At 62.6% G+C, this 57671-nt stretch carries 54 protein-coding genes and 1 pseudogene (1 of these 55 running past the window's edge); 29 read left to right on the top strand and 26 right to left on the bottom strand.

What is annotated here, in order from left to right:
- Nucleotides 1-22: 22 nt before the first annotated feature.
- On the bottom strand, nt 23-547 hold the full coding sequence (locus ACZYZ3_RS13780; RefSeq protein ID WP_463964380.1) for a DNA-binding protein: 525 nt from the start codon (nt 545-547) through the stop codon (nt 23-25).
- A 294-nt stretch (nt 548-841) separates the two neighbouring features.
- Between ACZYZ3_RS13780 and ACZYZ3_RS13785 the strand changes: the two genes are divergently transcribed.
- From ACZYZ3_RS13785 to ACZYZ3_RS13805, 5 genes are all read left to right on the top strand, one after another.
- Nucleotides 842-1303, top strand: a complete 462-nt coding sequence (locus ACZYZ3_RS13785; protein WP_463964381.1) for a hypothetical protein — start codon at nt 842-844, stop codon at nt 1301-1303.
- Nucleotides 1304-2479: 1176 nt separating this feature from the next.
- The gene (locus ACZYZ3_RS13790; protein WP_463964382.1) at nt 2480-2911 is read left to right on the top strand and encodes a LexA family protein; all 432 of its coding nucleotides are present in this window, start codon (nt 2480-2482) and stop codon (nt 2909-2911) included.
- A gap of 47 nt (nt 2912-2958) precedes the next feature.
- Complete coding sequence (locus ACZYZ3_RS13795) at nt 2959-4257, top strand: Y-family DNA polymerase (protein WP_463964383.1); 1299 nt, start codon at nt 2959-2961, stop codon at nt 4255-4257.
- A gap of 81 nt (nt 4258-4338) precedes the next feature.
- The gene (locus ACZYZ3_RS13800; protein WP_463964384.1) at nt 4339-4674 is read left to right on the top strand and encodes a hypothetical protein; all 336 of its coding nucleotides are present in this window, start codon (nt 4339-4341) and stop codon (nt 4672-4674) included.
- A complete protein-coding gene (locus ACZYZ3_RS13805; RefSeq protein WP_463964385.1) occupies nt 4671-5045 on the top strand; it encodes a hypothetical protein in 375 nt (124 codons plus the stop codon). Before ACZYZ3_RS13800 ends, ACZYZ3_RS13805 begins: the two co-directional genes overlap by 4 nt.
- A gap of 416 nt (nt 5046-5461) precedes the next feature.
- Here ACZYZ3_RS13805 and ACZYZ3_RS13810 read toward each other — a convergent pair whose 3' ends face one another.
- The 3 genes from ACZYZ3_RS13810 to ACZYZ3_RS13820 form a co-directional block, all read right to left on the bottom strand.
- Entirely contained in the window at nt 5462-6175 is a 714-nt protein-coding gene (locus tag ACZYZ3_RS13810) for a TIGR02391 family protein (protein ID WP_463964386.1), read from the bottom strand.
- A gap of 374 nt (nt 6176-6549) precedes the next feature.
- Nucleotides 6550-9144, bottom strand: a complete 2595-nt coding sequence (locus ACZYZ3_RS13815) for a DEAD/DEAH box helicase (protein ID WP_463964387.1) — start codon at nt 9142-9144, stop codon at nt 6550-6552.
- Nucleotides 9141-11123, bottom strand: coding sequence for a site-specific DNA-methyltransferase (locus ACZYZ3_RS13820; RefSeq protein WP_463964388.1), 1983 nt, complete (start codon nt 11121-11123; stop codon nt 9141-9143). Before ACZYZ3_RS13820 ends, ACZYZ3_RS13815 begins: the two co-directional genes overlap by 4 nt.
- Nucleotides 11124-11327: 204 nt before the next feature.
- On the opposite strand from ACZYZ3_RS13820, the gene ACZYZ3_RS13825 reads away from it, so the two are divergent.
- Entirely contained in the window at nt 11328-12005 is a 678-nt protein-coding gene (locus tag ACZYZ3_RS13825) for an 8-oxoguanine DNA glycosylase OGG fold protein (protein ID WP_463964389.1), read from the top strand.
- Here ACZYZ3_RS13825 and ACZYZ3_RS13830 read toward each other — a convergent pair.
- From ACZYZ3_RS13830 to ACZYZ3_RS13860, 7 genes are all read right to left on the bottom strand, one after another.
- The gene (locus ACZYZ3_RS13830; RefSeq protein ID WP_463964390.1) at nt 11992-12729 is read right to left on the bottom strand and encodes a uracil-DNA glycosylase; all 738 of its coding nucleotides are present in this window, start codon (nt 12727-12729) and stop codon (nt 11992-11994) included. The genes ACZYZ3_RS13825 and ACZYZ3_RS13830 overlap by 14 nt on opposite strands.
- Nucleotides 12730-12744: 15 nt before the next feature.
- On the bottom strand, nt 12745-14265 hold the full coding sequence (locus ACZYZ3_RS13835) for a competence protein CoiA (RefSeq protein ID WP_463964391.1): 1521 nt from the start codon (nt 14263-14265) through the stop codon (nt 12745-12747).
- Between the two features lie 280 nt (nt 14266-14545).
- A complete protein-coding gene (locus ACZYZ3_RS13840; protein WP_463964392.1) occupies nt 14546-15283 on the bottom strand; it encodes an ASCH domain-containing protein in 738 nt (245 codons plus the stop codon).
- Nucleotides 15284-15342: 59 nt separating this feature from the next.
- Nucleotides 15343-16290 (bottom strand): hypothetical protein, encoded by a 948-nt coding sequence (locus ACZYZ3_RS13845; RefSeq protein ID WP_463964393.1) that lies wholly within the window; start codon nt 16288-16290, stop codon nt 15343-15345.
- A 45-nt stretch (nt 16291-16335) separates the two neighbouring features.
- Nucleotides 16336-16749, bottom strand: coding sequence for a MerR family DNA-binding transcriptional regulator (locus tag ACZYZ3_RS13850; RefSeq protein WP_463964394.1), 414 nt, complete (start codon nt 16747-16749; stop codon nt 16336-16338).
- A 479-nt stretch (nt 16750-17228) separates the two neighbouring features.
- A complete protein-coding gene (locus ACZYZ3_RS13855; protein WP_463964395.1) occupies nt 17229-18365 on the bottom strand; it encodes a hypothetical protein in 1137 nt (378 codons plus the stop codon).
- Between the two features lie 400 nt (nt 18366-18765).
- Complete coding sequence (locus ACZYZ3_RS13860) at nt 18766-19173, bottom strand: hypothetical protein (RefSeq protein WP_463964396.1); 408 nt, start codon at nt 19171-19173, stop codon at nt 18766-18768.
- Between the two features lie 570 nt (nt 19174-19743).
- On the opposite strand from ACZYZ3_RS13860, the gene ACZYZ3_RS13865 reads away from it, so the two are divergent.
- Entirely contained in the window at nt 19744-20790 is a 1047-nt protein-coding gene (locus ACZYZ3_RS13865) for a DUF4238 domain-containing protein (RefSeq protein ID WP_463964397.1), read from the top strand.
- A 101-nt stretch (nt 20791-20891) separates the two neighbouring features.
- On the opposite strand, the gene ACZYZ3_RS13870 is transcribed toward ACZYZ3_RS13865, so the two are convergent.
- Complete coding sequence (locus tag ACZYZ3_RS13870; protein ID WP_463964398.1) at nt 20892-21440, bottom strand: recombinase family protein; 549 nt, start codon at nt 21438-21440, stop codon at nt 20892-20894.
- A 403-nt stretch (nt 21441-21843) separates the two neighbouring features.
- On the opposite strand from ACZYZ3_RS13870, the gene ACZYZ3_RS13875 reads away from it, so the two are divergent.
- On the top strand, nt 21844-22380 hold the full coding sequence (locus ACZYZ3_RS13875; protein WP_463964399.1) for an AAA family ATPase: 537 nt from the start codon (nt 21844-21846) through the stop codon (nt 22378-22380).
- Nucleotides 22381-23174: 794 nt separating this feature from the next.
- Here ACZYZ3_RS13875 and ACZYZ3_RS13880 read toward each other — a convergent pair.
- Entirely contained in the window at nt 23175-24239 is a 1065-nt protein-coding gene (locus tag ACZYZ3_RS13880) for a CU044_5270 family protein (RefSeq protein WP_463964400.1), read from the bottom strand.
- Nucleotides 24205-24801, bottom strand: coding sequence for an RNA polymerase sigma factor (locus ACZYZ3_RS13885; RefSeq protein ID WP_463964401.1), 597 nt, complete (start codon nt 24799-24801; stop codon nt 24205-24207). The genes ACZYZ3_RS13880 and ACZYZ3_RS13885 overlap by 35 nt, the downstream gene beginning before the upstream one ends.
- Nucleotides 24802-25171: 370 nt before the next feature.
- Here ACZYZ3_RS13885 and ACZYZ3_RS13890 point away from each other — a divergent pair, with 370 nt between their 5' ends.
- The 5 genes from ACZYZ3_RS13890 (at nt 25172) to ACZYZ3_RS13910 (ending at nt 29351) form a co-directional block, all read left to right on the top strand.
- Nucleotides 25172-25555 (top strand): hypothetical protein, encoded by a 384-nt coding sequence (locus ACZYZ3_RS13890; protein ID WP_463886529.1) that lies wholly within the window; start codon nt 25172-25174, stop codon nt 25553-25555.
- Nucleotides 25552-26310, top strand: coding sequence for a hypothetical protein (locus tag ACZYZ3_RS13895; protein ID WP_463964402.1), 759 nt, complete (start codon nt 25552-25554; stop codon nt 26308-26310). The genes ACZYZ3_RS13890 and ACZYZ3_RS13895 overlap by 4 nt, the downstream gene beginning before the upstream one ends.
- A gap of 271 nt (nt 26311-26581) precedes the next feature.
- Nucleotides 26582-27184 carry a hypothetical protein gene (locus tag ACZYZ3_RS13900; RefSeq protein ID WP_463964403.1) on the top strand — a complete coding sequence of 201 codons (603 nt, stop codon included), beginning with the start codon at nt 26582-26584 and terminating at the stop codon, nt 27182-27184.
- On the top strand, nt 27181-28020 hold the full coding sequence (locus tag ACZYZ3_RS13905; RefSeq protein WP_463877387.1) for a hypothetical protein: 840 nt from the start codon (nt 27181-27183) through the stop codon (nt 28018-28020). Before ACZYZ3_RS13900 ends, ACZYZ3_RS13905 begins: the two co-directional genes overlap by 4 nt.
- A 161-nt stretch (nt 28021-28181) precedes the next feature.
- On the top strand, nt 28182-29351 hold the full coding sequence (locus ACZYZ3_RS13910; RefSeq protein WP_463964404.1) for a DUF6544 family protein: 1170 nt from the start codon (nt 28182-28184) through the stop codon (nt 29349-29351).
- 47 nt (nt 29352-29398) lie between these two features.
- Here ACZYZ3_RS13910 and ACZYZ3_RS13915 read toward each other — a convergent pair whose 3' ends face one another.
- The 10 genes from ACZYZ3_RS13915 to ACZYZ3_RS13960 form a co-directional block, all read right to left on the bottom strand.
- Nucleotides 29399-29644: a hypothetical protein gene (locus tag ACZYZ3_RS13915; RefSeq protein ID WP_463964405.1), complete on the bottom strand. Its 246-nt coding sequence runs from the start codon at nt 29642-29644 to the stop codon at nt 29399-29401.
- Complete coding sequence (locus ACZYZ3_RS13920; RefSeq protein ID WP_463964406.1) at nt 29637-30596, bottom strand: IS481 family transposase; 960 nt, start codon at nt 30594-30596, stop codon at nt 29637-29639. The genes ACZYZ3_RS13915 and ACZYZ3_RS13920 overlap by 8 nt, the downstream gene beginning before the upstream one ends.
- 900 nt (nt 30597-31496) lie before the next feature.
- Nucleotides 31497-31982, bottom strand: coding sequence for a hypothetical protein (locus ACZYZ3_RS13925; protein WP_463964407.1), 486 nt, complete (start codon nt 31980-31982; stop codon nt 31497-31499).
- A complete protein-coding gene (locus ACZYZ3_RS13930; protein ID WP_463964408.1) occupies nt 31979-32395 on the bottom strand; it encodes an ester cyclase in 417 nt (138 codons plus the stop codon). Before ACZYZ3_RS13930 ends, ACZYZ3_RS13925 begins: the two co-directional genes overlap by 4 nt.
- Nucleotides 32396-32551: 156 nt before the next feature.
- Complete coding sequence (locus ACZYZ3_RS13935; RefSeq protein WP_463964409.1) at nt 32552-37432, bottom strand: helicase-like domain-containing protein; 4881 nt, start codon at nt 37430-37432, stop codon at nt 32552-32554.
- 329 nt (nt 37433-37761) lie between these two features.
- Nucleotides 37762-38109: a TnpV protein gene (locus ACZYZ3_RS13940; RefSeq protein WP_463964410.1), complete on the bottom strand. Its 348-nt coding sequence runs from the start codon at nt 38107-38109 to the stop codon at nt 37762-37764.
- 200 nt (nt 38110-38309) lie between these two features.
- Nucleotides 38310-38630 carry a hypothetical protein gene (locus tag ACZYZ3_RS13945; RefSeq protein WP_463964411.1) on the bottom strand — a complete coding sequence of 107 codons (321 nt, stop codon included), beginning with the start codon at nt 38628-38630 and terminating at the stop codon, nt 38310-38312.
- Nucleotides 38631-39401 (bottom strand): ParA family protein, encoded by a 771-nt coding sequence (locus ACZYZ3_RS13950; RefSeq protein ID WP_069953086.1) that lies wholly within the window; start codon nt 39399-39401, stop codon nt 38631-38633.
- A gap of 551 nt (nt 39402-39952) precedes the next feature.
- On the bottom strand, nt 39953-41632 hold the full coding sequence (locus tag ACZYZ3_RS13955) for a hypothetical protein (protein ID WP_463964412.1): 1680 nt from the start codon (nt 41630-41632) through the stop codon (nt 39953-39955).
- 303 nt (nt 41633-41935) lie between these two features.
- Nucleotides 41936-42181, bottom strand: coding sequence for a hypothetical protein (locus ACZYZ3_RS13960; protein ID WP_463964413.1), 246 nt, complete (start codon nt 42179-42181; stop codon nt 41936-41938).
- A 210-nt stretch (nt 42182-42391) separates the two neighbouring features.
- On the opposite strand from ACZYZ3_RS13960, the gene ACZYZ3_RS13965 reads away from it, so the two are divergent.
- The 4 genes from ACZYZ3_RS13965 to ACZYZ3_RS13980 all read left to right on the top strand — a co-directional run bounded on the left by ACZYZ3_RS13965 (nt 42392) and on the right by ACZYZ3_RS13980 (nt 45213).
- The gene (locus ACZYZ3_RS13965) at nt 42392-42988 is read left to right on the top strand and encodes a hypothetical protein (protein ID WP_463964414.1); all 597 of its coding nucleotides are present in this window, start codon (nt 42392-42394) and stop codon (nt 42986-42988) included.
- Nucleotides 42985-43986, top strand: a complete 1002-nt coding sequence (locus tag ACZYZ3_RS13970) for a hypothetical protein (RefSeq protein ID WP_463964415.1) — start codon at nt 42985-42987, stop codon at nt 43984-43986. Before ACZYZ3_RS13965 ends, ACZYZ3_RS13970 begins: the two co-directional genes overlap by 4 nt.
- The gene (locus ACZYZ3_RS13975) at nt 43983-44606 is read left to right on the top strand and encodes a phosphatase PAP2 family protein (protein ID WP_463964416.1); all 624 of its coding nucleotides are present in this window, start codon (nt 43983-43985) and stop codon (nt 44604-44606) included. The genes ACZYZ3_RS13970 and ACZYZ3_RS13975 overlap by 4 nt, the downstream gene beginning before the upstream one ends.
- A gap of 151 nt (nt 44607-44757) precedes the next feature.
- Nucleotides 44758-45213 carry a hypothetical protein gene (locus tag ACZYZ3_RS13980; protein WP_463964417.1) on the top strand — a complete coding sequence of 152 codons (456 nt, stop codon included), beginning with the start codon at nt 44758-44760 and terminating at the stop codon, nt 45211-45213.
- A 270-nt stretch (nt 45214-45483) separates the two neighbouring features.
- Here the strand turns inward: ACZYZ3_RS13980 and ACZYZ3_RS13985 are convergent, their stop codons facing one another.
- Nucleotides 45484-45810: a helix-turn-helix domain-containing protein gene (locus tag ACZYZ3_RS13985; protein ID WP_463964418.1), complete on the bottom strand. Its 327-nt coding sequence runs from the start codon at nt 45808-45810 to the stop codon at nt 45484-45486.
- A gap of 143 nt (nt 45811-45953) precedes the next feature.
- On the opposite strand from ACZYZ3_RS13985, the gene ACZYZ3_RS13990 reads away from it, so the two are divergent.
- From ACZYZ3_RS13990 to ACZYZ3_RS14045, 12 genes and pseudogenes are all read left to right on the top strand, one after another.
- Nucleotides 45954-47021 (top strand): CHAP domain-containing protein, encoded by a 1068-nt coding sequence (locus ACZYZ3_RS13990; protein WP_463964446.1) that lies wholly within the window; start codon nt 45954-45956, stop codon nt 47019-47021.
- Nucleotides 47018-47533 carry a hypothetical protein gene (locus tag ACZYZ3_RS13995; RefSeq protein ID WP_463964419.1) on the top strand — a complete coding sequence of 172 codons (516 nt, stop codon included), beginning with the start codon at nt 47018-47020 and terminating at the stop codon, nt 47531-47533. Before ACZYZ3_RS13990 ends, ACZYZ3_RS13995 begins: the two co-directional genes overlap by 4 nt.
- 41 nt (nt 47534-47574) lie before the next feature.
- Nucleotides 47575-49014 (top strand): MinD/ParA family ATP-binding protein, encoded by a 1440-nt coding sequence (locus tag ACZYZ3_RS14000; RefSeq protein WP_463964420.1) that lies wholly within the window; start codon nt 47575-47577, stop codon nt 49012-49014.
- Nucleotides 49015-49047: 33 nt separating this feature from the next.
- Complete coding sequence (locus ACZYZ3_RS14005; protein WP_463964421.1) at nt 49048-49662, top strand: DUF6668 family protein; 615 nt, start codon at nt 49048-49050, stop codon at nt 49660-49662.
- 11 nt (nt 49663-49673) lie between these two features.
- Complete coding sequence (locus ACZYZ3_RS14010; protein ID WP_307000751.1) at nt 49674-49943, top strand: hypothetical protein; 270 nt, start codon at nt 49674-49676, stop codon at nt 49941-49943.
- A 26-nt stretch (nt 49944-49969) separates the two neighbouring features.
- On the top strand, nt 49970-50725 hold the full coding sequence (locus ACZYZ3_RS14015; RefSeq protein WP_463964422.1) for a DUF8175 domain-containg protein: 756 nt from the start codon (nt 49970-49972) through the stop codon (nt 50723-50725).
- Nucleotides 50726-50783: 58 nt separating this feature from the next.
- Nucleotides 50784-52025: a TrbL/VirB6 family protein gene (locus tag ACZYZ3_RS14020; RefSeq protein ID WP_463964423.1), complete on the top strand. Its 1242-nt coding sequence runs from the start codon at nt 50784-50786 to the stop codon at nt 52023-52025.
- Nucleotides 52012-53520, top strand: a complete 1509-nt coding sequence (locus ACZYZ3_RS14025) for an SCO6880 family protein (RefSeq protein WP_463964424.1) — start codon at nt 52012-52014, stop codon at nt 53518-53520. Before ACZYZ3_RS14020 ends, ACZYZ3_RS14025 begins: the two co-directional genes overlap by 14 nt.
- Complete coding sequence (locus ACZYZ3_RS14030) at nt 53520-55106, top strand: helicase HerA domain-containing protein (RefSeq protein WP_463964425.1); 1587 nt, start codon at nt 53520-53522, stop codon at nt 55104-55106. Before ACZYZ3_RS14025 ends, ACZYZ3_RS14030 begins: the two co-directional genes overlap by 1 nt.
- Nucleotides 55103-56872 (top strand): type IV secretory system conjugative DNA transfer family protein, encoded by a 1770-nt coding sequence (locus ACZYZ3_RS14035; RefSeq protein ID WP_463964426.1) that lies wholly within the window; start codon nt 55103-55105, stop codon nt 56870-56872. The genes ACZYZ3_RS14030 and ACZYZ3_RS14035 overlap by 4 nt, the downstream gene beginning before the upstream one ends.
- The gene (locus ACZYZ3_RS14040) at nt 56869-57300 is read left to right on the top strand and encodes a DUF4913 domain-containing protein (RefSeq protein ID WP_463964427.1); all 432 of its coding nucleotides are present in this window, start codon (nt 56869-56871) and stop codon (nt 57298-57300) included. The genes ACZYZ3_RS14035 and ACZYZ3_RS14040 overlap by 4 nt, the downstream gene beginning before the upstream one ends.
- Nucleotides 57297-57419, top strand: a pseudogene (locus ACZYZ3_RS14045) (DUF4193 family protein); the annotation flags it as partial. The gene ACZYZ3_RS14040 and the pseudogene ACZYZ3_RS14045, both read left to right, overlap by 4 nt.
- A gap of 81 nt (nt 57420-57500) precedes the next feature.
- On the opposite strand, the gene ACZYZ3_RS14050 reads toward ACZYZ3_RS14045, so the two are convergent.
- A protein-coding gene (locus ACZYZ3_RS14050; protein ID WP_463964428.1) for a RidA family protein crosses the window boundary here: on the bottom strand, nt 57501-57671 show its final stretch. 216 nt of this gene lie beyond the right edge of the window; the window shows 171 of its 387 coding nt (coding positions 217-387); the start codon falls outside the window, past its right edge; its stop codon occupies nt 57501-57503.

The raw sequence follows: 57671 nt of genomic DNA on the forward strand, positions 1-57671 counted from the left end.
GCAGGGCTCTCTCCCGCGCAGTTCAGAGCTGGGGGCCGCCGCCACTGGTTCGCTTGGCCCGGGCGGTCTTGTCCGGGGTTTCCGGCACGATGCGCTGCAGGAGCGCGTCGTGCGCCTTTTGCAGCGTCTCTGCCCGGGCCTCGGCCGCGGCGAGCCTGGTAGCTGCGCCGGCTGCGCTGTTGCTGGCCTGCTGTTCGGCGGTGCGTGCCTGCTCCAGCTGCGCCTTCAGCGCCGCGGCCTGGGTATCGAGCGCTGTGATCCGGGCTGTTAGTTCGGTGACGGCCGCGTCCTTCTCGGCGCCTGCTTTGTCCAGGTCAGCGACGAGTTCGGAGATCTCCAGCGCCAGGTCCTTCTTCTCCTGCGCCCAGAGCGCTTCCGCGGCGGCGTGCCGCTCATTGGCCAGGGCGGACGCTTCGGCCCAGCAGGCCCCGGCCAGGCGCGCGGCCTGTTCCAGCACTGCCGCCGGCGTCGCGGCAACCTGCCCGCCCGCGGCCTGCTTCTCCTCGACCCACTCCTTCAGGTAACGGGTGGCATCGGCGTTGCTCACACCNTCGGCGCTCAGCGCTGATCTGCTCCGCAGCAGCAAACACACGGTCTTTCACACTCAACGCCACGGCGACAACCTCAAAAGTAGTAGTAGGAGTAGTAACAAAACTACTACTCCTACTACTCCATGGCAATACCGCCGGCCGAAATGCCTCATCGGCTGCTCGTTTCCGCCGCTCCCGGTAACCGGGTCCGGCGGACCCGGGCGCGCGTCCGGGGCCCCACGTTTGCCCGGACGCCGTGGCAGGATGGGGTCCATTATGGACAGGCGGTTGCGGCGCGCTCCTGACGCGGAATGGGTGTTGATGTACGGCTCGGACTGAGCCGGAAACGCATCGCGCAGCTCGTGCGCGTGCATCCCGCCACCGTCGGCTACCACCTGGTCATCGCCCGCCGCCGGGATCCTGACCTTGAGACCGAACACCACGGAGCCGCGGGCGCCAGAACCAGCCCCTCCCCCAGGAGCCTTGCCCGGATGGAGGAGGTCACCGCCCGGATCTCGGCCGAGGGCCGGCTCCCCCGTGGCCACTCGGAGAACAGGGGTGAACGGTCCATGGCCCGGTGGCTCTCCGAGCGGCGGCGCGAAGCAGCCGAAGGCACCCTTGACCCGGCCTACCGCGACGGACTCGCACGGGTTCCGGCATGGGCCGACAACCACAGGGCAGCTGCGGACGAAGCCAGGTGGCACCACCGTCTCGCCCAGCTCGTGGATTTCCGGCAGGAGGGCAACGACTGGGCCACGCCACCACGACTATGACTCAGTACGGGAACACACCCTCGGGGTGTGGATCCACGCCCAGCGGTACAAACGGCGCCGCGGGGACCTCGACCCCGTGAAGGTCAAGCTCCTGGACAATGCTGCTCCGGGATGGCAGACGGGGCGAACCCGTGGCCGCCCTCCCCGCCGGTAAACGTGACATCGCGCCTCCCCCGTCGGCCAGCGGTCATGACGTCACAACTGCTAGTAGACTCAGATCGGCTCTCCAGTCCCCCCAGCTTGGAGAGCCGGGAGCCTCCGCGTTTGAGTCCTGGACTCGCGCGGAGGCTTTTCCTAATACGTCCTCCAACTACCGCGCTTCTGCCAGCGGCGATCAAACCGGACGCGACCCCGGAGAGGGCGTCGATGACCGAGCCGGGTTCCGTCAGGCGGCCGGCACGACGCCCCGGACTCCCCCGCTCGGGCGGCCGGGAAGCGGCGCGACGCGTTCAGGGACCGGGTGTGGAGTCGGCTGAGGACGTCCGGCAGGGGCTTCCAGCTCGGCGAGCGGGAGTTCGCGGTGGATAAGGTAATCGCACGCTGCCGGTCCGGTCATCCTCAGATCCGGGCACCGTCGTCCACGGTTTTCAATGCGGACATTGGCTGCGCGTAAACCGGCTCTGAACGCCCTGCCACCCACGGGTGCAACCCCTTCGAGCCCGCACCAGCTCAGGTACAAGCCATACAGTTCCTCCACGCTGAGGCCATCCCCGCCAGGATCTGCGGCGACGCACTCGTTGAGGAAATCTTCCAGTGGTGTCTTCGTCATCGTGGCCTCCTGCATCCTGGCGGCGTAGCCGCTCAAATGAAACAGCAACAGCATGAATGTGAAGCATGACCAGCCCAGAAACGGACGTAGAACACTAAGAATCTAGGAGCACTCTTTTCCCCCGTCAACCAGATTTTCCGGGGCGAGCCCGGTGGACCATAGGTGCCTTGGTTGTCACGCGGCGTGGCGCGCGCAGGCCGTCGAGGAGCGTGAAGCAGAGCCGCAGCGAGGGTCCCACCAGGTTGTGCCCACTGGGGTCAGGCGGAGCCCTCCGCACAGCTCAGGGCTGTCCCCGTTGGCGTACAACCCGTCCCCTCTTTGGATCGCCCAAACCTTCGATAGTTCCTTTGTCGTGGCCACGATGTAGGGTTAATGAATCGAACATATATTCGAATAAAAGGTGTGTTGTGGGCGTTGTTGTTGGTCCCCGTGTGATAGATGCGGGTGCATCGTTGTTGTCGGTGCTGATCTCTCCGGTCGCCGTTGCGGCCGGGTATCCCTCGCCGGCGCAGGACTACTTTGATGGCCGGATCGACCTGAACGAGCACCTGATCAAGGACATCACCAGCACCTACGTCGTGCGGGTGTCCGGGGACTCGATGGCCGGCGCCGGCATCAGCGACGGTGACGAACTGATCGTCAACCGTGCCCTGGAACCGGTGGACGGGGCCGTGGTCGTTGCCGTCCTCGACGGAGAGTTGACCATCAAACGGCTGCGGATCACGGGCACCGGCGTCGTGCTGCAGGCAGAGAACCCGGCCTACCCGGATATCCGGGTGCCGTCGTTATCGGATCTGGTCATCTGGGGCGTCGCGACGCGGTGCCTGCACCATGTTTAAGGAGCGCTATTGCGTTAAACGGGAACGTTGCCGGCAAAGGGTCCGCCATGTCTAAGCCGGCTCTCATGCGGCATATGCCGCAGATCGCGCACGTTGATGTGAACTGCTTCTACGCCTCAGCCGAGCGGGCATTCGCCCCGTCCCTGGAGTGCCGGCCCGTCATCGTCCTCTCGAACAACGATGGCTGTGCCGTCACCCGCTCCCCTGAGGCCAAGGCCCTCGGCATCGCCATGGGTGAGCCGTGGTTCAAACTCGCCCCGCGCGCCAAGGAATGGGGCCTCGTTGCTCTCTCGAGTAACTACGAGCTGTACGGCGACATCAGCGCCCGCGTGATGGAACTCCTTGGCCGGTACTCCGCCTGGCTCGAGGTCTACAGCATCGACGAGGCGTTCCTCGGCGTCAAAGGCACCCCGGAGGAACTCCTGGCCCTGGGCCGGGACATGAAGGCCACCGTCCGGCGCAACGTCGGCGTTCCGGTCTGCGTCGGGATCGCCCCCACGAAGACCCTGGCGAAGCTGGCCAACAAATGGGCCAAAAACAACCCGGACTTCGACGGGGTCTGCCACTGGGACTCCGTCCCCGCCGCCGACAGGGAATCGCTGATGCGCCGCCTGTCCGTTATCGAGATCTGGGGTGTCGCCACCCGGCTGACCAAACGCCTCAACGCCCTGGGCATCCACTCCATTCTTGACCTGTCCCGGGCCGATCCGGTCATGATCCGGGACCGGTTCTCGGTCGTCATGATGCGCACCGTCCTGGAACTCCAGGGAACCCCCTGCATCCCCATGGAAGAAGAACGCATCGGCCGGGACCAGCTCATCTTCTCCCGCTCCTTCGCCACCCCCATCACCACCGCCGCCGGGATCCGGCAGGTCATGAGCGTCTACGGCCAGCAGGCCTCCGCGCGGCTGGCCAAACACGGACTCCAGGCCAAAGTTCTCACCGCGTTCGCCGGCACCTCACACTTCAATCCGAAAGACACCTCCTACCCCTCCGTCTGCGCGCCGCTGCCGATGCCGACCGCGGATCCGGTGATCCTGACCAGGGCCGCCCACGCCCTTCTCCCCCGCATCTGCGAGGGCATCCGGTACGCCAGGGCCGGGATCATGGTCACCGACCTGAGGCCCAGCGGCAATCAGGCGCCCCTGTCCCTGTTCGAAAACCCGCACGAGGAACGCCACGTCGGCACACTTCTGGAAGACATCACCCGCCGGTACGGGCGCGGATCCATCGGACTGGGCCACGGCGGCATCCGGGGCGGGCCGGACTGGACCATGAAACGGGACATGCTCTCCCCCCGCTACACCACCCACTGGGACGAACTCCCCCTCGTCAAAGCCGCCTAACCCCAAACGCACCCTCACCCGCACCCGCACCCACACCCGCACCCGCACCCGCACGACCGCACCACGAAAGAACGCACGCCCATGACCACCATCGAAGCCCCCACCCAGACCAACGAGCTACAGGTCCGGACGGACCCGGCAGGTATACCACTCGCCATCCGCCACGACGGACGGATCTGGCTTGTCGATCCCGACACCGAGTCCCAGCACTGGTTCGGACGCGACGCCTGGTGGGACACCCGGCGCACAGCCGCCGTCGGTAGCGGCGACCTGGTCAGCATCGAGTTCTGGCGGGTACAGGTCCGCCCCAATACTCATTCCTCCCTCCGGACTGTCACTCTGCGCCGCGCACCGCTCTCCACCCAGTGGCTTCTGGAAAGCATCAGCGACGCCGACGAAACAACGGAAGAAGAGTGAACGGTCAACCCATCAACGATCAAACGTGGGCAGGGATCCGGGCGGAATTCACCCTGCCGGCCCTCGAGCAGGTGCGCCGCCGGCTCTCCGAGCTCATGGAAGACCCCGAACCGGTCATGCGGCAGCTCGTCCGCGTCTTCATCGCAGACGGGACCTTCTGTCCGGGTTTCCAGTTCCTCCCCGGCGGGCAGCTCCGCCCGCAGGTCGTTGAGCTTTTTCGGAGGGCGATGGAACTGGACATCCCGCATAACTACTTCACTGTCTGGATGGTCACGCCGTCCAGGGATCTTGCCGGCTCCCGCCCCGTTGACCACCTGAAAGGTACCCCCGCTCCCCTGGTTCGTGCGCTGGAATCCTACCGCTGGCGCTAGCACTGGCTCTTGACCGCGCCGGCGGGGTGCGTAGCGTTGGTCCATGGGACTCATCTACGACAGCCCGGACCTGGCGGCCCTGACACTGACGCGGCTCGCCGCGGAAGAATCCGAAGGCCCCGGTGCCCTGGAAGGGCGCATGCTCAAATATCTGAACGGCCTGGAACAGTGCAACGGCACCGCCTATCTGGAGCTGGTGGCCATCACCCTCGCCCGGGTCAACTTCAAATCCCTGGACGACCTGGCCCGAACCACCGGGGCAGACGCTGCGGGCCTTCTCGACGCCGCGGAAGTCGAGGCTCTGGAGGGCCTCCAGATTCGGCAAGGCATACGGTGGTCAGGTGGAATCTACCGGCACGATCCAAGCACCCGACGGCAGCTACGAACGCCGGCCGGCCGGCCGGTCCAGGCGTCGCTTACTCTTCCGCGATTTCTGTTTCGTCAGCCCAGCGGGCACAGACTGACAGCACGGCGAGATACTCGAGCGCCTGCTGCTCAGTCCATTCTTCGTCTTCATGGGCAGATATGTTGCGGATCCCCGCGTAGGCTCCCTGAGCCAACAAGTGAAGCCCCTCCTGACGGGAGCGCCAGGTGTCTTCGTCTTTGTCGCCGGGAAAATGGAGTCTGACCCGCCCGACGCCTGGCGGCGCTGCGCTGAACACATCTTGGACGAGCTTGCGGTCGGTCAGTTTCGACTTGGCTCTAGCTTTGATATGGGTAGCCAATGCAAGGGATGCCTGACCGATTGCTACCCGATACTGTCCTGTGCTCCACGTAACGGCTGCGGACTTCCAGACGACGGGATGCAATCTGTCCGCGGCGAGTCCCGGCGCCATCGGAGACATTCGCACTTCAACTTCTTCGAGGTCGCGGATCGCCCCCAAAGCTCTGCGCACCCGTTCTTCACCCCTGGAAGCACCGCCGCTGTAGGCCGGAGGTTGCAGCTTCTCCGTGTCCGACGGATCCATCCTGCGGACGATCCGTTCTACGGTGTGCAACATCAGTTCTGCCTGCTGATTAAATCTTGTCGCGGTGTCGTTCCAATAATCACCGGGCGGGACAGCAATTCGGACCTGCTCACATAACCGAAGGTATTCCTCGAGCTTCTTTTCCGCCCAGCTTAAATCCATAGCTCAAGGATAGGTGTCTGGTGCCGCACTCAACCGCAGGTCCACTGTCGGAGCGGTGGCCATTGCTTGTGTCAACATACCTCTGAACGCCGCTTCAAAGGCTCTCAGACCCCGGTGGTCATTCTGCGTTGGCGCCACGTTTCAGCTCGGCGCCGGCGGAGCTCCCTCCATCTTCTTGGCATCGAAGTAGCTCAGAAGGTCGCCAGTGGCCTTGGACATAACGTATCTGCCGCACATGTGGCCATTCTGCCTGACAAGCCCGAACAGCACTCGGACCTCCCCTAATCCCCTGCCCATCAGCCTGAGACTCGTCCTACCGCCAGCGTGCTCGGTCGTAGGACTCAAATGGAGAGGTCCAGCAGGCGTTGGTGGAGTCAGTAAGCTCCGCCAAGCTCCCGGAACAGCTGCTCGATGGCTTCCTTGGATGTTGCCTCCGACAATCTTTTCTCCAGAATGTCGTCGGTTTGACCGGACAACTGGATCGCCAACAACACTCCCGCAGAGTCCTTGATGACAATCGCCGCCCGGCGGAAATCCCCATCGTGCTCCCGAACGTACCGCGCCAAGGCAGCCCACTTGGGTGCGGTGTCAGCTAGAGAGTGGTTGTGGGGGTCGACCAGGTCGACGACTACCCCATTCGCGCCGTCATCGTGGAAGAACAAGAAGTCCGGGTAGAGGTTTTTGGAGACCTCGGAATCCAGATAGTGCACCGACAGTGCATGGCTGCCGCCGACAGGGTTCCGGTACCAGCCCAACAGCGTGCCAGAGGATTGCTCTGCTTCAAGAACACTCTCCTCCCATCCGGTGAAGTTATCGGGGAACAGTTTGGTTTCGGGCAGTGCGTAGAGGTGGCCCGCGTACAACGGAAGCTCCTCGACCAGGCCGGTCTCCTTGTTCAGGCTCTCCGTCTTTTGCGAGGTCGTCTCGGGCATACCGAGGTTGCTGGTCAGCGCCGAACCGATGGGTGCGAAAATGGTTTCAAATTCCTGGCGCTGGGTCGGCTTCAGGCGTGCCACCGAGCCGGCTGTGTTGCGGCGCCAGGATTCCACACGCGCCCCGCACTGGGCCTCCAGTGCTTCCCTGACCTCGGCGGACCGTGCCAAGGCCACAGTCCGTACGACTACTTCATCCCACGCCAGTTCCCCGGCAATAACCAAGGACGTGCTGTACCAGGCTGCGGCGGCGTCGGGGAGCCGTCGTTTGGCTTCTTCGAGAAGCTGGCGCAGGTTCTTCTGGCTCGTGGCCGCAGTGCGCGCAATGGTCCCGGTGTTGGCACCGCTGTACTGGTCGAAGGTGGCCATTTCAAAGCTCACTTCGAGCAGCGAATCAGCAACTTTGTCGATGGCCACCTTGTTCTGGCCGTACACAGAGTCGAGGGTCTCCACGACGACGTTTTGGGATTCCTGGGTGTAGGAAGACCCGCCGGGGTGCTCGAAGTCGGAGTTGTCCAGCAGGGTGCCGAGACGCACCAAGCGATTGACGTTCGAGCTGAACCGGCGCACCGGCTTTTGCTCCCGGGTCAGCCCGCCGATGGCGTCCCAGACGGCTTCGGGCACATCCGGGTTTCGGGACATCCGCTTGGGGTTCAATTGCACCGGAACCTCGATGTCCGCCGAATCCATGAAGGATTTCACGACCTGTGCCACTTCGACCTTGTTGAAGTGCGGCAGGTAAAGATCCACTGCATTCAAGTCATCGAATTCCGGCTCTTCGATTTTCTTGGCCAGCGGGTTGCGGACCATCCGACCGATGAGCTGGGCGATCTGCGTGTGTTCCTGCGCGGTTCGCAGAGACACCATGACTTCGGCCCTCGGGCAGTCCCAGCCGGTGGTCAGGGCCTGCATAAAGATCACGGCACGCACGTTCCCGGACTGTGAGATCGAGGTCGGAGCGATGTACTGGACCACGCGGGGCATCTCCACCCCGCTCAACCAGGTGGTCGTCGTGATCGGGGCACGAACACCAAATGCGTGAGCTACAGAGTCAGCGTCATCAAAGGCGTCGGAGGCGTCGGTGAGTGTCTGGACGATCTCGCCGATCTTGGCGGCCGACGTAAGGTCCGGAACCTGGATGGCCAGGAGCGGCACCGGATAGGACGAAGCGCCGGTGGCGCGGGCCCACTCCTGCCATTGCCGGTTGGACCGGTCCAGGTCAGCTACGGCCTGGCGAATCAGGGTGTCATCGCTGGGCTGGTCGTCCACCGCGTAGCTGACGTTGATGCGTTCCTTGATGAGGCCGGAGGCACGCACCTTCTGGAGATCGGCCACTACTTGCACCAGGGAACGACCGGAGGCACCGCGCATGGCCTCCTCAAATTTCTTCGGCGTTGCTGAAAGGCCAATCACGATGGGCGCCGGCGGGTTCACGATCGTACGGAAAGTGTCGTTGCCACCCGGCACTTCGATGATCGACCCATCGAGGATTCGGCGCAAAATCGTCGGCCGGCTCCGATCTGTTGCTCCCCGGTGGGCCTCATCGACCAGGACGATGAAGCCACTGCCGCGTTGCTTGATGGTGTTTCCGATGGTCTCCCACAAGGAATACCTGCGCCCGTCACCGGTCTGGATATGGCGCGTAGCGCCGGTTCCGAGCTTTTGGACGTTCAGGAAATAGACAAGCCCGGGGCTGAACTCAGCCTGGTCGAAGTCCGCTTCGACGGTCCGGAGCATGTTCATGTTGATCCGGTCCGAGGATGCCCGGATCTTCTTGCGGGACTGCTCGTTGAGCTCCCCGTCATCCGTCAGCCACAGGACGGTGGTTTCCGGCCGCGGATCGAAGTCCTCCGTTCCGAAGAACAACCCCTCCAGAACGGCCGAGGCAATCACAGTCTTACCGGCGCCGGTAGGAGCACTGATACCGATCGCGGTCTTGCGCTCACTATTGGACCGGAGCCGTTGGGCGGCGATGCTAATTTCGTTGAGAGTTTCCTCAACCACGTCGGCCTGGTAGTCGGCAAGGGTGAAGTTCACGAATCGCTCCGGTTGATCTGGAAGGCGCCAAGATACGAGCCATAGATGGGCTCAACGGTGATCTCGTCGCCGAACGCCTCCCCGGCCAGGTCGCCCTGTTCGGGCGAGTCAGTGATGATGAAAACGTGCTTGACCTGATTCGGCTTGATGGCCAAGAGCTCAGCCAATTCTGCGGCTTTGCCGGCATTGAACAGGACAGCCATCGAAGACTCTTCGTTCCATTCATAGGCGTCGGTGGCCGTGGTTCGCTGAACCACGGGGCCGATGGCGCCGGACTTCAGCCAGAACAATGGCGCAAGGCGTTCGTACTCCAAACCTGCGTGAACACGGCTCTCCTCCAGGTAGGTGAGATCCAGGAACTCCACGTTGGCTGGCAGACCGTCAGAGTAGTTAGAGCCGTCCTGGCGCACACCTGTGACAACTGTCTCGACGCGCGGCTTGGTGACGTTGTGGAACACGCCCTGGGCCTCGTACTCGGCGGAGCCTGGTTCATGGCCGGCTTTGCGCAAGAGAGCGTCGTCTTTGGCTGCGAGTTCGTTGTTGGTGACCAGGATGCACTGGCGGGTGCCTTGGTCCTCGGCGTTCAGTCGGATGACTGCCTCGGCGGTCGTGCCTGATCCTCCGAAAAAGTCCAAGATGACCGCATCCTTGGGGGCAACCATGCGGAACCAGCGCATCAAGACCTCAGGGTCTTTGGGATTAGGGAATCGTTTGTTTCCAAGGATCGTTTCGAGGCGCTTTGAGCCAGGCATCCGAGCTTGGGTGAAGACCGGGTAAGGAACTTGGAAGCCATGGTCCCGGAGGTATCGCTTGAAGCTTGGCGCAGTCTTTTCGTCTGGGCCGAAGAGGATTTTCCCTTCTCCGATCAGTCTGTCCATTGCGTCGCGTGAGTAACGCCAGCCATTTGCAGGCGCTTTTACCGGCGCTCCCGAAACCGGATGCGATACGTCATATCGAAGTGTCGGGCGAGGGTTAGGACTCGTCAAGTTGTCGGCGCGATAGGCCAGGCCATTCTCGTCTATCTGGTCATATCGGAAGACCGCCGGTTCAAGCTGTCCTTTATATTTCCTCAGACCAGACCTGAACAGACTTGTCGCAAGCCGCGTGTCACCATCGGCCTGCGCCCACGCAGCGGCCGCTGCTTCTTCGGAAAGCTCGATCCCGGTTTTGGACTCCAGCCAACGGGTGTCTGCTTCGGTCAGGGCACTCTCGCTTCTGGAGTACGCCAGCATGTAGTCGACGCCACCGGCAGTGTATCGGGCATCATTCTTTCCACTTCCCTGCCAGATGATGTTGGCAAGGAAATTGTTGTCCCCGAACACCTGATCCATGAGCATCCGTAGCCGGTGGTGCTCCTCGTCGCCGATGGCCACGATGATGACGCCCGTGGGCTTGAGTAGCTTCTTCGCCAGCGTCAGCCGGCGTTCCATGAAGCTCAGCCACTTCGAGTGCCTGAAGCTGTCTTGCTCAGCCACGTAGTGGTCGTTGTACTGCCAGGTCTTATTGCCCGTGTTGTATGGCGGGTCGATATAGATCAGATCCACCGATTCGCGGTGGGTGTAACCGAGCATTTCGAGGGCGTGGAAGTTCTCTCCGTTGATCACCACATGGGCGGGAGACTCCGGGTTGCCGGTTCGCACGGAGCCCACGGCCTTCAGACCCGGGAAGACCACTTCCCCGAACTGCCGTGCAGCGGTCACGTTGGCGACCTTCTCTTCGATCACGTTTCCGCGCTCGTCTGCGAGAGTCACTGTGTCGCCGCTGATGGCACGGACTTTGTGAAATGTGCCGTCGGCTTCGCGGATGACAGTGCGGCCGCGGCGGACCTGGGCCTGGGGCATCCGGATGCCTTCTGGGGAGTGCCGTTCAAAGACCAGCCCGAACGTCTTCGTGGTGCGCTCGAATTCGGCCTTGAGCCTTGCTCGGAGCCCTTCGTCCGTCACCTCGTTCAAGTAGACCTCGAACATGCTTTTGGACATGACACTCCTTGAAAATCGCCGCGGGCACGGGCACCCAGCCTTAGTTCTATCAGCAAATGAGTAGGGCACCGGTCAATCGCGGTCTTTCAGCTTCGTCCGTGGCACAGAGCCGGCGCCGAAGTCATCACCACTCATATCCGCGAACCGGAAACCCGGGCGGAATATGCGAAGGTAAGTGGACCATATACCTGGGGGAGATTCGCCATGCCAGCTGTGCCCGATGACCTGCGAAGAAGATACCAGAAGTGGGACGCGAAGGGCCGTCCATCGCAGGAGGCCTTCGAGTGGGAGAAGAAGAACTGGCAAAAGTACCTCGGCAACAGCAGCATTTTGGAAGCTCTTCCGAATCCCAGTGACCGCGCTGGCGTCCTAGAGACGTTCAAGCTCGTCCATGACCCCGACTCGGCTCTCGACGCATACATCGCCAGCTACCTCTGGGGCTACGCTAGGGCCGGCTTTGGCCCGTACCGTGCTGAGCGGGTAATCCGTCTGAACACGGACCCTGAAAAGGGAAAGAACTTCGCGGTCGAACTGCACACCCTTTCTCAGATCGCGATGGCCGATGGCGGGACCGCCGCGTTTGAGCACGTCGTGGACAAACGAAGAGCCGACAGGAAGTTCTTCGCTCAGTGGGGACCGGCCTTCGCGACAAAGTTCATCAGCTTCGCTACGAAGGCTTCAGACCAGGTGGCTACCACCCCGATCATGGACAGCATCGTCGCTGGATGGTTCAAGAACCACTGCCAAGAGATCGGCCCCCTGTGGCTTACCTGGCACAGCACCAGTAGCTACCGCCGATACACCGAATGCATGGCGGAATGGGCAGTCGAACTGAGCCTTGAACCCGAGCAGGTCGAACAGCTCATCTTCAGGCGGGACTGAGCGCGGAGCCGGGCCTAAGCTCTTGACCGCAGACAGCCTTCGGGCCGGACATCGCTGCCGCCCCAGCGAACGCCTCCCGTAACAGTTCTCTGTTTGGTTTGCCCGTGAGTGCATCGGTCTTGTTATAGGCGAGCGGACTCGGGTGGGGAGCGGTGATAACAGGCAGGCTTTTGAGCTCAGGAGAAGCCCCGAGCAGCAGCTGGGACCAAGCAGTTTGCGCCTGCTTGCCGAGAAGGAGAACCACCTTGGGTCGGGACTCCAGCAAGTCCATCAGCTCGGCCAGAAGGGGAGCGGCCCTGCGCGCTTCAGCAGCCAAACTCCGTGGTGCAAAAGCTGGATTTGCAACCCACCAGGGGACTACATTCCAGTGCAGGGACCTGGAGTACGGGAGGCCGCCGGCTTCGGCAGCGAGCGTGGAGTTATGGGCCGTTGGGTCATTGTTGTCCCGGCTGATGAATCCTGAACCGAGTTGCGCTTCTCCGGACGGGTCCTGGAGCAGAACCAGCACATCGGCCCCCTCTGTCGCAGCTCGCGGGTCGAAGTAAGGGACGCTTTCCTTTGTGGAAACCCGGATGTCGTCGACCCATTTGTTGAGGGGGCCAACAACGCCTTCGTATCTGGTCTCTTGCCGGTGCTGGAGGACGTGGGGGAGGTGATGCCGGCTAAGCAAGGTTCCTGCGTTGTAGGCATGCTTGTTCCATATGACTGTGGATCTGTCTTTCACGCTGCCTGCCGTTCTCTATCTGCTGCCACCGGTCCGGCCGCGTGGAATCGGTACGCACCGTTCAAGGAATCTTGTCATCATCGCCGTGCCCTCGTATTCAGGGGCCGCTCCTTTGGAGATCCTGTCGTAGAGGCCGTCTGAGTAATGAACGGAGCCAGGGCTTACGTTTGCTTTCGCCCTGAGCTGGCGCCAAAGGCACTCGTACTGAGGGTGCGGTTGTCTGCTGCACCAATCGCAGGAGGCGATCTCGGCTGGTTTCGGCTTTTCCTTCTTCCTGGCTGAGGACCAGGAACTGGACGTCGGTTCCCCGTGGTCCAGATACCGGTGGCCGGTCATGATGGCCACTGCGTCTCTTGCGGAGATTTCCGTCCCTACCAGTGCAACGTCTACTGAGTCGGGGTGTGACAGGCGCCGGCGCTGATGTTGGCTGGGAATGTACCCGTCAAACGTTGGCTGCCGGCTCTCGGACAGGTCCTGACTGCATGGTCCGAAGCCCTTGTCGGCACACAGGTGGACTTGGGTGAGGATGTCATCAGCTAGGGGAATGCGCGCCGTCGCCGGTATGGTCACGGACTTCCAGCGGTTCTCCAGCGCCAGGAATCCATCACCGAAGAAGCCGGCTCTGCAATGCGCGCAACCGTAGGCCAAGTAGGTCTTCCCTGCCTTCTTCGAGTGATGCATCCGCAACGGAGCCAGCGGCGGAATGTTCCTTTTCACTAGAGACGCTGCGACGTCGCCAGCAATCAGAGTCTCGATGCGTTCGGTTGGCCAAACAGGAAAGTCTGTCCGAGTGGCATCAGTTGTCTCTTGGCAGCGGGACCGGAGGGACGCTGCGCTTATCTTCCAGATTGTCGATGGCCGTTTGCAGGCCCAGCAGCTGTCGGTCAGATACTGAATCGCCACCGAAGTTATCCGCGCTTGGATCCGGTCTAAGTACAACCCCAGCAGGAGAGCGGTAACATGTGCGTGAAGACTGGTCGCCGCGGCCTGCTGGAATGCTTTCTCTGCCAGGACATCAAACGGAGCATCGTCGCCCTCGAACACGATATGGGGCACGCCGGAGCGCCTCGCCTCGTCCCTGTTTCGCCGGTGGACGTACCAGAAGCACTCAACGCCGTCAGCGGCGTAGCGCTCCTGTCGGCGCCTAAACTCACCGGCGTCCTGGCGCGACCACTGAACCTCCAACGCCATGCGCCTGCCATCGAGCTCGGCCAGGACATCCGCCGTCCACGCCCGTCCCTCTGCACTGCACTCGACCCTCACCTGCCAGCCCGCGTCTGTGGCGGCCTGTGCGATCAGGGTTTTGATCATGCGATGTTGCGGGGACTCACTCCAACAATCGGTGAGGCCGCACTGCACGCCGGCCTTGTGAGCGAAGTGCTTGAGGCCGCGCCGGGACGTGCGCGGGATTCCCAGTACCCCGCACCGCATGAGCAAGGACCGGCTCTTGTACACGCTCTTCACCAGATCCCAGTGCTCATCCGTGGCTAGGTAAGATTCGATTCGTTCCCCGTCAAGAAACGCCACCAGCGGCATTGGCCCCCCTTTTACTGCCCACATGCATTTGAATCACCCTAGCCACAGACACTGACAATCGTGACCAGAGTGTGGGCACAATCTGCCCATGTTCACGCATATGGCGCATTCACGGCGCATGAGTGGGCAAATGCTGGTCAAGTCCAGACACGTTTTGGCCCTTGAATACAGCTGTGACCGACAACGGGCCAATTATTGACAACGACCTGCGGGCACCCCCCAGATGTTCCATTTCCTTAGAAACGGGACACTCCCGCGGGGGAAGTTCACACTGCCGCAGTCAGGAGTGGTGTGGCACCAAATCGAACGTCACAACGGATACCTCCGCTTCACCGGGCAGATCCGGGTAGTGACTCCGTAAGCCCTCGCGGAATGCATCAATAGGAGCTCCGGGGGCAAGGTGAGCCTGTTCCGCCGTCATCTGATCGAGCCGGTAGTGCGCTACGTCCGTGACAATCCCATCCAGCGTGCGATGCTCTGCATCGTCTTCGAATACAAACAAGGCCGGTCCCACGGATACCGGGTCATCATGGCGAACGGTGGTCGTTTTGATGCCGCCGGCCACGTCATCGTAATAGCGCTTGTTAAACCGCAATAGTCGTCGAGCATCAGCGTCGGGAAAGAAGTAGGTGTCCGGCAGCAACTTCCGGACGGGCCGGAGCTGAGGCCCCCCGGCGCCGGGCACTGCGACCATCACGTCAGGGTGAAGGTCCAGCATTGCCTGGCGGCATCTTCCGCACGGCGGGATGAGGCCCCGTCCTCGATCGCCGGCAGCGGCCATGGTGACAAGGGGCCCCGCGCCGGCCGTAGCAGCTGTGCCGATCACAACGAACTCAGCACAAGGCCCACCCGTGAAGTGATAGACGTTCACTGCCCTATGAATGACCCCGTTGGTATCCATGGCTGCCGCTGCGACCGTATGGTTCTTGTCGCCACCAAGAGTCGCGGCCAATTCTTCCGCCGCAGTAATGACGCGTAGCTCCGACTCAAATAGATCCATGGGGTCATTCTGCCCCATCCCATTTCCTTGGAACCGGGACAGTCGCGGTGGGATGCTTGAAGTCTGAGGGAACGACGTCAGAGCGTATCTCTGACTTCCTCGACGATCCATTCTGACCATTCCAGGAGATCTGCGGCCGAGGTTGAGTGCAGGGTACGGGGTTCCACTGAGCAGGCGTATCCTGCGCCGGGCGGCAGCGACGAGCGGAGTTTGCCGGCAAGGCGTTTCGTTGCAGCTTGGACGCTGGCCTGGTTGAAGTCCCCGGTACCGTTGTCCCAGAGTCCTGCTACCTTGGCCGTTGCCTCGGTGATCATCGGGATGAAGACAACGCGCTTATCGTTGCCGCCCAGGTACCAGCCCCGTGCGGCACCAACCAGCCGGACTTCCGGATCACTTTTGTTGCCAGCAGCATACTGCTCAGCAAGTTTGCGGATGAGGGTAGCCGCCTTGGGCAGCACATCCTTTTCCAGATTGTCGGGGTGCGGCACCCTGGCGTAGCGCGAACCAATGCAGCGCCCGAAGTTTGCCCTCTGCGGAGCGGAAAGCGGATGAAGAACCTTGACGCTGGGGTGAAGCAAAGCTGTCTTGTCTACGCTAGTCAGGAATCTGAGGTCGGCGATAGGGAGCTTTCCGTCCATTCCAGGGAACTTTCCATCCGGTAGAGGGAAATACCGCGGTGACCTAGGGCCAGAAGCGAGGGCTTGCCATTCCCCGGCTGGAACGTATTTGACGGGACAGACAACTAGGCAGGGCTCCGTGTGGGGGTCGCGGGCGATATCGCAGTCTTGCGTTATCACCACGTACCATCCCACATCGCTTTCGATGCTCAGGGACCATACTTCCTCACCGGGTTCGCGCTCGATGAGGCCTTCATGTTCCGCGGTGGAATGCCACGCTGCACTGTGTCCCACCCCGACGATGTTCACCGCACCTAAGGAAATCACGTCGCCTTGTGAAATGGTGCTCAGGCGAGCCATAATGCTGGCCAAGTTCACTGACTTCTGCTGCGCGGCTGTCTCGTTCAATATCTTCTCTTCCGTTTGGAGGCTAGTTCTGTTCGCCAGCCTCGTTCAGCGGCTGGCCGCAACTAGCACTCTGCGTGCATGACCCAATACCTCGTCAAACACCGAGTCGCTGCTGCGACCGTCCGTTTTTTGGTCTGATGGACTTTCTGCCAGTTCGACTGTCCGGGTGGCCCTTAGGTCTTCTTGAAGTCGTGACTGTGGACTTACCCGCACCTCCGGCCCAGCAACAAGCTTCTTGCCTTGAAGTGTTGGAGATGCTGCCAGCCGCAGAGGGGTCTGTGACAGTGTCGAGGCAAGCGCGTCACGGACCTCGTCAATGTCGTAGCGCCGATGTCCTTTCGGCGTCACTTCGAAGGGAATGATTCCCTCCCTGGCGTAGCGGGCTACCGTGTCAACGGAGATGCCCAAAGCTGTTGCGACTTCCTTTGGAAATTGGGTACGTGAAACTGAAGCACTCATAAGGAATCCTTTAGATTTTTTCATTTGATTTGTCGTTTTTAGGATTTTAGATTTTTTGATTTATGTGTCTTTTGAGTGTTTGGCAACCTGCGAAGCGTTGCAGGGTTTGCATGCCTTGCAAGGTTTGAGCGTTTTGCAGGGTTTGCAGGTTTTAAGAATGCTTCAGCCTTGACTCCTTGTCAAGGCGGGTGCCCCGCCGAGTGTCCAGACGGTTGACCCAACTGCGCGGGCAGAGACGGCCGGTGAGGGGTAGGTGCCGCAATCAGAGCGCGTCGCCCTGGTCGACTGCCCCAGTTCCTTGGAACCAGGATGACCCCGGTGGGATACTCCCCCCGCCGACCGCGACCGGCAGCCCGCCACGTAACTTGACCGTCCCGTATGTTGTCCCACAACCCCCACCTCAATCACCGTCACAGGTGCAATCTTCGGTACGGAGCGGGTTGCACAGTCTTGCGCCGGCGCTGACCGAGCCCGGCCCGTCAGCCCACGCGGATGCCATGGTCAGCGAGGAACTCGCGGGCACGGCCCATCTGGCGATCGGCGGAGAAGGCGTACCACTGTTCGCTAAGGTTCTCGCCGTGGACGAGGTCGCGGAACCGGAATAAGGCGCCTTTGCCCTCGATCGCCCGCTCCAGCCGCTCCCGGAGGGCCACATCGTGCTGGCGCTCGGCGAAGGCCGCCATGTCCCCCCAGCCGTTCCGCGAACCGGTGCAGCAGTTGAGCCGAAGCCAACGGCCCGGCTCCTCCTCCACGTCGATGGCGGCGCCCTCCCCAAGCATCATCGGGTCTGTGGCGCTGTCGTCGTACACCTGCCCGGTGCGCAGGTCGAGGTAGCCACCGGTCGACAGCTCGGGATCCCCTTCCAGCACGGTGCTGAGCATGTCCAGGTCTACCGGCACCACGCGGCCTGTCAGTGGCTCGCGGCGCAGGCCGGCCAGCAGGTCCTCGGCCAGCAGCCGGTCACCGGCGCCGTCGCGCCAGGTCAGCCGGTTGATGACCGACAGTGCCACGGGCTCGGCTTCCTGGCGTCTCTGCTCCAGCGCCATCGGTATCCCGACACCCACTTGTTGCAGAGCGTCATCGATGTGCCGTCCCGTCACCGCTGCGAGGAAGCGGGCCGCATCTTTTGCCGCGATCGCTTCCCGCAGCGCGGACAGGTCGAGCCCCGGCACCTGCACCTCTGCGGGCCACGCGTGCCGCAGCATCGGGTGCGGCCGGCCCGGTCTCCCCGGAGCCCGGCTCTCCCCGTCGTCGACAGCCCACCGGCGCCCGTACTGGTCCGGAATGCTGCCCCAGCCCCAGTAAGGCAAGGGGGCATCAGGACGGATACCCAATACCTCCACCGGGTCGACCTTCACCTCCCCGACCACGCACCGGTGCATCCACGCGTCACCGAGGTCGAACGTGAACTGAAACTCAGCCCCCGGCTCCACCGTCCGGGCGACCTTGGCAGCAGCGATGTCGATTGGTGCGATGATCGGCCCGCGGATCGACGAGGCCATTTCGGCTCCAGTCTCTTCATCAATGATTACCCGGCCGTCGGCCAGGGTGAACACTGACAAGTGCGAGCGGTCCCACCGGGCGAAAGCATCGTTGATGGCATCGGCGAGATCCATGAAGGTATGCGACGGTCCCACGGCGAAAATGCGCCCGGGCCACGGCCACAACTCCTCACCACGACCACCGAGCAGCTCCACCGTCACCGACAACCACGTTCGTGCCATACCCAAGAATGGCACGCGCCGCGGCGCTGCCGTAGTCGCGTGACTGCAGGAGCGCAACTCTTGGTCTTGGTGCCGCTGTCCGTACCTCCAGCCAAGCAGGCTATGGAACAACTTGGATCCTAGAAGCAACGGGCCTGAGCAGTGCAGATCTGGAAAGAATTCTTCTCGGAGAAGAGCTCTCCGAACCGTTCGCCGAACCCTACATTCGGTCCGGCGCGATTCTGAGTAACCCCCTATGGCGAGAGGAGGCTCGCACACCAGATGGTGCGAGCCTCCTCTCTGTGAAGTGGCCTCAGTCTTGCTGGGGGATGTCGCCAAGGGCAGTGACCTTGATGGTTTTTCCCACCGCGTTTCTGGACCTGAGACGTAACTCAAAACTGTGGGTGATGCTTTTGAGCACCTCATAAGGGTCCACGTCGTGCAAGAGAATTTCCGTGACCGGGATATGGCCGTGCTTTTCGTTCAGGTAGTTCAAGACGTCGCCTTGCCCTTCAGGAATAATGCCCTGATCGATGGCGACAACCCGCAGCTCGTGGTCATGTTCGCCGCCACCAATGTCCAAGCCGATAACCAGCCACCTGTCGGGATCGATCCCCGCCACAGCAAACCCACTGGTACCGGTCATTTTCTTGTCGAGTTGAGCCGTTCCTTTGAAGTCCGGGTAGCTGACTTCTGCTTCACGCCACACATACGGTTCCACTTTGCCTCCCGGCTTCGCCCCAATGCGGTTTACCCCCGCCTCCAGCCAGATTACTGGGGGCGTGTGACAGTTGAGGCGTCGAGGTTAGGGGGGCCTTCGGGGGCTTTGCTCGCTTCGGTAACCATCCCGGAGATGGAGGAGGCTAAAACATTCGGAATGAGGCACCGTTGGCCGTTGGCGGCGATGTCGATAGCCGGCGGAGCTATCCATCCGCGAATCAATTCCCTGGAGGGAGGCCCACAGGTTGAATAGGGACTAAGAAGACTCTGCATAGATCGATCGCGCCGCAAGAGATGTCGCACCCTGGTCGTAGCCTGCACTTATGACGAAGTTGAAGAAAACATGCCCGCTCTGCCATGGACGAGCAGGGCAACCTGAACCGGGCTGGTGGATGTGTGACGACTGCGGGAGCGTGTGGCCTGTCGGTAAGAGTCCTGTAGCCCTGTTGCGAGCAGCCAGGGCTAAAGCCTCAGAAACAGCAAGGCCGAGAACGCGGCTACGACCTTAGCGGTCTACTGTTCGCGTCCTGTCCGCGTCAGGCAGAATCGAGTCGGACACCGGAGGGGAAAGATGCCAAAGCCAGGCAGCACAAATGATCACGTAGTCCCAGTTATGTACCTCAAGCGTTTCGCCCAGCAATCGACGAATCATCAAGTGATACAGGCGGCATTGGCCGACGCACCCGGGACGGATTTTACTCAAAGCATACGTAAGGTGGGGTCCTCAAAGGGCTTTTACTGGGGCACCGATCCTGATGGGGTGCCCCACCACCACATGGAGAAATTTCTCGGGATCGTAGAGGGAGAAGCAGCTCCAGCCTTCCGCTTCATCCTGGACAAGGGCTCCCACCCAGCCGACAATGCTTTACCCCACAAGTGGCCATCCAGGGTCGATGACCGACACGCCATCGCATGGTGGATTGCGGCACAAATCCTACGGACTGCCAGGCAGCGGGAGCGCATCAACAACCTCAAGACTGAACCGCTGTCCTTGCCTCGCGGCCTATCTCGCAACAACCACCACCTCGACTACATTGCGAAACTGATCGCGCCCCTGGCATTTCTCCTCACGACGCGGCCGTGGGGTATCGGCTTCACCAACCTGTGCCTCTACACCTCGGACGTTCCCGTGCAAATAATCAATGGCCAGGACGACAGCGACCAGCTCAAGGCCGCAAACTACTGGGACATCTACCTTCCCCTCGACCCGCATCGCTTTCTGTACCTGCCGGGATCAATGCACCGTGACCAACCCCGCCTGATGCGAGACCACACCGTCAACCTGCCCGGAGGACTCGCGATGGCGCTCAACGACATCATGATCGAGAATGCTCACCGGCACGTCTTCTTTCATCCTGAACACGATCCCAGAGAGAAAATGCACGCAACGCTCGTTGCCGATGCTGTAAAGCGGAGAGGCGGCACCCCTTCGGAGTCCGTCCTGTACTACGACGCGATGCCACCGGGAACTGGGATAGAAAGAAGGTGGCTAGACCGGCATACGTGGGACGACGACAAACTGGCTACAGAGGAAACCGCAGCAACCGACCCTATAGGGCACGTAGGGCGAATGGCAGAGCACCTGCAGTCGGCCAAAGACGCCCACCGCGGAATTTAGGCCATCGGGGTCGATGCGCTCTACGGCCGGCACGTCAGCATGGCCTATGTGGAGGGCCGACGAACATCTGGCGCTGTCGCACTTCGTGGGACCCGGACCGCCTAGAGAAGATATCGGTAGACCGTGGCGCGGGAGACTCCGAGCATCTTGCCGATGTCGGAGGCACTGATTCCTTTGTCCTTGAGTTCCTTGGCCCGGGCAGCGGCGGCGTCATCTACTTTGCGGGGTCGTCCGCCGTGGCGGTTGTTGGCCGCGGCCGCGGCGAGGCCGGCTTTGGTGCGTTCGATCATCGTGTCGCGCTCCAGCTGAGCGAATGCGGCCACGATCGTCAGCATGGCGGTGCCCATGGGCCCGGTCGTGTCCAGACCCTCGGTCAGGGAACGGAACCCTGCTCCCCGTTCTCGAATGTTCTCGATGAGGTCCAAGACGTGCCGGGTGTTGCGTCCCAAACGGTCGAGCTTCCATACGGTGAGTACATCGCCGGTCTCCAGCCTGTCCAGGGCTTTGGACAGCTGAGGGCGTTCGGCTGCGGATCCGCTGATGCCTTTGTCGGCAAAGGTCCGGGCTGCGCCGGCTGCCTGGAGTGCATTGAGCTGCAGATCAAGGTTCTGTTCCGCGGTGGAAACCCTCGCGTACCCGATTACAGCCATGAAAGTCCCCGTATTCTCTTAATGCCGAGCAATTTGCCGTTTTGAGACTATCTGTTGTTGGACGGCATTCTGAGACTTTGGAGGGGCGTGTCGAACCGTGAGTTCCTCGACATTCCTTACGTCCCCTGGAACACGCCACGACCGTCTCAGTAATGGATCGTATTTGAGATGTCGTAGCAGACGGCCACAATCGAATGCAGAGGGCTAGCCCCGCCCGCGGCATCCGGCGAGTCAAGACTCCCGATGTCATTTTCCGAAGTCGTCTGCACGGAATGTCCACACTCGTCTGCACTGCCCACTACGTGTCCGTATGGGAACCCTGACCGGCGGCCCCAACCATCGGTTCTCGGACACGAGCCTCGCTACCCTCCGACTCCCTCTGGGGAAAGGTACCGTCGGCGACATGATGATATGGATCAACGGAACCTTTGGCGTGGGAAAGACGACTACCGGCCAGGCGCTGGTGGAAGCGCAGCCTGCGCTTCGGCTCTTTGACCCCGAGTCCGTCGGTTACATGCTCATGAACAGTCTGAAGGACCAGGCCTTCAGCGACTTTCAGGATCTGCCGGCATGGCGGGCACTCGTTCCAGCTACAGCTCTCGAAATTCGTCGGCATACCGGACAACACTTGGTGGCCGTTCAGACCGTGTTGCGGGAAGACTATTGGGCAGAACTGAAAGCAAGTTTCAATGAGCTGGATGATCAAGTCGTCCATGTAGTGCTGGACGCGGACGAAGGAACCCTCCGGAACCGAATTGAGAACGACCAGGTCGAGTTGTCCGCCAGGCAATGGAGGTTGGATCACCTTGAAAGGTACGCAGCGGCCCGGACGTGGATGATCAAAGAAGCTGACCTCGTCATCGACACGTCTCGACTAGCGGCGGAGGCCGTTGTTTCTCGAATCGCCGAGGCTGTCCCCGCGGTACTCCCTGTCCACTAAAGCTCAGCGGAACAAGTTCGGCTGGACGTTCGAGTTTGGACACCGTTGTGCCAGAAAGGGGATCCTATGCGGGCAACTGCGACACAAAGCGATCACAAACTGCCGCGACTCAGCGATACAATCCACAGGCTGAGTCGATTGGCAACATACTAATGTCACACCCCGTTCGTAGAGTGGCACCGGAACGTAGCACGACCCCGCATCTGTCGGGGAAGCCGAACGGTACGGGACGATGATCCGGCTATATAGCCAGCTCATCGATCTCAGTATCACCGTTAAGCAGCGCTCTTCGAGCGACATCGGCCCACACGCGGCACGTTCCGGAAGGATGCAGCATGGCAACACGACGCGTCAACGGGCTGATCTACGTTCCTTGTCCTGGGTGCGGGCGCAAACTCGGACCTTTCACCCGCGTCACCGGCGGCCTTATGAAGTGCGGACACTGCGGACGACAGTTCAACGTCACCGTTTAGTACCTTAGGAGCCGGGGGTAACACACGGCCCACCTGTGGCCCGCGCCAGAGCGGCGCCCGATGGCGCCTGACATGCACAAACGACGCCGTTCCGCGCCGGAGTCTCGTCGGACCCCTGTAGAACCTTGGAACCGAGACGCCACACTTTCATCGCTGGGCCAACATTTTGCCGCCTCTGGCTGTGATGGATAGCCGAGAATGGCGGACTAATCGCAGCTGAGAGTGGCAGTTTAGTGACCCGGTTAGAGGAATATGGAGAGGCGGCCGACCACCCAATGCATGGTCGGCCCCCTCGGCCGGTTCCCGCATTTTCCCCGATAGTTATGGCGCTGAGTTGACCACTGAGGTCTGGACTGAGGTCCAGGCGGTCACTGTTCCGGCGGGGAAGGTCTTGCCGGCGGTCAGCGTGACCTCCCGTTCCCCAATCAGCAGCCCGGTGGCGGGATCAATGATGATGTCCATCCGGGATTCTCTGTTTGGACGCTCGATCCCGATGGCTGTGCCTGTCTTGCCGTCAAGGTTCGCTTGCCTGTCTACGACGGTGACTCCTGGAATGAGCGCGGCCGCTTTGTACAGTGCGGCGCGGAGGTCTGCCGGGACAACTCCGGTCCGCAGGGCGGCTGCGATGCTTTCTAGCGTTTCGGCTTCTGGCCTACCTTGCTTTCCTCGCTGACGAATTGTGTCCAGGAGGGCTTGGGGGTCGCGGGGCAGACTCTTCACGCCTTCGTCCAAGGTCAAGCCGGCGAATAGCAGCCGCTGTTCTCCGTAGAAGTTGCCCCCCGGTGCCCGCAGGAGTTCTCCGGTGCTGAGGGGGTTGTCAGCCTGGGATTGCTGGTATTTGGTTGCCTCTGCTTTGGCTTCCTCGCTGAAGAACGTCGTTGGGATGCGGGCTTCGCGGTTCCAGATCCATTCCGCTGCATGGCTCGCGGGGACGTAAAGATGGTCGGAGGACTTGTCCAGCCACTCCACCGTACGGCCGCCTGCTCCAGGGTCCCCCAATGCGGCGGCGGTGGTGTAGACGGCCGTGGTATCGATCTTCAGGTATTGGCCGGGTCCAATCACCGGGTCGGAGGTCTGGATGGTTGCTGCCGCTGCGTTGTTCAGGACCGCGGTCGCTTCGGCGGTTGCTCCAGGCTGGCCGGGCAGGACTACGTCGGCCGCTACGATTCCCCCCACGAGCAGAGCCGCAGCTGCCGAAGCGATCAGGACACGACGCCGGAAGCGGATCGGAGTCACCTTGGCTGTGGCGTGCGTGACGGACATTGCCTCGGGACGGGAGTCCGAACTGATCTTGGACATGAGTTTGTTGCGGCCGCGGGCCAAAGTGGCCGGCCGGGCGAAGCCGATATCGCTACGCATTTCGCGGAGCAGCTGCAAGTCGTTCATAGTCTTTCTCCCTTTCATCAAGTATTTCGAGGTTGAGCTGGGTGCGCAGTGTTCGGCGGGCACGGTTCAGGCGGGAGCGCACGGTGCCCACCGGAACGTCCATGGCCAGCGCGATGCCCTCGTACGTAAGGTCCGCCCAGGCATAGAGCAGCAGCGTTTCCCGGTCGATGGCGGTCATGGTTTTTAGCGTCCGAGCTATGCGCCCGGTCGCCACTACGGCGTCCACCTGGGCGGCAATCCGGTCCGAATCGTCAGCGGCGGCTTCCCGTGAAGCCGCTTTCGCCGCGGTTTTCAGCATCTTGGCTTCAGTACGGTGGTACCGCCGGAGCAGATTGGTGGCGATCCCGAACAGCCAGGGCCGGGCGTCGTCCCTGCCGAGGTCGTAGGTTTCGAGTTGTTCCCAGGCGACCAGAAAGGTTTCTGACGTGACGTCGTCGGCGGCGAAATCGCCGGCCCTTCTGGCTGCGTATCTGTAGATGACTGAGGCGTGTCTGTCGTACAGCACGCCGAAAACTGCGGGGCTGTCCCGGGACCGCCTGATGATGTCGCTGTCTGTGCTCACACTATGTATTGCCCGTTCCCCGCAAAAGAGTTCACGGTGACTTCCGCGACATGCGCGAGGGGTCCCTGATCGGGAGAAAAACCAAGCATATCCGGGGTCGCAGGCGCCCAAATTGAAGGGGCACTCCCTCCTGGCCTGTCGGTTGTGCCGGTTGGAACTGGCCGGAAGCCCTGTTCGTAAGGGGAACCCTGACCGGGCCCTGGACGAAGCGTCGAAAAGGCCAAACTGAGTATGCATGACGTTTACGTTCATGTTGGCATGCAGATAGCTCAGGCGGAGGCCCCGCTACGGCGGCCCATGTTGCTGGCGGGCTACGGAGTAACTACGCAGCTACTGTCCTGGGGTGTCATTTGGGTGTTATCGTGGGGTCATGAGCATTTCAACGACCATCATCGCGGGGCACAACGAGACCGCCCGCATGGACATCCACGAGCTCGTACGGCGATTGAACAGCCACCTCGGCCCTCTCTTGGTGGCCGCCCTGGCAGGTTCGAAGGATAAGAAACTTCCGCACAAGTGGGCGAAGCCCGACGGTCCGACCCCCGGTCCGGCCTTCCAGAAGCGTCTGCAGTTGGCGCACCGCGTCTGGATCTCCATTGCAGACGCCGAGAGCGAAGCCATCGCGCGCGCTTGGTTCATCGGTGGAAATCCCTTCTTGGGCGAAGACACCCCGATCACCGCGATCCGCGACGACCGGCACAAAGAAGTCCTCCAGGCACTGACGGCGTTCCTCGAGGACAGGCAGGACGTTTGAGCGGGAAGCAGTGCACAAAAACGGGTCTCTGGATCCTGGACGACTTCCGGTCCGGCCGCCGGGTCGCCACCACCAACCGTGGTGCCCTGGATCCGCCTGAGCGCCTGAGCGGCGATGACCCGGCAGGCTGGAGCCGTTATGACACGCCGGGTTCCACTGTCTACATTTCTGACAACGACGAGATCGCCTTCGCGGAGGTGTTGTCCGGGTATGCCCTGAAGCTTGGCGTCAAGCACCCGATGCAAAAGGATGCCGACTTCATGGGGATGACCCTGGACGATTACGTCAAGGGCGTCAAAGATGACTGGGGCAACCAGGTCAAGATGGGCTGCCTGCCGCGACACTGGCGCGATCGGCGCAACATCTATCAGCTCACCCTGGGCGACGCAGGCTGGTGGGTCGACGTCGAACACCCTGACTCCATCGCAGCCATAGGGGGCGGCATCGGCGAGAAGCTCAACGATGTACTCGGCGTCTCCCAACTGACGCTCGGCGTCCTCCACGGTGAGAACCGGGCGGCGACGACCATGATCGCCACGTGGATCCGTGAGCAGGTCCTGGATGACGGCAGCCTACCGTTGGGCATCCGGTTCGAGAGCAAACACGGCGGTGGAGATTGTTGGGCGTACTGGCTGCGCCGCCGGGACGATGGTCTGGACGGCGATGAAATGGCCCCCAATTCGGTCACCGAGATTCAGGCACACAATTCCGCTCTAATGACCGTGGCGAAACGCTTCGGCATCAAGGTCTGGTAGAGGGAACGTGAGCACTCCCTCGGATCCGGCAGAACCGCAGCAGTTCCAAGACTTCTTCTCTGCCGTGCTCCAGAGAGCATAGTCACCTGAACTGCCCGACCGGGCCAACCTCAAAACGGTACGGGCGGCCGTAGCCGGCGCCTTGGCCCAGGCACCTGCATACGAGGTGGCGGAGGAGTGCCTGCGATTCGGCCTGGCGCCACTCAAAAAGGGCGAGGATCCGTGGAAGAGCAAGATCCGATACGTTGAGAGAAAGCTCCGGGAACTCTCCTTGGAGCAGCTCGTTGCCCTGGGCCACCGGGTCAACGAGGAGTATCCGTCAGCGGAGCTTGAACATGTGCTTTCCCTTGCCGGCGTCGGCGGTGTGGCTGGCGACCTAAAGAACCTCATCTTTGCCGCAAACGGGCCGCAGCCCAAGATTGTCTTGCTGGATGCCGTGAATAACGACATTCAGATCACCGAGAACGCCGAACACTGTCTGGTCTACAACAGGGCGCTGCCAGCTGAGGGACTGAGCTGGCGGGCGCTGGTGTCCTGGTGGGCCGGGACCGAAACTGTTCCCGCCGACGCCGAACGCGAAGCGGCCGGGGCGCTCTACCGCCGTCTCATGGCATCGATGGATGGCAACGGCGCCGAGCAATTCCTTTTCCAGCAATACTGCAGTTTGTACGGGTCCCACGGGTTCGATCTTCCGGCTCTGATCCCGCAGGTGTACCTGCATTACGATCCCTACACCAAGCGAAATGGCAGTACGCTTCCGCGCCAGCGGATGGATTTTCTCCTGCTGCTGCCGAACCGGAGGCGGGTCGTGCTCGAGCTGGACGGTGTTCAGCATTACGCTGACACGGACGTGCCGGTACCATCAAGCACATGAATAACTTACCCGTCGCTGCGTACCGACTCTCCGGGGCATTGGCGATCGTGGCATTCGCGGCTGCCGCGACCTCGTTTTTCATCCCCGATGTTCTTGGGGGTCCGCCCGTCGCTCAGGGCAACCTCCGCGGTACTGCACTGGTGATCATGGTCCTCGCGATTCCAGTGCTCGTCGCTGCGATGTTCTTCACGCGGCGTGACTCGGCGCGGGCGCTGGTCCTCTGGCTGGGGGCACTGGCATACATCAGCTATCAGGGCGTGCTGTTCCTCTTTGCCACCCCGTTCAACAGCCTTTTCCTGATTTACGTCGCGATGCTGTCATTGGCGTTCTGGTCCATCGTGGTGATCGTTCGGAAGATGGACCTTGCAGCATTCCGCGCCAGCTTCGACGATGGACTCCCGGCCCGCAGCATCGCGACCTATGCCACCGTGCTTGCTGTACTCAATGCGGCGGTGTGGTTGCGGACCATTGTTCCAGCCGTCCTCAGCGAGCAGCCGGCCGCCTTCCTCAATGGCTCCGGGGCGACCACGAATGCGGTCTTCGTGCAGGACCTCGCGATCTGGTTGCCCTTGCTTATCAGCGGCGCATGGTGGCTCTGGAATCGCCAGCCGCTCGGCGAAGTGGTCGTCGGCGGGATGCTTGTGATGCTGGTGCTCGAGGCCATCGGAGTGGCCTCCGATCAGTGGTTCGGCGCCAGCGCCGATCCGAGTACCCCCTTCGCGTCGATGGCAGCCGTTCCTATCTTCCTGGTGCTCGCCGTAATCGGAGCGGTCCCGCTCTTTTTCTACCTCAAGCACCTAAATACAGCTGCCGGACTGAAAGAACGAAGCAACTGATTTAGGCGCTCGGCCATTGTCCGCTTCCTCGACAGTGCGGTGCTCGTCATCGCACCGCCTTCCTCTCGGCTACGTGGTCCCCGCTGACCGGACCGCCGCATCAGCGTTCCCAATGAACATTTCTTAGCCCGCTGCCCATGTTGAACGTTAGGAAACCACCCGTGCCACAGTCCTGGCGTGCCCATAAATCTCCGGTCGGGGTGGTCATGAAAATTGCCTTCGCGGCCTTCCTCGTCGCTCACGCGCTCATCCACCTGATCGGTGCTGCGAAGGGTTTCGGGTTCGCCGACGTTCCCCAACTGACGGAACAGATATCTGCGCCGCTGGGTGTCCTCTGGTTAGTGGCGGCAGCCCTTCTCCTAGCCGGCTCGGTTGCTCTCTTCGCCCTGCCAGAACGATGGTGGGTATTCTGCACCGGGGGCATCGTTGTCTCCCAGATCGTGATTATCTCGTCCTGGGCAGACGCCGCCTACGGGACGATCGCCAACCTCATCCTGCTCGTCGGCATCGCCTTCGGCTACCTTTCGCGAGGGCCGCAGAGCTTCCACGCCCAGTACGACCGCGACGTCTCACAAGGCCTGGCCCGGGCCGCCCAGTCCCCGATACTTACCGAAACCGACCTCTCCCGGCTTCCCGCGGTGGTGCAAGGCTACATTCGGCTCAGCGGTGCGGTCGGTCTGCCAAAGGTTCACAACTTCTTCGCCCGCTATCACGGGCAGATCCGCAGCGGACCGTCCGCGCCCTGGATGTCCTTCACCGGCCGGCAAAGCAACTTCTACGACCGATTCTCACGCCTGTTCCTCATGGACGCCTCACGGGGGGGCATGCCGATCCAGGCCTTCCACCGGTTCATCGGGCCCTCCGCGACCATGCGGGTGAAGCTCGCATCAACCGTAACGGTGGTCGATGCTCATGGGCCGGACATGGACGAGGCCGAGACGGTGACGCTGTTCAATGACCTCTGCGTGTTCGCGCCAGGCGCGCTGGCCGATCCGGGAATCCGGTGGCGCGAAATCGATTCGCACACCGTCAGTGCGTCCTTTACCAACGGAAGCCACACCGTCAGTGCCGTCCTTTCGTTCAACGATCGCGGGGAGCTCATAGATTTTGTTGCTGACGAACGCGGGGCGGCGTCCGCGGACGGAAAGTCGTTCACCAAAATGCGCTGGTCCACCCCGCTGGGGAGCTATCGACAGTTCGGACCGCACTGGGTTGCGGAGCGCGGCGAGGGAATCTGGCACGCCCCCAGCGGGGACTATTCCTATCTGCGTTTCGTCCTTGACTCGATTGAGTACAACGTCACCGCACGGCCTGGCAGACAGCGCTTATGAGTTCGCCATCGGTTGCACCGTCAGGCGCCTCGACGGAGTGAGGTGTGCTACTGATGTGAGACACAGTTTGAAAGGATGGCGCTCACGTTCAACGCCACCACGTCGGCAACCACGGCAACCACGGTGACCACCGCCGGCGTCACCAGAACCGTGGTCACGGGGACGCTGGGTGCCGCGGCGAGCGGGGCCGGAAGCATCCGCACCGCCAGCACGGCTGCCGCGATGGTGTGGACCTCGACGTCGTCCCTTACCAGCACATCCGGCGTTGCGTGCTCCCTAGCTGTATTACCCACGGAGGTTAGTGACGCGGCTTGCTGGTGGCTGACCTTTGAGTGAGGTGTGGCCTCGGTGATGATTGTAGTCATGGAGCCAGGCGGGGAAAGCGGCAACACGTTCGGCCTCTGAGGTGTAGGGGCGGGCGTAGGCCCATTCCTCGAGCATCGTGCGGTTGAAGCGTTCGACTTTGCCGTTGGTCTGGGGCCGGTAGGGCCGGGTTCGTTTGTATGTGATGTCCGGGCCCAGGGCGTCTTTGAAGGCGTGGGAGCGGTAGCAGGAGCCGTTGTCGGTGAGGACGCGCTTCACGGTGATGCCGGCGGCGTTGAAGGCCTCGTTGGCGCGTTCCCAAAAGCCGGCGGCGGTCTCTTTCTTCTCGTCTTCGAGGATCTCGGTGTAGGCGAAGCGGGAGTGGTCATCCACGGCGTTATGTAGGTAGGCGTAGCCGGGGCGCCGGTTCGCCGCGGTCCCTGTCTTGTTTCTCCTGCCCGCCGCCCGGTCCATGACACGGTGGCCGCCGCCATCAGGGATGCGTCCGAGTTTCTTGATGTCGACGTGGATCATGTCGCCGGGCTTCTCGTGCTCGTAGCGGCGGATCACCCGGCCCGTGCCACGGTCCAGCCAGGAGAGTTTCGCCAACCCGAACCGGGAGAGGACCTTGTGCACGGTGGACGGGTGGAGGCCCAGCAGATACCCGATCCGGGCCGGCCCCCACCTCCGGTTCACGCGCAGGGCAATAATCCGCCGCTCACGCCGTTGCGGGGTCCGCGAGGGAGACACAAGAGGGCGGCTGGAGCGGTCTTCCATCCCGTTCTCGCCGTGTTCGCGGTAACGGTCTGCCCAGCGTGCGGCTGTCGGTACGGATACCTGGAACCGTTCTGCGGCCCGACGCAGCGGCCACCCGTCATCGACGATGCATCTGGCCAGCTGCAGCCGGCCCTTGGGTGCGAGAAAGGCATTAGGGTGGGACATGAAGACCTCCGTTTGTGGAACTGGACTCTAGACAAGCCCCACTCCACCCGGAGGTCTTCTTTTTGTCACCTATCCACGCCGCCTGTCACCAACGTCCGTGGTTAATACACCAGCCCCAGCAACCGAAACCGGCACTCTCGACAGATTTCTAACCAGGATGAATGCATGGACATCTACGGGGAGCCATGGATGCGGTCCCTCAGGCGGAAGCGCCCAATCATGGTGGCCGTGGAGCGCGTCGCGGACTGGTACGGCTCCAACCTTTGTCATCGGTATCAGCTAATCCGCCACCATGAGCTGTGAAAAAGCAGCCATTCTTGATGAACAGTCACAAAGACCAGCCAAACGATGGAAACGCGTCGTCTCAGTTCCGCAGCTCACGCGCGTGCCGTTGCTGTTACTAACGGCAAAAGGATCGGCCGGCCCAGCGTGATCAATCCAGCGAAGCTTGCCTATGCCGCCCACCTTCGGGACCAGGAAAATCAGTCCATCTCTGAGATCGTCGAAGCCACGGGCATCACCCGCTTGATTTTGTCAATCTGACTTGAACCCACTTTGGTGGGAAATCGCAGCTTGATCGGGGCCCGCGATGAACGAGGTCGCGGAGGCGTTGGGGCCCCGGAATGTGACAGTTCCGTTAGGCCAATCCCGGCGGGGTGCCGTGTACTCGAAATCAGGGGACCGAGTGCCGCCTGCTGCCAGATAAGAACCCCCATGATCCCGGACCCTTATGGGTGGACGGGGTTACTTCACCCTTTGAGAAGGGTGCAATCGCTGCCTCACCCGCGTGTTGCCGCGAATCGGATTCCCGGGATTTCTGCGCCCCGGCCAGAAATCCCGAAGACGGTTTGGACGGTCAGGGGTGCAACGGGGAAGTCTGCCCGTTGCGCCCCCGGCGGGTCAACGGGGGCGGTCGGCGGCCGGGTCCAGGGCGTGCAGCGCCGCGCCTGTCACGATGCCGTAGGCCAGATGCGGGATGATGTCGCTGGCCCAGTCCGTGGTGGACCAGGTGCGGGGATCGGTAATTCCGAGAACGATCATGGGACCGTTACTGCCGATCAGTGCGCCGGCCGCCGCAGTCAGTGACGAAGCGAGGAGTCCTGGCCGGTATCCGGCCTCCCTGACAAGTCCGAGAACCGCGCCGACTCCGGCGCCGACGACAAGCCCTGTCAGCGGGCCCAGCCCGGCCAGCCGGTTCGTGCGTTCTTCCTCGTTGCCGGGGATCTTGACCCCTGTGACGTCGGCCAGTTTTTCGACGGTGGCCTCGGGTGTGCTGCTGGCGGGGCGGGCACGCCAGATCATGTCCAGGTAGGTGAGGGTGTTCAGGGCTGTGGTCCCGGCGGCGCCTGCTGCGGCCCCGGTGGCTAGTGCGGGGACGATGTTCATGGCTGCGGGGACAGCCCGAGTTGGGTGAGCATGCCGAGTTGGTCGCTGCTTCCCCAGCGTTCGACGAGTTTGCCGTCTTCGAAGCGTCCGATCTGCATGCCCCGGATTTTGAAGCTCTTGCCGGTGGGCGGGTGGCCCATCAGCGGCCCCTGATGTGTCCCGGTGATCGTGTAGGCGAACGCGACGTCGTCGTCGGTGGCTGTGAGGTGTTCGACGTCGAGGTGCAGATCCGGAAAAGAAGTGCGCAACCCTGTGAACAGGTCCTTGAACCCTTGCGGGCCCGGTCCTTGTCCCGGTGCCGGGTCGTGGTCGACACAGCCGGCCGCGACGACGTCGTCGAATTCGTCGAGTTTGCCGCGGTTTACAGCGGCGCCGAAGCGCTCCTGGGCCTGGATATTGGCGTCCCTGGTCATGAATCCTCCGTTTATGGTTATCAGGCCGGTCCGTGCGGAACGGTCCTTGTTCTCATCTGTCATCGTGCGCGCTGGTCTGCCCGGGAGCAAGGGCTCCCCTCGTCTATTCAGCACTCCTAAACTCACTCCGGTCGGGGGGCATTCGAGTTCCACTGTTCACGCTTCATGGCCTCCAAAGAATGGCCGCCAGTGATGAGTGGATTCACTACAGCGACGAAGTTCGTTATGAAGTCTCCAAAATGACCACGGAACACCCGGCCAGGATAATCCGGGAGGCAGCTCGTCACGTGATTGATCGCAGCCATCACGAGGACAACGGAAGCAAAAAGGCTCTTGAGGAATACCCGGATCCACAACCGTCAGCTGAACTCGCATGACGAAGCATCCAGAGTCCCACCGCCGTCCCCCCTGCTCTGCGTAGCCAACATTCTCGGCGAGGAGTCCACCTACATCGCCGCCAGGCCGCCGACTGCGGAGGCCCAGTTGATCAGCACCCAACGGCGTGCAGGGACAGGAATCGACAACGCGGATAACAGCGCATACGTGAAGCCGACGACATCGGGGCGATAAAACCACTTTTCTCGATGCCTTCCCTGCTAGTTCCACGTGGGTGAGTGCTTCCTTTCGTCGTGCTTCGACGTCGGCTGCCAGCTTTGGGAGCGATGAGACCCTGTTTTCGAGTTGCCTGATGGTGCCTAGATCGGCTGACAGGAGGCTGCGGCGGGCTATTTGTGTTGTTGCCCTGGGTACTCCGTCGATGCGTACTTCGACGGTTGCCCGATCAAGGTTCCGGGCCGGCATGAGTCGGGCGCGGAGGTCGTGGCCGCCGAGGTTGGCGATGGTTCCGAGCTCGTCGTAGCCGTAGAGATTCATGAGGCGGTGGCCGTGCTTGCCGGCCCATGCCCGGAGTGCTTCGGCCGCGTCCCCGCGGTTGTCGAGGGACGTGCCGTCGATGGTGGCTTTGAAGGCATCCGCCGTGGTGTCGAGGGTCCGCGCTGCCGCTGCCTGAATCAGGGGCAGGTCCTGGGCGGCGGCGACGGCGGCTGATTGTTCGCCGCGCTTGGTGTGGGCGACAGCAACCATGTTGCGGTTGTAGGCCCGGTCCAGGCGGCTCAGGCGGGCCATTTCCTGGTCGGCGACGGCTTTTTCCATCACCAGCGGGTTGCCGCTGGTGATGGCTTTGGCCTCGGCGAAGTTCAGGGTGTTGTCCCCGATGTCCTCGATTTCGCGCACGTCAAGGCGGCCGCGCATGATCTGGTTGATGAACCGGGACTTTCGTTCAAGTCCCTGCCACATGAAGGAATCGAAGGATTCCTTGGTGACCACCTGGGAGATGCGGACCTCGGGGTTCTGGTTACCCTGGCGCAGAATGCGGCCGTGGCGTTGCTCGACGTCGGAGGGCCGCCATGGGGCGTCCATGTCGACCAGGTGCACGGCGCGTTTTTGAATGTTGGTGCCAACACCCATTTTCGAGGTCGATCCCATCAGCACGGCGATCTGTCCGGAGCGGGCGGCGGCAAAGAGCCGGCCCTTCTCGGTGTCGTTCTTGGCGTCGTGGATGAACCGGACCAGGTGTTCGGGCACGCCGCGGCGGCGGAGCTGATCTTTGAGTTCACCGTAGACGTTCCACCGGTCAGAGGGGGTGCCGAAGTCACAGAACACCAACTGCAAGGCACCGGGCACGGGGTCCGGTTCACCGGTTTTCGGGTCGGTGTAGATGCGGTCCTTGTGCTCTTCATACACACTGGCCAGCAGGTCAGCGGTGGCGCTGATCTTGGTCGGGCCCTGCTGGGACAGTGCCGGGTCAACGAGTCTCATGTCCAAGGCGGCCTTGCGGCCATCTGAGGAGACTTTGAGCATGTTGTCTTCCTCGGCGTCCACGAGCTTTTGCTGGATGCGGTCCACCCGCTGACCGATGTCCTGGATGTATCCACGCAGTTCGGGGCTGGGTTCCACGGTGAGCATGTTCGGCTGCCGCAGCCCGTCCCCGGCGCGTGCGGCGAGGGCCGGGACGGGGAGCTTCAGATCCTCGGCGGTCTTGACGTCCGCGAAGGTGTGGAACATTTTCAGCAGCTCGGGGACGTTCTGGAATTTCGCGAACCGGCTCTTGAGTTTGAACCGGTCACCGCCGGCGACGGAGAGTTCCATTTCCTCGACAACCTGCCCGAAGGTCGCTGCCCAGGTGTTGAAGTCCTGGATTCCAGCAGCCTGGAGCAGGTCCGGGCGCAGGTAGCGCTGCATGACGTACATTTCCGTGACGGAGTTCGCGATGGGTGTCGCTGTGGCTCCGGTGATCACGCGCCGGCCCTCGCGTTGGCGCAGGAACTCTGTCTTCATGTGCAGGTCCGATGCACGGTTGGAGCCCTGGATTCCGGCGCCGGGGATGTTGCTGGGCGTCTCCAGGTTCTTGTAGTCGTGCAGCTCGTCCACCACGAGGTAGTCAATGCCGGTTTCCTCGTAGTTGATTCCCGGATCGGCGGGGGTATCGAGCTTGGCTTTGAGGCGTTCTTCCCGCCCCAGGACCACCTTTTCGAGCCGTTTGACGATGCTCGCGCTGGGCTGGCCATTGTCCTGGCCGCTGTCCCTGACCGCTTCCAGCTCGGCCCGCGCCTGGGCGACTTCGGCCCTCATATAAGAGGCTTCAGCTTCGGGGCTGAGGCTCACGCGTTGGAACGCCGTGCGGGTCATTACCACGGCGTCCCACTCGTTGGCGGCTGCCCGGGCCACGAACTGCCGGCGCTTATCCCCGGCAAGATCGCTTGAGGATGCTGCGAGGATCCGGGCCTGCGGGTAGATCTGGAGCCATTCGCGGGCGAACTGTTCGAGCATGTGGTTGGGGATCACGACGGCGGGCTTGTTGACCATGCCCAGCCGGCGCAGTTCCATCACGCCCATGACCATCTCGGCAGTCTTTCCCGCGCCGACCTGGTGGAACAGCCCCACGGCAGGCTCCGAGAGCATCCGGGCCACAGCGGCGCGCTGGTGCGGGCGTGGGGAGAAGTCCTTGGCCATCCCGGGCAGGGTCAGCCGCTCTCCCTCGGTGCTGTAATCGCGCAGCACGATGGAATTGAAACGGCGGTTGTACTCGTCAATGAGACGGGTGGCCCGTTCGGGTTCTTCCCATACCCATTCGCTGAAACGCTCCTGCAGCAGCTGGGCTTTCTCCTGGGCCGCGGCGGTTTCCGTGGGGTTCAGAATGCGGCGCTTGTCCTCACCTTCGTCCGTGACACGCACGGGCCGCTGTTCCAGGACCTGTTTGAGGACATCGGAAGCGGGCATCCTCTGCGTACCCCAGTTGCTGGTGGCGGCCAGGGTGTGGCGGTTGGCTTTGACGTCCCACATGGAGCCGGCGGCGTTGGAGACGGTGGCGTAGGGGTCGTTCAGGATTTCCCGGACAAACTCCTGGTGCGTGCCGGCGTCGATCCAGACCGCACCGAGGCGGGCTTCCACTTCATCCATGCGCAGCGGTTCCGGCATGGCCGAGGCGAGGTCCTGGACGTTGACGGCGAACCGGTCATTGGAGAGCGCGGCCGCCTGGGCCACTTCAAGCTTCTCCCGCACGTTCCCGGACAGGTATTCGGCCCGGGTCTGGAAGGTCTCCTCGGCGTCGGGGATGTGGTAGATGCTCTCCCCCAGGGCGGCCCGGGCGTCATCAGCGCTGATGCCCAACAGGGACGCTGCGTAGTCCAGATCAACCTCGCCTACGGTGTCGAGGGTGACGGTGAGGGCTTCTTCTGCGGTGTCCACGCCAAGGACCGGTCGGCGCGGTTGGACCTGACGGGTGGAAAGCAGGGCGACCGGTGAAGCTGTCTGCGTGGCTTCATCGAAGTTTTCCAGCGCCATCACCAGAGGACCGAACGGGTCACGGGAGACGATAGTGACTGCCTTGGGCGTCATGCGGGCCTGGATGGGTTCCTGCGTCTCTTCATCCACGCGCCCTGTGTTCCTGAGCGTGTAGCGGTTGATCGGCCCGTAGGTTTCCGTGTACTGGCCGTAGGCGCTCTTCAGTTCCTCACGGAGTCCATCAATGCCGGCGGTGTCCTCGCGGCTTTCGGCCTCTGCGGTGAGCAGCTGCCGGGCGCTGTCGCGCAGCCCCAGGAGGGCCCGGAGTTCAGCGGCCTGGGTCTTGGGCACGGCGAGTTCGGTGTGTGAGCCTTTTTCGACAACGGTGAAGCCGTTGTCGGCGGCGCTGATGTGGCCGTCCCACTCGTGGGCGGCAGCCGGAACATAGGCGGCCCGCTGGCGCTCCTGGTCAGCGGTCCGCTCGGTCATCACCATTCCGGCGGTCCGGGCCTCGCGTACGACGTCGGCCAGGGCTGCGTTCAGGCGGTCCGGGACGGTCGAAAGATCATCGGTGGTCAGCTGCAGGGTTTCGGCCCCGTACATGCCGTGGCTGACGTGCAGCTCGCCAAGGAGCCGTTCGGGGTATTCATCGAAGTAGGAGTTCAGGCGGGTGATGGTTCCGTCGATCTGCCGGGCTGTGACGGTTTCCCAGAGGGTGGAGGCCGGTTCTTTTCCGGGTTCCCGGCGGCGGAAGATCAGGAGGTCCGTCATGGCATCGGTGCCGGCTGCCTTGCGGTGTGAGCCTGTGGGCAGCCGGACGGCGCCCACGAGGTCGGCCAGCTGGTTCATTTCCCGGCGGGCTGAGGGGTTCGTTCCGTCGAGGGTGAAGCTGGAAGTCAGCACCGCGACCATGCCGCCGGGGCGGGTCAGTTCCAGGGACTTGAGGATGAAGTAGTTGTGGATTGAGTGGCCGCCGGCGTTGTGGCGGGGATCGTGCAGGGTGACGTTCGCGAAGGGTACGTTGCCGATAGCCAGGTCGAAGTGACCGGTCGGCAGCTTGGTATCGGCAAAGGACTCAGCCCGGACGGTGGCCGCGGGGTAAAGGGCCTGGGAGATGGCCGCGGTGGTCGGATCCAGCTCCACAGCGGTCATCTCGGCGGCGTCCGGGGCGAAGCCCATGAAGGTTCCCACACCGGATCCCGGTTCCAGGACAGTGCCCCCGGTGAAGCCAAGCTCTTGGACGGTGGACCACATGGCCTGAACGTAGGCCGCGTCCGTGTAGTGGGCGTTGATCGTAGTCCTGCGTGCGGCGTCGTACTCGACCTCGCTCAGGAGGCTGCGAAGGTGCTCACGGTCCCCGGCATATTCCTCGCGGGACTCATCGAAGATTTGGAAGACGCCTTGCGCTCCCCAACTCCCCCACCGTGCCAGTGACGCTTTCTCGGCCTCTGTGGCATGACGCGCCTCGCTCTGCAGCGTCCGCAGTACTTCAAGGGCTGCTAGGTTCGCCCGGATGCGGCTGCGGGCACCCGATGGTGCCAGGTCGTCTTGGGATGAGGGGCGGAACCTGTCGGGATCGGTGGCTAGAGTTGCTCCCTGAGCTTCTGCACCTCGGCCATAAACTCCAGGTGTTCCTGAATACTCGGGTTCACGTACTCGTCCTCCTCGTCCTCCGTCTCCGGTGGCGAGAGCAGGTCGTAACGGACGATCTCCTCGGCCTGGTTCCGTGCCGCGTTCAACCGGCCGACCTTCTCCAGATACCCCTCGCCCTGCGGGTCCGGTCCCGCGATCTTCATCAGCAGCCCGTCCACCTGTTCCTGGGCTTCCTCCCCCAGCCTGGTGAAGAAATCCACCGGGTCCTGGATCTGGCTGTAGCGCGTTGGGCTTGCTGCCTTCCAGGCTTCCTGAGCCTGCCTGCCGTACTTGTTCATCACGATCCTCCTCTGGTGCCGCCCACAGAGCCTCAAAGCTCAGCTGACCATCTACTTGCCTCTTACGCCCTGCCATGGCCGAACCCCTCTACTGAAAATATTTCAGTGTTCACGGTAGCCGGGTTCGAGGTGCATTACCTTCCACGATGCGCGGAACGGCAACGCTGCGACCTTGGATCGATAATTCTGTCTAGACGGAATTATTTTTTTAGACGATCTCGTATCGCTTCATCAAGGAAGTCTGTAATCGTGATTCCATATTCCTCAATGTATGCATCCATTTCGTCGCGGAGGCCGATCTCGATCTTGGATGAAAACGGCTCCATCCTTCTCTTGCCTCTGGGCCGCCCCGGGCCCGGCCCCCTCGTACCAACAGGCTCAAGATTCGACTTGGCCGACCGCGCCTCGACAACGGGCTGCACATCAGACCTCAGCGATGGTGCTTCCGCTCTGGATGTTAGGACATCAACGACATCGGCGGCTGGCGCCTTTCGAATGGATGACTTTCTGTCGACGGCCATTTACTTCTCCCCATCCAAGTAGCGTGCGTGGGCGACAAACTTCTCTGTCATGATGGCCGCCCCCCTGCTGTTGATTTTTGTCAGCGGCGCCCTGCTGCTGATGGAATCCTGCATCGCCGTCCTAAGGGGCAGGTGCGGATCCATCACGTCGCTGCCATACTCCGCTTCGAGTTCGCCGATCTGGAACGCGTGCTCGCCGGTCAGTGGTGAGCTGGTTTTGTTGATGATGATGCCGATGAATTCCAGAGCAGGGTTCAGGTGAGGCAGAGACTGCACCTTCTTGACCGTTTCCAGGAATTCGGTCACTCCCTTAACGGAGAATGCGGCCGGCTCGGTCACGACCAAGACTCGGTCAGCCCAGATCAGTCCGTTCAGGGTTAGCCTCCCGAGTGCCGGCGGCAAATCAATGAGGACGTGGTCGTACTCTTCTAGTTCCTCTGCCCCCCAAGCGGCCGCCTTGAGCCGCATCTCTGGAGTCATTATGCTTTCGGACTCCAGCCGAGCCAGCGACTCGGAGCTCGGGATGAGGTCAATGCCAGCCCACGAGGTCGTGGTGATAGCTTGCCCGAGAGTACCGGCCTCCCCGCCGTAGAGGACGTCAAAAATGTCAAACTCTCCAGCCCCCTCAAGCGCGTCAGTGACGTTGGCCTGGGGATCCAGATCGATGACTAGAACTTTCTTGCCGATCAGCCGGAGTCCGGTGGCAAGTCCGAGGGTGACGGACGTCTTGCCCACCCCGCCCTTTCGGTTGCCTATGGCAGTCACTTTCATATTGCTCCTTCGCGTTTTAATACAGACTGACAGATTGATTGATGTACGTCAATCTATCAATCTGTCATGACAGAATTATTTATGTGGTTTAAATATGTCTAGGCTGCGCGCGCTATCTACCTCGTGCTGGTCAGCATTCACGGGCAACCTCTGGCAGCGGCCGATGTGCCCCTCCCGGGGAATAATCTGAAGACTTTGATGCACTGTGGCTCCTTAAGTGTGTGCCAGGCCAGAATGATAGACGTACATCAATCCGTCAATCTGTCATGACAGAATTATTTATAGGGTAGATATGTCCAGACAGCACCCCCGCTACCGGAGACGGCGCTGCAGCGGGCCATGGCTCCTAAGTCTCTGCCAAGCTAGATTGATAGACGTACATCAATCCGTCAATCTGTCATGACGTAATTATTTAAATAGATGCTTTTGGCCGACATAGATTGATCCTCTCAGCATTCTGGGTTGGGCTCCGCGGCACAAAGCACATCACTGCCGCGGAGCCCACCTATACCGGCAGTATTTGCTAAAACGTTCCATGATGGTGCAGAGCTTCAGGCCACTCGCCACAGCGTCCCACCCCAGTCCAGTTCGCTTTCGGAGGGAGGGATCCAGTAGAGGTCCGATTCGGGGTCTTCTACTTCGTGTTCTGCAAGTTCAGGTACCAGATTCCTGTCCAACCACGCGTGCCAGGCTGCGCGCTGCATTCGATGTCGGCGGATCTGCTCTGCTACATCGTCAAGCGCCCCGAGCCGGCGGGCCAGCGCGGTAAGGCTGGTTACGGCCGTAATTGCCCATTGTCCGTGCCGGCGTTCGATCATGTTGTAGCTGCACATGACACCCAGGGCCGATTCAACGGCTGTACGACTGAGACCAGTGGAGCGGACGATTCCTGCCGTGGTGGGGGAGAGGCGTCCGCGTTCGATAGATTCGTAGACGAGGGCAGCGACGTCACCCAGGGCCCGGAACACAGGGCGGATGCCATGGATTTTCCCGCTGCGCCAGGAGAGTTCCCGGGCAAGTTGTTCAAAATGCCGGGGAAGCTGGATCACGTACGTGTCAGCGTTACGGCCGCGGGCATCAGCGACTTTAGTCAGAATGCCATCTGAGACTTGCTCCAACGTCCGAAGGAGCCTGGAGATAGTGCCATGGTGTTTTCCCAGTGCAGTAGCAAAAGTACGGCAGCCTACATCCAGAAGATCAGTCTCCATGGTTCGCATGTAGCCAAGTACAGCCCGGAGCAGCAGGCGCAGACTAAGGCCCTCGCGGCCGCGTTCTTTCAGCCGGTGATCCAAGACGGCGTAGAGGACATTTTCAAGATCGTTCACAAGCTGATGAGAGCCAGCCTTGCTGCTGGTTCTGCTGGCCCCCCCTGTGGGTAGTGGGAGGCTTGTGTCGTTAATACGGGTACTCCTTCTGCCTGTTGGCTGGGTTCCCCGTTTTTGAATCCAGCGGCAGGCCTTCGCCCACTCTGTGTCGATCAGGCGTTCCTGCCGGCCGGTGTCGGCATAGAGGGCTGCGAGGCCGGGAAACTGGCCTCCCATCTCGAGGCGGACCTGATCCAGGGTCCAGCCACAGGCGGCGAAGTGGTTCAGGACCGCCATCCGGGCCTCTGAGGGGCTGGCGTACTTGGCTGTGTCGTACAAGCCGGTACGGGCCAGCACCCGCAAGGGGGACTGGCTCCCGCCGAAGGAACCAGAGTGAACACCGTGCGCCGTCGCGGAGGCCGCCATCTTGGCCGTACGGTTTCTCAGCTCGCGGGCGCGTCGGATCTCCGGCGCCAGAGCCAGCCTGAGAGCGGTGACAGCGTCGGCGGGATTGCGACGGCGCAGGATGTCGTAGGCAGTGGTCAGGGGAGTGGTCAGGATCTGGTGGCCTCCGGACTTATGTGCGGAACCTGGAACCCGGATACAGCCGTCGGTGACGTTCTGGTGCGGACTGGGATCGAGACTCGGAGCAAGGAGGGTCATGGCTTGGACGAGTTCCCGGGCTTCCGGGCCGCTCATGCGCTCTGCGAGCGGGATGTAGAGGTGCCGTCCACCGCTGGGGGAGTAGTCCGCGACGTAGCGGATACCGCAACTTTCCAGGAGGTTCCCGAGCCGTTGGGCGTTGTCATCAACGACTCCCTGCAGTGCTTTGGAGGTATCCAGGTCAAGGCAGAGCGTGGAAACGGAACCATCCGCGCCATGAATTGGCACAGCCGCCGGCCGGGAAGGAAGCGCAGCGGTGATCACGGGTGCACTCTGCGGCCGCGGGTACTGGAAGCGGCCGCCAATCCAACGTCCCGACCGGTAAGTCGGTGCGCCGGCGATCAGCGGAGCGAGGGCCCATGCTTCTTGAGGCGTGATCTGACGCGCCGCGTCGAGTGTTGACGCGGAGAACTCTGCGGGTACCATAGACACCAGCTAGTCCTTTCGGGGGTATAGCAAAGCGAGCCACCCTCACGGGGAGCTTGGATAAGTTCAGATCTCTGATCCGCCAAGATGTGGATCTGAACGTCATACTTTTGAAGGCCCGCGAGAGCGGGCCTTCAGTCTTTAACCGGCCTTCGCGATAGGCAAAGCTCCTTGGTTCTGAAAGTCGTCAATGTTGTCCCAGAGCGGCAGCCCGCGAGAATCCAAGCGGATGCTCATAAGAAGCATTTCGGTTGCCTGGCCTTTTGAGAGGCCCATGTGGGTCGCTACTCGCTCTACCAGGGCCTTTGCAGGCGCGGCGACGTCTACTTTCAGTACGACGTTTCCGGCACCCGTACCGCGTTCGCGTCGGTGAATGGCTGCACTCATAAAACCGAGCCTATCCGTACCAGTACCATTAAGTGCTTCAGCGTCCGTTGGCGTGTCGCCAGTATTTGCCAAGGTCAGGCGCCCGACTGATGGCGCGCCCAAGGTGGAGAGGGAGAAGCTGCTAGGAGCGCGATGGCTGTAAATGCGCCTGCTGTTGCCGTCTCTTTGCATAGTTGTGCTCCGGAGTCATTGAGGATCCCCTGCCCGCCTGTGACAGCAGGTGTTTTTGGAAGCTTGGTAGGGTGGCTCCTTGCCAAGGCGCCGTCGGGCGTTGATTTCATAGTACACATTACTGAAATTTTTTCAGTGGATTACCGGAGCCGCAGGGACATGGAACAGTCCACACTGACCGCTGACGTCATCAATACCCTGAGCCTTCCGGAGTACCCGGATCTGGGCGATCTAGTGACTGCGGTCGAAGAAAAGTACGGCAAACGTCTGGTCTTCGAGGAAGGCACAGTGGACTGCCTTGGAGAAGGTGTCACCGGGCAGTGGATCGACACACCCAGCCATGGCATCGCCCACTACCTGCGGGGTGCCAAGGCTTGGAGTGTTCACGTCGTGCTGCATGAACTGAGCCACATTCTCCTAGGCCATAAGGGGAAGCCGCTCGACGGGCTTATCGCGGGGTCTTTTTTCTCCGCTATTGGTAAGCGGAACGGCGTCAGCTGGATGTGCCGTGCCGTGGACGTTCCATTGGACGAGGCCGAAGCTGCCGCCGAAAATTTGGCCTTTGGCCTGGCGCGGGTTCTGCATGCCACGCCTGCGAAGGAGGCCACGAAGGCCGAACGAATGTTTGGCCTATGATCGCCGCTGCGTTCTGGATCCTGGCAACGGTATTTGCCTTTCGGCTATATTTTGTCGTTCGCTGGGGATCTTCAACGGCCTTCGTTGGCGCGATCGGAATTGGCGTCCTCGGGCTCTTTCTCACAGGTGTCGTCGTACCCGAAGAAACCATTGATGGTGCCCTTGGCGGCGTCAACTTCCTTCATCTTTTTCGCAATTTGTGTGTCACAGCCGCCGTCTGGCTAGTACGGGAAGGAATCTTCGCGGCCTACTCACCGGATGAGAGCTACCGAGCCCGTTTCAGCCACAGACCCGTAGCTGCCGTCCTCGCCGCGCTTACAATCGGCGCCCCATTCTTGTCGCAGCGGTTCGTTCCAACCACCCCAAGCTATGTACCGGAGAATGTCCAGCAGGTGCCGGTCTACCTCTATGCCGGCGCCTACATGGGCATTTTGTCGTTGCTCGCTGTATCGGTCCTGCGCATTTGCCTCCGGCCTCAGGAAAGCCTGCCCGTCCGCGCGAGTTCCCGCGTTGTCGCGGCAGGCATGGGGTTAGTCGCATTGGCGTCCGTTGAAGAAATTGCTTACATGACGGCAAGGCACTTCGAGATGGGCAGCCCGGCCTTGCATCAGGTCCTGTACGTCCTGTTCAGTCCACTGTTCTACGGCGGGGTTCTGCTCACCTCTCTTGGTCTGGGTATCCCGCCGATCGTGAAGGCGTGGCGTCGGATTCAACTTCGCGACCGTGTCGCCTTGGTGTTTCTGACAGCCACACTGGGTCGGACCTATTGGGGTCTTTCCCGTGCGCAGTGGCTGGTAGCCATTGTGAGCTCTTGTTTCGTGAAGTGCCCCTCTGTGGGACTGTACGAGTACGTTATTCGCTCCAGCGATCAGAAGGCCGTTCTCTCCGGGCGATCCACACCTATGCTTGCCGGCCGTGTCTTAGACGCGGCCCAAGCCCGATTTGATGGCGGCGTCGATTCTTTGGAATTGCTGCTGCCGGTAAAGGCACCTCAGTGACAGCAGCAACCACGACCCTGCCCGCAGAGAGGTCCTCCACAGCCGTCGGCCGTGTGGCCAGGTCCGTAACCGAGATCGCGCAACCGCCTCTGGTGTTGTCGTTCCTGCTGATCTTGGCTTCTCTCTTGGGAGACCGATGGATGGTCTCCATCTGGTCGGGCATTGTCGCTGCACTCTTCATCTGCCTGGTGCCGTTTGCTGTCGTACTGATACTGGCCAAGAGAGGCCAGCTGACGGACCACCATGTTGGAGACAAAAAGCAACGTCGCCCGGTCATGCTCTGGACCCTGGGCTCGTCGCTGATTGGCTGCGCAATCCTCTCGATCATTGGCGCACCCCAGCCTGTCTGGGGACTGATTGGCGGAATTCTCTGCGGGATTGTGGCCCTGATCCTGGTCAGCCCGATCTGGAAGATTTCGGGTCACGCGATGACGTTGGGCGGCGCGACAGTGTCGGCTGTACTGATGTTCGGCTGGCTGGGGCTTCCCTTCGTCGTGGCCGCCTCGCTTGTCTGCTGGTCCCGGGTATATCTCCGGGACCACTCAGGTCGTCAGGTCATTGCAGGCTTCATAACCGGTGTTGTCGCGTTCGGAGCCTCATATACTCTCATTGTCGGCTGACTTTTCCACGTGTGGCATTCCACGAAGCCACCAGGCCTGACAAATGGTGTACCCATGACGTATCTAGAAGGAGGACTGTGACTTCGCTCCCACTGGAAAAGCGCTGTCCTCGGAATGTGGCCGCCCTTGTTGGCCAGGAGCAGGATCCCGCGTGAATTCGAACGAAAACCCCATAGATTCCCGCAGCGATAAAGAGGTTCTCGCGTCGAAAATCCAGCTTCTTCTGGACATCGTGCACGCCAAAGACGCCGACAGTTTCACGTATGAAGACGTTCGACAGGGCCTCGCGGAACGAGGGCACACGCTCACAAGGACGCGGTGGCACCGGCTTTTGGCCGGCTCTCCTGATAACCGCTGGGATCCGGAGCTACTGAAGGCACTGGCGTACTTTTTTGACGTTGACGAGAACTACCTGCTTCAGCGAAGCGGGCCCATCCCGGAACGCGTCGAGGCTGAACTCCGCCTGATAGAGGCTTACCGCATTGCCGAGGTAGAGCATTTCGCGGCGCGGGTTCTGGGAGAAGTGAACATCGACGCCCTTCGCGCGGTAACTGAAGCTCTCCGGAATCTTCCGCCCAGGCCGGAGAAGAAGCGCCCAACTAACTGAACAATTTTCACTACTGAATTTTTTTCAGTAGACTCTGGAACATGACATGTTCCAGGGGCCCCCTACGGCCTGACCATGCACATTGAGTGGCATTACAGGTGTAGCCCCTACGACAGGTTTGGGGGTAGTAGGGGCTACGCCTCCGCAGCGAGTGCACCATACGTGCGCACTCAAGCCTTCGCCCCTGAATGCTCAGCCCCCGGCTCGCCCGTCCTTGATTCAAAGAACCAGAGCGCGCGCTATATTCTGGGGTGCTGCGATGCCCGACGCCTATTCTCCCGACAGATACCTCATGTAGGTGAGGCCATGCTCCCGCAACCTGCCCAGGTCCAGGGAGTAACGAACGCGCCGCCCGTTACGGACACCAGCTTCGCCCGCAGCGGAGACCAACCCTTCGGCCTCCAGCGTCTTGATATGCGTATAGACCTGCCGGTAGTCCACGCCGATGCGCTTTGCAATGTTTCCCGTCGTGTCGCCGTCAAGATGCTGGGCCAGATCCCTGATGACGGCCGCCCGCAGAGTGTTGGCATTGAACACAATCAAGGCTTTTTCAGCCTCGAGCGGCTGTCCGGGAAGTGGCTTGTAAATGCGGGGCATTCGTCAATTCTCACCCACCGCCCCACCCTCATGACGTACCAACATATTTTTAGTGATGGTACCAATACTTTAAAGATGTTGCTTCCGCTCACGGGTATCCACCAGAAGAACCGAGAGGGGGAACTGCCGTGAAACCGTCCACGATGCTCAGCACCGGAGCCGCCGTAGCGGTACCCGTGGTGCTGACCGGCCTGGTCTTCTCCATGCTGCTGTTGCTGGCCCCCGCCAAACCTGCGGCGGCCGACTGCGGTCCGGCGGTTTCCGTCGTCATCGACGGCACCACCAAGGTTGAGGGGTACACCCAGGAGCAGCTGCAGAATGCCGCCGCGATCATGGGTGCCGGCAAGGCACAGGACTTGTCCGTCAACGGGCAGATGATCAGCGTGATGGTGGCCCTGGGGGAGTCCGGGTTGCGCGTGCTCGATACCGGCGACGGTGCAGGCCCGGACTCCCGGGGGTTATTCCAGCAACGCGACAACGGCGCGTGGGGCTCCTACGCAGACCGCATGAACCCAACCACGAGCGCCACCAACTTCATCAAAGCCCTGAAAGGCGTGGCCGGCTGGGAACTGTTGGAACCGACCATTGCCGGTAACAAGGTCCAGCGCAACGCCGACCCCTATCACTACCAGAGGTACTGGCCCGAGGCCGTCAAACTCGTCCAGGCGCTCTCGAACTCGAAGTTCTCCCTGCAAGGCAGCGACTGCCCCATCCCGGGACAGTCCGGCGCGGGGGATGACTACCCGTGGAAGAACTCCCCGACCTGGCTGCAGGTCGGCGCAAACACAGCCAGCACCTCACCTCTCGGCATGTACTACCGAGAGTGCGTGGACTTCGCACTGTGGCGGGTGAACCAGCAGATGGGTTCCACCGGAGCCCCGTTCAAGTTCCTCAACGGCACATTCCGTCCGGACGGGCAGGGCCTCGGCTCGGCCCTGACCTGGAAGGCCGGCTGGGACGCCAAGGGCTGGGCCGCCGGCAACACACCCCGGGTCGGCGCCGTTGTCTGGTACGCGCCGGGAGCCGGGGGAGCGGACCCGAACTTCGGCCACGTCGCCGTGGTCAAGGAGGTCAAGGACGACGGGACCTACGTCGAAGAGGGCTACAACGGCAGCCCCGCCCCGGATGACCACAGCTACTACACCCGGACAGTCGACAACAGCGTCCCCTCAGCTTTCCTGTACCTGCCCACCCAAGGGGAGAAGAAGTGAAAAAGCCCTTGACCCTGCTCACCGTGGCGCTGCTCTGCGTGTCCTGCGCGCCGGTGGCGAACACGACCCCGGCTCCGACGGAATCAACCAGCCAGCCCACAGCGTCCGCGCCGGTCTCACTGAGCGCCAACAGCGGACCCCAGGCGCCAGGGGGCACCATCCCGGCCACCATCGGCATCACCTGGGATCAGTCCAGTAAGGACAACGCGGTGGAAGTCGCCGGGAAGGCAATGGCGGACTTCGCCCGCCCCACGGTGGAGGAAAAGCAGTGGGCCAATGACCTGGCCCGGTGGCTGACCCCGCAGGCCACCGCCGACTACTCGGCAGTGGACCCGGCCAACATCCCGGTCAGCCGCGTCACCGGCCCCGCCACCCTGAGCGTCGATGAAGCCAACGGCTTCGGCGTCATGGCAGCTGTCCCCACCAATGCCGGGATTTACACGGTGCAGCTGCTCCGTACGGGCAAGGACGCCCCGTGGAAGGTCAACCGGCTCACCCCACCCGCCTCCTAAGTACCGCACCCCTCCATCCCACACACGTAAGGAAGAAGCTCATGGGTACTACACCAACGCAAGTTATGGCCTTTCCCAACATCAGGGCCATCGTCCGCGACAACGGAACCGCCGAGGTCATCGTCGCGGGCAACTCCCGCGTCGTCCCTGCCGGAAACTCCGTACAGGAACTGCGCAACAACGCTCTTGCCCTCATCGTCGGCGAAGCGCAGACCCTCCAGCGCCCCGTCCGGGTCCGCATCGAGGACCCCGAAGGCCACGGCGAACTCATCGTCCACCCGGACAACAAGATCGAATCCGTCTCCTACGCGCCCAGTCCGGCCCGCCGCCGGGCAGAAGCCCCCGAAACCACGCCCGCGACCGCAGCGCCAGCCGTCATTGATACCTTCCCCGCTCCCGCACCCGTGGCCGCTGCGGCACCGGTGGACCCCCAGCCGTGGCCGTCCACCCCCGCAGCCGACGCCGCCCCCGCGCCGGCCAACCCCGAAACGGAGACAGCTGCCGTTGTTGAGGAAGCGGCGCTGACTCGGCGCAGCTTGAAGGAAACCTCGTTCCTGGTCAGCGCCCCGGTGCTGGAACCGGCCACCCAGGGCTGGCGCGGAACACTCACGCGACTGGGACTCCGGATGGACCCCTCAGAGGAAGAACTCACCGAACGCGAGGACATCCGCACGGTCAGCCAGCACTGGCCCGGCCCCCGCACCATTGCCGTGGTCAACCGCAAAGGCGGGGCAAACAAGACCCCCACCGTGGTCATGCTCTCGGCCATCCTCGCCCGCTACAGCGGGGCCGCCACGGTCGCGTGGGATAACAACGAGTCCCAGGGCACCCTCGGGTGGCGGACGGAAAAGGGCTCCCACGACCGCAGCGTTCTGGACCTGATCGACGCCTCCACCGAACTGCTCTCGCCCTCGACCAATGCGGCGGAAATCGCCAAGTTCGTCCACCACCAGACCGCCGACAAGTTCGATGTCCTGCGCTCGGATGAAAACGAGGAAGGCGATCACGAAGTGACCGCCGAGGAAGTCGACATCGCCCACCAGGTGCTCACCCGCTATTACCGGCTCGTGGTCATGGACTCCGGCAACACCGCCCGGGCCGCTAACTGGCGGAGGATGATCGACCACACCAACCAGCTCGTCGTCCCGGTCACGGCCATCGAGGACCGCGCAGAAGCTGCACGGCTGACATTGCAGACCCTGGAATCCAGAGGGGGCCACGACGCGGAGCTGGCACGCAACGCCGTCGTGATCGTCTCTGAGTCCACCGACGCCAAGCGCAGCATGAGCGGGGAGGCCCTGAAGCGGGCCAAGGACGAGGCCCAGCGGATCGCTGACGGCTTCGCACCGTTCGTCCGGGCCGTCGTTCGGATTCCTTACGATCCGGCCCTGGTCAATGGCCCCATTCGCTATGAAGCCCTCCAGCCCGCCACACAGCGGGCATGGCTGGCGGCCGCGGCCGCCGTTGCAGCCGGCTTCTAAGACACTCACCAACGGACTTTGAGAGGAGGAACCATGCAGCAGTCCTTGAACCCCTGGATCACCCGCCCGGTCCCCGCGGACGGAGCGGACACGGCAGCCCCGGAGGCTCACGTGCCGCCGGCGGCCGTGATCAGTGCGCCACTGAGGGGAATGGTTGAACCGGACGCCGCAGACCGTCTGGCCCGCAGTAACGTCTCCGGTTCTGCAGCCCTGTGGGTCACCGGCGCCCACGGGGGTTCCGGTGAAAGCCGCATCGCTGATCTGCTCGGCGGGGCACGCATCACCGATCACTTCTGGCCCGTCCTCCAGGACAGCGGCAAGCCGCGGGTGCTGCTGGTCTGCCGCGCAGACATGCGCGGGCTGACCGCCGCCCGGAACGCACTGACCCAATGGGCATCAGGAGCGGCCCCGGAGCTTGACCTGCTCGGTCTCGCTGTCTTGGCGGACGCACCGGGGAAGACTCCCAAACCCTTGCGGGAATTCGCCACCATCGTCGGCGGGGGAGCCCCCCGCTTCTGGACCCTGCCCTGGGTCGAGTCCTGGCGGCACGGGGATGCCACCACCCCGCCCGCGGCCCGCGAGTACCAACGTTTCCTCACTGACTTAGCCGTCCTGGCTACCGACACCACACCCAGCACCACCTACTGAAAGGTCTCACCATGAACTCCTTTTCCGCACTTGCAGCAAGCGTCATCCCGACCCCGACCCCCGTTGTCCCGGAACAGGCCAAAGGCCTGCTGACCGTCCTGAACTGGGCCTCCGGAATCGGCCTGGTCCTCGGCGTCCTGGGGGTGATCATCGTCGGCATCGGCATGGTCATCCAGCTCCGCCGCGGCGAAGGCGGAGAGTCCATCGGCAAGCTCGGCTGGGTCCTGGCCGGCTGCATCATCATCACCGGCGCCTCCGGCATCGTCCGCGCCTTCGTCTAAACCCGCAACTACCGGAGAGGTTCATCATGAGCGAATCCACCCAAAGCAGTACCGAACGCAGCCCGTTCACCAAGCCCGGATTCATCATCTCGGCCGCCCTGGTCCTCGCACTGATCGCCGCCGTCGTCGTGATCTTCTTCCTCCCCAAGGCAGACAGCACCGCCCAGCCCGCCCCGGCCTCATCGTCGGCCGGTGCCTCCTCGGCGCCATCAAAGTCAGCCGACGCGGTTGGAAAGAGTGTTTGTGGGCTGCCCTCAAGCACGGAGACGGCTCTGGGCGCAGCACCGAAGTCCAAGTGGGAACTCGTCGGCAAAATGGCAGCCCCCACTGACCCCAAGACATTCGGGCCGGGGCAGACGGACGACAGCGGATTCAGGTCCTGCTTTGCTCACTCGCCAACCGGCGCCGTCTACTCTGCCGTCAACCTGGTGGCCCTTGGCTCGTCCAAGTCACAGCAAATGAATATCAAGCTGGCAGACAAGCTCATGACTCCCGGTGCCGGGCGTGACGCAGCCAAACAGCAAGCGGCGACGTTGGATCCTTCCACCGGCTCAAATGACACCGTTCAGGTACGAGGCTTCCTGCTCAAGTCCTACACGCCCATCGAAGCCAACGTTGATCTGGCTTTTCAAACCTCCGGCGGAAAATTGTTTCACGCAGTTCTTCCGCTCCAGTGGCTCGATGGGGATTGGAAAGTCAAGGTTTCCGATGCTGGACAGCTCATAAACGACGTTGCTCCGCTCAGCGACATGAGCGGCTTTATCTCATGGGCCGGGGTCTGACGTGGCTGAGTGCGTTCCCCTGGATGTCATCTGTCAGGGCGGCAATGCCGTTTCCGGGATGCTCGACGATGCCATTGGCAATTTGGCGAAGTCGATCATGGAGGGCATGAGCCAGATGGTGACAACGCTCTCGACCTTCTGGGTGTCCATGCCCACGGCCAACCTCGCATCCCAGGATGGGGTCACCGCCAGCCCTGTGGTCGGTTTCGTCAATTCAGAACTCGGGTACTGGACGCTGGCACTGGCGGTTCTGTCGGTCATCCTCGGCGGTACCCGGATGATCTGGGAACAGCGCGGGGCACCGTTGAAAGACCTGCTCCGGTCCCTGCTGACCCTCACGCTGGTGTCCGGCCTCGGGCTGGCGGTGATTTCCATTCTGGTGATCGCGGCCGACGCGTTCTCGGCCTCGATCATTGACCGGGCAACCGACGGCAAGGGCTTCGCCCACGCGATGGCCATCCTGGTGATGACGAACCAGACCGGCGTCGGGGTCTTCATTCTGATCATCCTGGGCCTGGTGGGTTTGCTTGCCTCGCTCGTGCAGATCGTCCTCATGATCGTCCGCGGCGGAATGCTGGTGATCCTGGCCGGGATCCTGCCGACCACGGCTGCGTTCACCAACACCGAGATGGGACGGCAGTGGTTCCAGAAAGCCATCGGCTGGACCATCGCGTTCATTCTCTACAAGCCCGCCGCGGCCGTCGTCTACGCCGTGGCCTTCAAGCTCATGGGATCCTCGGGCGGCAACGTCCTGCTGGGATCCATCACTGGCTTCGCCCTCATGATTGTCGCGCTGCTGGCCCTGCCGGCATTGATGCGCTTCGTCACCCCGATGGTCGCAGCTGTCGCTTCCGGTTCCGGCGGGGGAGCCGGAGCGGCGGTGGGGGCCATGGCCACCGGTGCCGTCTCGATGGGCCGGTCCGGGAGTGGCCGCGGCAACGCATCCCCCACACCGGGCAGCCAGCCCGGCCAGGCGGGCGCCAGCGCACAGGGCAGCAAGGGCGCAGGTGGCAGTAACGGCGGCAATGGCAAACCCACCCCCGGCTCAACGGGCCCCGGCGGAGCGCCAGGCAAGGGCACCACCGGAAGCGCCGCTACCGCTGGGAGCTCAGGCTCAGGCTCAGTTGCAGGAGCCGGCGCGGGCACCGCTGGGGCCGGGGCCGCGTCGGGAGCTGCGAAAGCCGCCGGGCCCGCCGGGTTCGTCGTCGCCGCAGGAGCACAAGCAGCGTCCAAGGCCTCTCAGGCCGCACAACAGACCGCGCAGGATTCAACCGGGGAGGGCCCCAGTGGCAGCAATTAATACCGAATACAAGGAACCGTCCTACGGCAACTGGCGGGTTCCCCGCTCCGCCGGGCTGGGCGGCCTCGGCGCGATCGGCACCGGCATCGTCATGACCGGCCTGCTGGCCGGCATCATCACCTTCGCGTTTCTTGGCCTGCTGCCGGGCCTGAGCGTCCTCGCGGTCGCCGGCCTGCTCGTGCTGCTGCTGACGGTCAAGGACAAGCACGGACAGTCCATCGTGGACCGGTCCGCGACACGGATGAACTTCCGTCTCGCCCGCTCCGGCGGGAAAAACCTTTACCGTTCCGGACCGCTCGGGGTCACCGAATGGGGCATGTTCCAGCTCCCCGGCCTGGCCGCGAAGTCCCGACTGTATGAGTTCAACGACTCCTACAACCGCCCGTTCGCCATGCTCCACGTCCCCACCACGAACCACTTCACCGTGATCTTCTCCACCGAACCAGATGGTGCGTCCCTGGTGGATCCGGAACAGGTCGACGCGTGGGTCGCTAACTGGGGCGGCTGGATCGCCGGGCTCGGAGATGAAGCCGGTTTGGGGGCCGCGGCCGTGACCGTGGAGACCGCCCCGGATTCCGGCTACCGGCTGCGCAACGAAGTCGAAATGAACATCCACCCCGACGCCCCGGAGGCCGCGAAGGCGATCCTCCGCGAGGTCGTCCGCACCTACCCGGAAGGCTCGGCCACCGTCCGGGCCTGGGTGTCCCTGACCTTTACCGCCGCGCTGCGCTCCGGTTCCCGGAAGCGCGAACCTGAAGATGTCGCCCGGGACCTGGCATCCCGGATCCCTGGGCTCGGTGCCCGGTTGCAGGCCACCGGCGCGGGCATCGCCCGGCCGATGTCCGCGCAGGAACTCTGCGAGGTCGTCCGGATCGCCTACGACCCGCCCGCTGCGTTGACCATTGATGAAGCCCACGCCGCCGGATCCCCGGTCGCCCTCACCTGGGGCGAGGTCGGCCCCTCCGCGACGCATGCGAGCTGGGATGACTACCGGCACGACGGCGCGTTCTCTGCCTCCTGGACCATGACCGGCGCCCCGCGCGGGTCGGTGAACTCCTCCGTTCTGTCCCGGCTGCTGGCCCCGCACGGGGACATCGACCGCAAGCGCGTTTCCTTGCTCTACCGTCCGATGGATTCGGCCCGGGCTGCCGCCGTGGTCGAGCGGGATCAGAACAACGCCAACGTCCGCATCACCTCCGGGGGGCGCCCGTCGGCCCGCGCCCTGGTTGATGCCCGGTCCGCCGCCCAAACCGCGCAGGAAGAAGCGCAGGGGGCCGGGCTGGTGAACTTCGGCATGGTCGTCACCGCCACCGTCACCGACCCGGCCCGGCTCCCCGACGCGGTCGCCGCCGTGGAACAGACCTCCGGAACAGCCCGGGTGCTACTGCGCCGGGCCTACGGCTCCCAGGACACCGCCTTCGCCGCGTCCCTGCCGCTCGGAATCGTCCTGCCCAAACACATCCTGCTGCCCACCGAAATCAGAGAGGCCCTCTAATGCAGAAGCTCTTTCGACGGAAGAAGAATCCGCTCCTTGACGGTGTGGAATCCGAAACCCGTGACCGCCGCACGGCCACGGGTCGTCCGGCCCGCTTGCGTGTCCCCGGGTCCCGCGGCTGGGGCGGGCGCGGGGGAGGGGCTGCCGCCCTGGTCCCCGCCGTGCGCGAATACCGCGGGACCACAGTGCAGGTCTGCGGGCTGTGGCCATTCAGCTCAGGTACGTCCTCGCCCATGGTCGGCGTCCCGCTGGGCCGGCACGAGGAAACCCAGGCCACGGTCTGCTGTGACCCGATCAGCTGGTTCCAACGCGCCCACCTGATTTCCAACCCCTCCGCGTTCGTCCTCGGCAAGCCCGGTCTGGGGAAGTCCACGCTCGTGCGCCGCATGCTGCTGGGCCTCTCCGGCCAGGGCGTCCATCCCCTCGTTCTTGGGGACCTGAAGGGCGAACACGTGGACGCCATTGGCGCCATTGGCGGGCAGGTCATCGAACTCGGCCGCGGCCGCGGCTACCTGAACATCCTCGATCCGGGACAGGCCATTGAGGTCGCCCAGCTCCTCGAGGAACAGGGAAACCATGAAGCTGCCGTCCGGGTCCGGGCCGATGCCCACGGCCGGCGCCTGAACATGGTCGTTTCCCTCATCACGATCAGCCGGAATAACCCGCCCACGGATCAGGAACAGACCATTTTGGACCGCGCCCTGCGCGTCCTCGATGACTCCTTCGACGGTGTTCCGGTCCTGAAAGACCTGCTCGACGTCATCATCGCCGCGCCGGACGAGCTGCGCCAGGTCGCGTTGGACCGCGGGGATATGACCGTCTACCTGCAGGAAACCCGGGCGCTGGAAGCAACTCTGCTCGGGCTGACCGGCGGCGGGAAACTCGGGGAAATCTTCTCCCGGCACACCACCAACCCGATGCGGCGTGACCGGGCCGTGGTCTTTGACGTCTCCAGCATCGATGAGACCGAAACGGACCTGCAGGCCGCCGTGCTGCTGGCCTGCTGGTCCTACGGCTTCGGCACCGTCAACGTCGCCAACGCCCTAGCCGACGCCGGACTGGAACCGCGCCGAAACTACTTCGTCGTCCTCGATGAACTCTGGCGGGCCCTACGCGCCGGCAAGGGCATGGTGGACCGGGTGGACGCCCTGACCCGCCTCAACCGTTCCGTCGGCGTCGGCCAAGTCATGATCTCCCACACCATGTCCGACCTGCTGGCGCTCCCGGCAGAAGAAGACCGGATGAAGGCCCGCGGCTTCGTCGAACGCTCCGGCATGGTCATCTGCGGCGGACTCCCCGCCTCAGAGATGCCGCTGCTGACCGCCGCGATCCCGCTTTCGCGACAGGAACAGCAGAAGCTCATCTCCTGGCAGGACCCGCCCGCCTGGGACTCCCGCGGCGGCGACGTCGAACCCCCCGGACGCGGGAAATTCCTGATCAAGGTCGGCGGCCGCCCCGGCATCCCCGTCCAGATCGGCCTCACCTCCATCGAGGCCTCCCTGAACGACACCAACAAGCGCTGGCACGCCCCGGCAGAAACCCTGCTGGAAGCGGCCGCTCCGGTCCAGGAAGAGGGTGCAGCATGAGCGCTCCGAACCGCAAAGGCACAGGGCTCGGCGACGCACTGGGGATCTGGCTGGTCATCGGCGCAGCTGTCGTCATTGGGGGCGGCAGCTGGGTCTCGGCCCACCTCGGCTCACGGATGGCCGGCCTTGCCGCGCCACCGGCCCACCCGATTGATCTGATCGCCGGCCTGGCCAAGGACCGGGTGCCCTGGCCGGTCCAGTCCACCATCGTCGCCTGCGTACTCCTCGGAATATTGATTGCCCTGACCGTGACCGTGCTGGTGGTCCGCTCCCGGACGGCGCACAAACGCACCCGGGTCGATAAGGCCGCCGTCCACATGGGCCGCGGCAAAGACCTCGATCACCTGGGCACCAAAGGGGCCACGGCCACCGCCGTACGTCTCGGCGTGGAGAACTCCACAGGGGTGCGCCTCGGCCGCAGCGTCGCCGGGAAACGCCCGCTGTGGGCCTCCTGGGAGGACATGCTGATCCTCATCGCCGGTCCCCGCACGATGAAGACGACCTCCTACGCCGTCCCGGCAATCTTGGACGCACCCGGCGCGGTGATCGCCACCTCGAACAAACGCGACATCGTGGACGTGACCCGCCCGATCCGGGCAGAGGCCGGCGCCGTGTGGGTCTTTGATCCGCAGTCCGTCGCCGAAGAAGAGCCCGCCTGGTGGTGGAATCCGCTCTCCTACGTGAAGAACGAAGCGACGGCCGGGAACATGGCACAGCACTTCGCCAACGGCTCCCGCGAACCCGGGACCAAACCGGATGCCTACTTCGACCCGGCAGGGCAGAACCTGCTCAAAGCCTTCCTGCTCGCAGCCTCACTCGACTCCGCCCCGGTCACACAGGTCTACACCTGGCTGACCCGCCCGCACGACGAGGCCCCCGCAGAACTGCTCAGGACCGCCGGCTATGACCTGCTCTCGGACATGGTGATGGGCCACATCCGCGAACCGGAAAAGCAGCGGGCCGGCGTCTACGGCACCGCCCGGCAAATGGTTTCCTGCCTGACCGACCGCGACGTCAGCCAATGGGTCACCCCGGCCCGGGACACGACGGTGGACACCGACCCGCGGCCGCAGTTCGTCCCCGAAGACTTCGTGCGCGGCAAAGGCACGCTCTACAGCCTCTCCCGCGAAGGCGTCGGCACCGCCGGCCCCCTCGTCACCGCCCTGACCGTCGCCGTCGTAGAAGCGGCCGAAAAATACGCCACCTCCCAGCCCGGCGGCCGGCTCGCGACACCGCTGCTCGGGATCCTCGATGAGGCAGCGAACGTCTGCCGGTGGAAGGCCCTGCCGGATCAATACAGCCACTACGGCTCCCGCGGGATCATCCTCATGACCATCCTGCAGTCCTGGTCCCAGGGTGTGGAGGTCTGGTCCCTGGAAGGCATGCGGAAACTCTGGTCCGCGTCGAACGTGAAAATCTACGGCGGCGGCGTCTCCGAAGTCGGCTATCTCGACGAGCTCTCCCGCCTGATCGGCCAATACAGCTACATCAACGTCTCACGCAGCCACAGCAAATCCGGATCCTCATCCTCCCGGCAGGAGAACAAAGACGAGATCCTTTCCGTCGCCGACCTGACAGCACTGCCCAGGTTCCGGGCCATCCTGCTCGCATCCGGAGCACCGGCAACCATGATCGAAACCATCCCCTGGATGTCCGGCCCCCACGCCCAAAAGGTCAAAGACTCCCTCGCCACCAACGAGACAGTGGAGCGTGAACTGGTGGCCGTTGCGGCGCACAATCCATGGACGGACGGAAACAAAGCGTGAGCAAAGAGTTCGGGGACGCCTTCGGAGACGAAGAGGAGCAGTCCCCGGCCGGCGGGCACAGCCACGCTGAGCCCGAACCGGAACTGGTGTACTCCAGCGCCGTGGAGTTCTTCGCCGAGCTCCTGGCCCAGTCCTACGTCCGGGAAGTCAACGAAGGCGCAACGTTCGCCTGGTGCCCCGAGTGGTACAAACACCCCGAAGCCCTCATCCGGATGGAAAGCATCTGGCGAGCCTGGGAGCACCTCCGCATGGAGCCGGCCCTCGGCATCAGCACCTGGTGGCTGAGCCACGCAGACCCCCACATGCGCGTCCTCATGGACAAAGAGGGCCCCTTCAAGAAATGCGCCTACGACGGGCACAAGTCGCCCACGCCAGAGAGAACAATGCTGCCGCACGTCGTACCGGATGCCGGGATCTTCGGCGACTAGAGGCTATTTACCAGGCCGAGGACGAGTTCACCTGTCACTCCTGTTTCCTGGTCCGGCACCGGTCCCAGCTTCTGCGCGAATTGAACGGCCACTCGGACTGCATCGAGTGCGAAGGTTAGGACGACTGCCGTCTTCCCTCGAGGCTGGCCCATGAAGTTTTCCGTTAGGGCTTAATGCCACCGCTCAGGGACAGCTGGTTTCTACTGGAGGATGGCATCGGCTTCGATTTCAACCAACAGGTCGTCGGCGGCGAGGGCTTTGACTTCGACCACTGCCGTGACCGGTCGGATGTCGCTGAAGATCTCCCCGTGGACCGGACCTACCGCTTTGAAATCCGCCATGTCAGTGAGATAAATCCTGGTGCGGACGAC

Source organism: Pseudarthrobacter linnaei, from assembly GCF_055412825.1.

Coding starts and splice junctions, on each gene's coding strand:
- ACZYZ3_RS13875 (WP_463964399.1), top strand. CDS start 21,844: ATGATGATATGGATCAACGGAACCTTTGGCGTGGGAAAGACGACTACC.
- ACZYZ3_RS14030 (WP_463964425.1), top strand. CDS start 53,520: ATGCAGAAGCTCTTTCGACGGAAGAAGAATCCGCTCCTTGACGGTGTG.
- ACZYZ3_RS13890 (WP_463886529.1), top strand. CDS start 25,172: ATGAGCATTTCAACGACCATCATCGCGGGGCACAACGAGACCGCCCGC.
- ACZYZ3_RS13930 (WP_463964408.1), bottom strand. CDS start 32,395: ATGACCAGGGACGCCAATATCCAGGCCCAGGAGCGCTTCGGCGCCGCT.
- ACZYZ3_RS14020 (WP_463964423.1), top strand. CDS start 50,784: ATGCTCGACGATGCCATTGGCAATTTGGCGAAGTCGATCATGGAGGGC.
- ACZYZ3_RS13940 (WP_463964410.1), bottom strand. CDS start 38,109: ATGAACAAGTACGGCAGGCAGGCTCAGGAAGCCTGGAAGGCAGCAAGC.
- ACZYZ3_RS14010 (WP_307000751.1), top strand. CDS start 49,674: ATGAACTCCTTTTCCGCACTTGCAGCAAGCGTCATCCCGACCCCGACC.
- ACZYZ3_RS13820 (WP_463964388.1), bottom strand. CDS start 11,123: ATGTCCAAAAGCATGTTCGAGGTCTACTTGAACGAGGTGACGGACGAA.
- ACZYZ3_RS13795 (WP_463964383.1), top strand. CDS start 2,959: ATGTCTAAGCCGGCTCTCATGCGGCATATGCCGCAGATCGCGCACGTT.
- ACZYZ3_RS13990 (WP_463964446.1), top strand. CDS start 45,954: ATGCTCAGCACCGGAGCCGCCGTAGCGGTACCCGTGGTGCTGACCGGC.
- ACZYZ3_RS13840 (WP_463964392.1), bottom strand. CDS start 15,283: ATGGGGCAGAATGACCCCATGGATCTATTTGAGTCGGAGCTACGCGTC.
- ACZYZ3_RS13855 (WP_463964395.1), bottom strand. CDS start 18,365: ATGGATCTCGCCGATGCCATCAACGATGCTTTCGCCCGGTGGGACCGC.
- ACZYZ3_RS13970 (WP_463964415.1), top strand. CDS start 42,985: ATGATCGCCGCTGCGTTCTGGATCCTGGCAACGGTATTTGCCTTTCGG.
- ACZYZ3_RS13960 (WP_463964413.1), bottom strand. CDS start 42,181: ATGAGTGCAGCCATTCACCGACGCGAACGCGGTACGGGTGCCGGAAAC.
- ACZYZ3_RS13935 (WP_463964409.1), bottom strand. CDS start 37,432: ATGTGGTCCACCGTCCAAGAGCTTGGCTTCACCGGGGGCACTGTCCTG.
- ACZYZ3_RS13945 (WP_463964411.1), bottom strand. CDS start 38,630: ATGGCCGTCGACAGAAAGTCATCCATTCGAAAGGCGCCAGCCGCCGAT.
- ACZYZ3_RS13925 (WP_463964407.1), bottom strand. CDS start 31,982: ATGAACATCGTCCCCGCACTAGCCACCGGGGCCGCAGCAGGCGCCGCC.
- ACZYZ3_RS13850 (WP_463964394.1), bottom strand. CDS start 16,749: ATGAGTGCTTCAGTTTCACGTACCCAATTTCCAAAGGAAGTCGCAACA.
- ACZYZ3_RS13825 (WP_463964389.1), top strand. CDS start 11,328: ATGCCAGCTGTGCCCGATGACCTGCGAAGAAGATACCAGAAGTGGGAC.
- ACZYZ3_RS14015 (WP_463964422.1), top strand. CDS start 49,970: ATGAGCGAATCCACCCAAAGCAGTACCGAACGCAGCCCGTTCACCAAG.
- ACZYZ3_RS13880 (WP_463964400.1), bottom strand. CDS start 24,239: ATGAACGACTTGCAGCTGCTCCGCGAAATGCGTAGCGATATCGGCTTC.
- ACZYZ3_RS13810 (WP_463964386.1), bottom strand. CDS start 6,175: ATGGATTTAAGCTGGGCGGAAAAGAAGCTCGAGGAATACCTTCGGTTA.
- ACZYZ3_RS14000 (WP_463964420.1), top strand. CDS start 47,575: ATGGGTACTACACCAACGCAAGTTATGGCCTTTCCCAACATCAGGGCC.
- ACZYZ3_RS13985 (WP_463964418.1), bottom strand. CDS start 45,810: ATGCCCCGCATTTACAAGCCACTTCCCGGACAGCCGCTCGAGGCTGAA.
- ACZYZ3_RS13800 (WP_463964384.1), top strand. CDS start 4,339: ATGACCACCATCGAAGCCCCCACCCAGACCAACGAGCTACAGGTCCGG.
- ACZYZ3_RS13870 (WP_463964398.1), bottom strand. CDS start 21,440: ATGGCTGTAATCGGGTACGCGAGGGTTTCCACCGCGGAACAGAACCTT.
- ACZYZ3_RS13835 (WP_463964391.1), bottom strand. CDS start 14,265: ATGCCGCTGGTGGCGTTTCTTGACGGGGAACGAATCGAATCTTACCTA.
- ACZYZ3_RS13920 (WP_463964406.1), bottom strand. CDS start 30,596: ATGTCCCACCCTAATGCCTTTCTCGCACCCAAGGGCCGGCTGCAGCTG.
- ACZYZ3_RS14035 (WP_463964426.1), top strand. CDS start 55,103: ATGAGCGCTCCGAACCGCAAAGGCACAGGGCTCGGCGACGCACTGGGG.
- ACZYZ3_RS13865 (WP_463964397.1), top strand. CDS start 19,744: ATGCCAAAGCCAGGCAGCACAAATGATCACGTAGTCCCAGTTATGTAC.
- ACZYZ3_RS14005 (WP_463964421.1), top strand. CDS start 49,048: ATGCAGCAGTCCTTGAACCCCTGGATCACCCGCCCGGTCCCCGCGGAC.
- ACZYZ3_RS13785 (WP_463964381.1), top strand. CDS start 842: ATGGGTGTTGATGTACGGCTCGGACTGAGCCGGAAACGCATCGCGCAG.
- ACZYZ3_RS13950 (WP_069953086.1), bottom strand. CDS start 39,401: ATGAAAGTGACTGCCATAGGCAACCGAAAGGGCGGGGTGGGCAAGACG.
- ACZYZ3_RS13905 (WP_463877387.1), top strand. CDS start 27,181: ATGAATAACTTACCCGTCGCTGCGTACCGACTCTCCGGGGCATTGGCG.